This window comes from Azospirillum formosense, assembly GCF_013340925.1.
Lineage (GTDB): Bacteria > Pseudomonadota > Alphaproteobacteria > Azospirillales > Azospirillaceae > Azospirillum > Azospirillum formosense.
Window position 1 is genome coordinate 1 of sequence record NZ_WHOR01000009.1, and the last position, 48,601, is coordinate 48,601.

General features: G+C 66.5%; 45 protein-coding genes and 1 pseudogene. 21 read left to right on the forward strand and 25 right to left on the reverse strand.

Going from position 1 to position 48,601, the window contains the following annotated elements; all coding sequences use genetic code 11:
• Together GBZ26_RS02395 and GBZ26_RS02400 are read left to right on the forward strand one after the other, a co-directional pair.
• The coding region (locus tag GBZ26_RS02395; RefSeq protein WP_174437432.1) for a DUF2497 domain-containing protein at positions 1-524 on the forward strand (524 nt) is incomplete at its 5' end.
• Positions 525-580: 56 nt separating this feature from the next.
• Positions 581-3,232 carry a valine--tRNA ligase gene (locus GBZ26_RS02400; RefSeq protein ID WP_174437433.1) on the forward strand — a complete coding sequence of 884 codons (2,652 nt, stop codon included), beginning with the start codon at positions 581-583 and terminating at the stop codon, positions 3,230-3,232.
• A 94-nt stretch (positions 3,233-3,326) separates the two neighbouring features.
• Here GBZ26_RS02400 and GBZ26_RS30940 read toward each other — a convergent pair.
• Positions 3,327-4,376: pseudogene (locus tag GBZ26_RS30940) on the reverse strand (methyl-accepting chemotaxis protein); the annotation flags it as partial.
• A gap of 1,077 nt (positions 4,377-5,453) precedes the next feature.
• Between GBZ26_RS30940 and GBZ26_RS02410 the strand changes: the two are divergent.
• From GBZ26_RS02410 to GBZ26_RS02445, 8 genes are all read left to right on the forward strand, one after another.
• A complete protein-coding gene (locus GBZ26_RS02410; protein ID WP_345772034.1) occupies positions 5,454-6,278 on the forward strand; it encodes a YdcF family protein in 825 nt (274 codons plus the stop codon).
• 72 nt (positions 6,279-6,350) lie between these two features.
• Positions 6,351-7,295: a septal ring lytic transglycosylase RlpA family protein gene (locus tag GBZ26_RS02415; protein WP_174437436.1), complete on the forward strand. Its 945-nt coding sequence runs from the start codon at positions 6,351-6,353 to the stop codon at positions 7,293-7,295.
• A gap of 89 nt (positions 7,296-7,384) precedes the next feature.
• Positions 7,385-8,551, forward strand: a complete 1,167-nt coding sequence (locus GBZ26_RS02420; RefSeq protein ID WP_174437437.1) for a D-alanyl-D-alanine carboxypeptidase family protein — start codon at positions 7,385-7,387, stop codon at positions 8,549-8,551.
• A gap of 70 nt (positions 8,552-8,621) precedes the next feature.
• The gene (gene tmk / locus GBZ26_RS02425) at positions 8,622-9,254 is read left to right on the forward strand and encodes a dTMP kinase (RefSeq protein WP_174437438.1); all 633 of its coding nucleotides are present in this window, start codon (positions 8,622-8,624) and stop codon (positions 9,252-9,254) included.
• A 1-nt stretch (position 9,255) separates the two neighbouring features.
• The gene (locus tag GBZ26_RS02430) at positions 9,256-10,374 is read left to right on the forward strand and encodes a DNA polymerase III subunit delta' (RefSeq protein WP_174437439.1); all 1,119 of its coding nucleotides are present in this window, start codon (positions 9,256-9,258) and stop codon (positions 10,372-10,374) included.
• Positions 10,375-10,446: 72 nt separating this feature from the next.
• On the forward strand, positions 10,447-11,997 hold the full coding sequence (gene metG / locus GBZ26_RS02435; protein ID WP_174437440.1) for a methionine--tRNA ligase: 1,551 nt from the start codon (positions 10,447-10,449) through the stop codon (positions 11,995-11,997).
• 6 nt (positions 11,998-12,003) lie between these two features.
• Complete coding sequence (locus GBZ26_RS02440) at positions 12,004-12,801, forward strand: TatD family hydrolase (RefSeq protein WP_174437441.1); 798 nt, start codon at positions 12,004-12,006, stop codon at positions 12,799-12,801.
• Complete coding sequence (locus GBZ26_RS02445; RefSeq protein ID WP_174437442.1) at positions 12,798-13,598, forward strand: MBL fold metallo-hydrolase; 801 nt, start codon at positions 12,798-12,800, stop codon at positions 13,596-13,598. Before GBZ26_RS02440 ends, GBZ26_RS02445 begins: the two co-directional genes overlap by 4 nt.
• A 27-nt stretch (positions 13,599-13,625) precedes the next feature.
• On the opposite strand, the gene GBZ26_RS02450 is transcribed toward GBZ26_RS02445, so the two are convergent.
• Positions 13,626-14,771, reverse strand: coding sequence for a lysozyme inhibitor LprI family protein (locus GBZ26_RS02450; protein ID WP_174437443.1), 1,146 nt, complete (start codon positions 14,769-14,771; stop codon positions 13,626-13,628).
• Positions 14,772-15,228: 457 nt separating this feature from the next.
• Here GBZ26_RS02450 and GBZ26_RS02455 point away from each other — a divergent pair, with 457 nt between their 5' ends.
• Positions 15,229-15,906, forward strand: a complete 678-nt coding sequence (locus tag GBZ26_RS02455) for a DUF4384 domain-containing protein (RefSeq protein ID WP_174437444.1) — start codon at positions 15,229-15,231, stop codon at positions 15,904-15,906.
• A gap of 24 nt (positions 15,907-15,930) precedes the next feature.
• Here the strand turns inward: GBZ26_RS02455 and GBZ26_RS02460 are convergent, their stop codons facing one another.
• From GBZ26_RS02460 to GBZ26_RS02495, 8 genes are all read right to left on the reverse strand, one after another.
• On the reverse strand, positions 15,931-16,725 hold the full coding sequence (locus GBZ26_RS02460) for a PP2C family protein-serine/threonine phosphatase (RefSeq protein ID WP_174437471.1): 795 nt from the start codon (positions 16,723-16,725) through the stop codon (positions 15,931-15,933).
• A gap of 145 nt (positions 16,726-16,870) precedes the next feature.
• Positions 16,871-17,095: a hypothetical protein gene (locus GBZ26_RS02465; protein WP_246653600.1), complete on the reverse strand. Its 225-nt coding sequence runs from the start codon at positions 17,093-17,095 to the stop codon at positions 16,871-16,873.
• A gap of 206 nt (positions 17,096-17,301) precedes the next feature.
• Complete coding sequence (locus GBZ26_RS02470; RefSeq protein ID WP_425514921.1) at positions 17,302-18,321, reverse strand: agmatine deiminase family protein; 1,020 nt, start codon at positions 18,319-18,321, stop codon at positions 17,302-17,304.
• Positions 18,322-18,720: 399 nt separating this feature from the next.
• Positions 18,721-19,554, reverse strand: coding sequence for an ABC transporter permease subunit (locus GBZ26_RS02475; protein ID WP_014240466.1), 834 nt, complete (start codon positions 19,552-19,554; stop codon positions 18,721-18,723).
• Positions 19,551-20,474 carry an ABC transporter permease subunit gene (locus GBZ26_RS02480; RefSeq protein ID WP_035673867.1) on the reverse strand — a complete coding sequence of 308 codons (924 nt, stop codon included), beginning with the start codon at positions 20,472-20,474 and terminating at the stop codon, positions 19,551-19,553. Before GBZ26_RS02480 ends, GBZ26_RS02475 begins: the two co-directional genes overlap by 4 nt.
• On the reverse strand, positions 20,471-21,634 hold the full coding sequence (locus GBZ26_RS02485) for an ABC transporter ATP-binding protein (protein ID WP_174437446.1): 1,164 nt from the start codon (positions 21,632-21,634) through the stop codon (positions 20,471-20,473). Before GBZ26_RS02485 ends, GBZ26_RS02480 begins: the two co-directional genes overlap by 4 nt.
• A 214-nt stretch (positions 21,635-21,848) precedes the next feature.
• A complete protein-coding gene (locus GBZ26_RS02490; RefSeq protein WP_174437447.1) occupies positions 21,849-22,949 on the reverse strand; it encodes an extracellular solute-binding protein in 1,101 nt (366 codons plus the stop codon).
• A gap of 219 nt (positions 22,950-23,168) precedes the next feature.
• The gene (locus GBZ26_RS02495) at positions 23,169-24,512 is read right to left on the reverse strand and encodes a glutamine synthetase family protein (RefSeq protein ID WP_174437448.1); all 1,344 of its coding nucleotides are present in this window, start codon (positions 24,510-24,512) and stop codon (positions 23,169-23,171) included.
• Between the two features lie 165 nt (positions 24,513-24,677).
• Here GBZ26_RS02495 and GBZ26_RS02500 point away from each other — a divergent pair, with 165 nt between their 5' ends.
• From GBZ26_RS02500 to GBZ26_RS02510, 3 genes are all read left to right on the forward strand, one after another.
• Positions 24,678-25,958, forward strand: a complete 1,281-nt coding sequence (locus GBZ26_RS02500; protein WP_174437449.1) for an NAD(P)/FAD-dependent oxidoreductase — start codon at positions 24,678-24,680, stop codon at positions 25,956-25,958.
• A gap of 35 nt (positions 25,959-25,993) precedes the next feature.
• The gene (locus tag GBZ26_RS02505) at positions 25,994-26,980 is read left to right on the forward strand and encodes a hypothetical protein (RefSeq protein ID WP_174437450.1); all 987 of its coding nucleotides are present in this window, start codon (positions 25,994-25,996) and stop codon (positions 26,978-26,980) included.
• Positions 26,981-27,238: 258 nt separating this feature from the next.
• On the forward strand, positions 27,239-28,465 hold the full coding sequence (locus tag GBZ26_RS02510) for a ferredoxin reductase family protein (RefSeq protein ID WP_246653601.1): 1,227 nt from the start codon (positions 27,239-27,241) through the stop codon (positions 28,463-28,465).
• Between the two features lie 13 nt (positions 28,466-28,478).
• Here GBZ26_RS02510 and GBZ26_RS02515 read toward each other — a convergent pair whose 3' ends face one another.
• On the reverse strand, positions 28,479-29,903 hold the full coding sequence (locus GBZ26_RS02515; RefSeq protein WP_246653602.1) for an FAD-dependent oxidoreductase: 1,425 nt from the start codon (positions 29,901-29,903) through the stop codon (positions 28,479-28,481).
• Positions 29,904-29,918: 15 nt separating this feature from the next.
• Complete coding sequence (locus GBZ26_RS02520) at positions 29,919-31,037, reverse strand: polysaccharide pyruvyl transferase family protein (protein WP_211104543.1); 1,119 nt, start codon at positions 31,035-31,037, stop codon at positions 29,919-29,921.
• Positions 31,038-31,223: 186 nt separating this feature from the next.
• Between GBZ26_RS02520 and GBZ26_RS02525 the strand changes: the two genes are divergently transcribed.
• Complete coding sequence (locus GBZ26_RS02525) at positions 31,224-31,691, forward strand: HAD family hydrolase (RefSeq protein WP_174437453.1); 468 nt, start codon at positions 31,224-31,226, stop codon at positions 31,689-31,691.
• A gap of 6 nt (positions 31,692-31,697) precedes the next feature.
• On the opposite strand, the gene GBZ26_RS02530 is transcribed toward GBZ26_RS02525, so the two are convergent.
• Positions 31,698-32,690: a TerC family protein gene (locus GBZ26_RS02530; protein WP_174437454.1), complete on the reverse strand. Its 993-nt coding sequence runs from the start codon at positions 32,688-32,690 to the stop codon at positions 31,698-31,700.
• A gap of 321 nt (positions 32,691-33,011) precedes the next feature.
• Here GBZ26_RS02530 and GBZ26_RS02535 point away from each other — a divergent pair, with 321 nt between their 5' ends.
• Both GBZ26_RS02535 and GBZ26_RS02540 read left to right on the forward strand, forming a co-directional pair.
• Positions 33,012-33,338 (forward strand): HU family DNA-binding protein, encoded by a 327-nt coding sequence (locus GBZ26_RS02535; protein WP_281427446.1) that lies wholly within the window; start codon positions 33,012-33,014, stop codon positions 33,336-33,338.
• A 68-nt stretch (positions 33,339-33,406) separates the two neighbouring features.
• Positions 33,407-33,817, forward strand: coding sequence for a Ros/MucR family transcriptional regulator (locus GBZ26_RS02540; protein ID WP_014240479.1), 411 nt, complete (start codon positions 33,407-33,409; stop codon positions 33,815-33,817).
• Between the two features lie 169 nt (positions 33,818-33,986).
• On the opposite strand, the gene GBZ26_RS02545 is transcribed toward GBZ26_RS02540, so the two are convergent.
• A complete protein-coding gene (locus GBZ26_RS02545; RefSeq protein WP_174437456.1) occupies positions 33,987-34,511 on the reverse strand; it encodes a GNAT family N-acetyltransferase in 525 nt (174 codons plus the stop codon).
• Between the two features lie 525 nt (positions 34,512-35,036).
• On the opposite strand from GBZ26_RS02545, the gene rpoH reads away from it, so the two are divergent.
• Entirely contained in the window at positions 35,037-35,927 is an 891-nt protein-coding gene (gene rpoH, locus GBZ26_RS02550; RefSeq protein ID WP_174437457.1) for an RNA polymerase sigma factor RpoH, read from the forward strand.
• Positions 35,928-36,157: 230 nt separating this feature from the next.
• Positions 36,158-37,504 carry a globin-coupled sensor protein gene (locus GBZ26_RS02555; RefSeq protein ID WP_174437458.1) on the forward strand — a complete coding sequence of 449 codons (1,347 nt, stop codon included), beginning with the start codon at positions 36,158-36,160 and terminating at the stop codon, positions 37,502-37,504.
• A gap of 97 nt (positions 37,505-37,601) precedes the next feature.
• Here GBZ26_RS02555 and GBZ26_RS02560 read toward each other — a convergent pair whose 3' ends face one another.
• The gene (locus GBZ26_RS02560; RefSeq protein ID WP_174437459.1) at positions 37,602-37,772 is read right to left on the reverse strand and encodes a hypothetical protein; all 171 of its coding nucleotides are present in this window, start codon (positions 37,770-37,772) and stop codon (positions 37,602-37,604) included.
• Between the two features lie 316 nt (positions 37,773-38,088).
• Here GBZ26_RS02560 and GBZ26_RS02565 point away from each other — a divergent pair, with 316 nt between their 5' ends.
• Positions 38,089-38,664 carry a GNAT family N-acetyltransferase gene (locus GBZ26_RS02565; protein WP_174437460.1) on the forward strand — a complete coding sequence of 192 codons (576 nt, stop codon included), beginning with the start codon at positions 38,089-38,091 and terminating at the stop codon, positions 38,662-38,664.
• Here GBZ26_RS02565 and GBZ26_RS02570 read toward each other — a convergent pair.
• Positions 38,642-39,112 carry a hypothetical protein gene (locus GBZ26_RS02570; RefSeq protein ID WP_174437461.1) on the reverse strand — a complete coding sequence of 157 codons (471 nt, stop codon included), beginning with the start codon at positions 39,110-39,112 and terminating at the stop codon, positions 38,642-38,644. The genes GBZ26_RS02565 and GBZ26_RS02570 overlap by 23 nt on opposite strands.
• A 222-nt stretch (positions 39,113-39,334) precedes the next feature.
• On the opposite strand from GBZ26_RS02570, the gene GBZ26_RS02575 reads away from it, so the two are divergent.
• On the forward strand, positions 39,335-40,489 hold the full coding sequence (locus tag GBZ26_RS02575) for an alpha/beta fold hydrolase (RefSeq protein WP_174437462.1): 1,155 nt from the start codon (positions 39,335-39,337) through the stop codon (positions 40,487-40,489).
• A 4-nt stretch (positions 40,490-40,493) separates the two neighbouring features.
• On the opposite strand, the gene GBZ26_RS02580 is transcribed toward GBZ26_RS02575, so the two are convergent.
• From GBZ26_RS02580 to GBZ26_RS02620, 9 genes are all read right to left on the reverse strand, one after another.
• Positions 40,494-41,129, reverse strand: coding sequence for a LysE family translocator (locus GBZ26_RS02580; protein ID WP_174437463.1), 636 nt, complete (start codon positions 41,127-41,129; stop codon positions 40,494-40,496).
• Between the two features lie 75 nt (positions 41,130-41,204).
• A complete protein-coding gene (locus GBZ26_RS02585) occupies positions 41,205-41,885 on the reverse strand; it encodes an MORN repeat-containing protein (RefSeq protein WP_174437464.1) in 681 nt (226 codons plus the stop codon).
• Positions 41,886-41,974: 89 nt separating this feature from the next.
• The gene (gene moaE / locus GBZ26_RS02590; RefSeq protein WP_174437465.1) at positions 41,975-42,433 is read right to left on the reverse strand and encodes a molybdopterin synthase catalytic subunit MoaE; all 459 of its coding nucleotides are present in this window, start codon (positions 42,431-42,433) and stop codon (positions 41,975-41,977) included.
• Between the two features lie 16 nt (positions 42,434-42,449).
• Positions 42,450-42,701, reverse strand: coding sequence for a molybdopterin converting factor subunit 1 (moaD, locus tag GBZ26_RS02595; protein WP_014240490.1), 252 nt, complete (start codon positions 42,699-42,701; stop codon positions 42,450-42,452).
• Positions 42,701-43,954 (reverse strand): molybdopterin molybdotransferase MoeA, encoded by a 1,254-nt coding sequence (moeA, locus tag GBZ26_RS02600; protein WP_174437466.1) that lies wholly within the window; start codon positions 43,952-43,954, stop codon positions 42,701-42,703. The genes moaD and moeA overlap by 1 nt, the downstream gene beginning before the upstream one ends.
• A 29-nt stretch (positions 43,955-43,983) precedes the next feature.
• The gene (mobB, locus tag GBZ26_RS02605) at positions 43,984-44,511 is read right to left on the reverse strand and encodes a molybdopterin-guanine dinucleotide biosynthesis protein B (protein ID WP_174437467.1); all 528 of its coding nucleotides are present in this window, start codon (positions 44,509-44,511) and stop codon (positions 43,984-43,986) included.
• A gap of 164 nt (positions 44,512-44,675) precedes the next feature.
• Positions 44,676-45,287 carry a CDP-diacylglycerol--glycerol-3-phosphate 3-phosphatidyltransferase gene (gene pgsA / locus GBZ26_RS02610; RefSeq protein WP_174437468.1) on the reverse strand — a complete coding sequence of 204 codons (612 nt, stop codon included), beginning with the start codon at positions 45,285-45,287 and terminating at the stop codon, positions 44,676-44,678.
• A gap of 48 nt (positions 45,288-45,335) precedes the next feature.
• Complete coding sequence (gene uvrC / locus GBZ26_RS02615; RefSeq protein ID WP_246653735.1) at positions 45,336-47,258, reverse strand: excinuclease ABC subunit UvrC; 1,923 nt, start codon at positions 47,256-47,258, stop codon at positions 45,336-45,338.
• Positions 47,259-47,704: 446 nt separating this feature from the next.
• The gene (locus tag GBZ26_RS02620; protein WP_174437470.1) at positions 47,705-48,475 is read right to left on the reverse strand and encodes an SDR family oxidoreductase; all 771 of its coding nucleotides are present in this window, start codon (positions 48,473-48,475) and stop codon (positions 47,705-47,707) included.
• Positions 48,476-48,601 lie beyond the last annotated feature (126 nt).

Consider the following 48,601-nt stretch of genomic DNA (forward strand, 5'->3'; position numbering starts at 1 on the left):
CTCTCATGGAGGATGACGACGATGACGTTCTGGAACTCACCCAGATGCTCCAGGACGAGGGGAGGGACGCGCCCGACGAGCCGGAGCCTGATCCGTGGCGCGACGAGCCGGCCTTCGGCGGCATGGCCGACCCGGAGCCGGCGTATCATGCGCCGGACCCCGAACCGTCGCCGCCGCCGCGTCCCGCCGCGAAGCGTCCCGCGCCGGCCTTCGACGATTTCGACGACGACGAGCCGCCGCCGCCGCCGCGGCCGCGCATCCGTCCGTCGGATCTCGACGACGGGCTGATCTCCCGGCGGGTGGCCGAGGAATCGTCCCACCATTTCACGCATCTGGCGCGCCAGCTCGGCGACGACCTGTCGATCGGCCCAATGCCCGTCGGCGTCCGCACCGTGGAGGAAGTCGTCCGCGAGCTGTTGAAGCCGCTGCTGAAGGAATGGCTGGACGAGAATCTGCCGACCATCGTCGAACGGCTGGTGCAGCAGGAAATCGACCGGATGATCCGGCGCTCCCAGAAATTCTGAGCGGCGTCACGCCCGCCACGCATTCCGTTTGAATTCGTAAGCGAAAGTTCCTGGTGATGTTGGAAAAGACGTACCGGCCCGCCGAGGTCGAGGAAAAGCACTACCGGCTGTGGGAAGAGACGGGCGCGTTCGCGGCGAAGACCGAGTCGAACGGCAAGCCCTACACCATCATGATGCCGCCGCCGAACGTGACCGGCAGCCTGCACATGGGCCACGCGCTGACCTTCACGCTCCAGGACGTTCTGACCCGCTACAACCGGATGCGCGGGCGCGACGCGCTGTGGCAGCCGGGCACCGACCACGCCGGCATCGCGACCCAGATGGTCGTGGAACGGAACCTCGCCAAGGAAGGCAAGACGCGCCACGACTTCGGCCGCGACGCCTTCATCGACAAGGTGTGGGAGTGGAAGGCGGAATCGGGCGGCACCATCACCCGCCAGCTTCGCCGGCTGGGCGCCTCGCCCGACTGGCCGCGCGAGCGCTTCACCATGGATGAAGGGCTGAGCCGCGCCGTCCGCAAGGTCTTCGTGGAGCTGCACAAGCAGGGCTTGATCTACAAGGACAAGCGGCTGGTCAACTGGGACCCCAAGCTGCACACCGCCATCTCCGACCTTGAGGTCGAGCAGAAGGAGATCAAGGGCAACCTCTGGCACTTCCGCTATCCGATTGAAGGCGAGGCCGACCGCTTCATCGTGGTCGCCACCACGCGTCCGGAAACCATGCTGGGCGACACCGGCGTCGCCGTGCACCCGGAGGATGAGCGCTATAGGGACCTGATCGGCAAGAACGTCGTCCTGCCGCTGGTCGGCCGTTTGATCCCGATCGTCGGCGACGAGTACGCCGATCCGGAGACCGGCTCGGGTGCGGTGAAGATCACCCCGGCCCACGACTTCAACGACTTCGAGGTCGGACGGCGCAACAACCTCGCGGCCATCAACATCATGGACCGCGACGCCCGCATCACCGGCGACGAGGTCCCCGAGGCCTACCGCGGGCTCGACCGCTACGAGGCGCGCAAGAAGGTCGTGGCCGAGCTGGAGGAGCTGGGCCTGCTGGAGAAGATCGAGCCGCACACCCACATGGTGCCGCACGGTGACCGCTCCGGCGTCGCCATCGAGCCCTGGCTGACCGACCAGTGGTACGTCGACGCCGCCACGCTCGCCAAGCCGGCCATCGAGGCGGTGGAGACCGGCAAGACCGTGTTCGTGCCCAAGCAGTGGGAGAACACCTATTTCGAGTGGATGCGCAACATCCAGCCCTGGTGCGTCAGCCGCCAGATCTGGTGGGGCCATCAGATTCCCGCCTGGTACGGCCCGGACGGCCATGTCTTCGTCGAGGAGACCGAGGAGGCGGCCGTTGCCTCGGCCAAGGCCCATTACGGCCAGGACGTGGCGCTGACCCGCGACCAGGACGTGCTGGACACCTGGTTCTCGTCGGCCCTGTGGCCCTTCTCCACGCTGGGCTGGCCGGACGAGACTCCGGAGCTGGCGCGCTATTACCCGACCGACGTGCTGGTGACGGGCTTCGACATCATCTTCTTCTGGGTCGCCCGGATGATGATGATGGGCCTGCATTTCATGAAGGACGTGCCCTTCCGGACGGTCTACATCCACGCCCTGGTCCGCGACGAGAAGGGCCAGAAGATGTCGAAGTCCAAGGGCAACGTCATCGACCCGCTGGAGCTGATCGACCAGTACGGCACCGACGCCCTGCGCTTCACCCTGACGGCCATGGCCGCCCAGGGCCGCGACATCAAGCTGGCGGTCAGCCGCGTCGAGGGTTATCGCAACTTCGCGACGAAGCTGTGGAACGCCGCGCGCTACACCCAGATGAACGGGGTGGCCCCGGTCCCCGGCTTCAAGCCGGTCGGGCTGACCCAGACGGTCAACCGCTGGATCGTCGGCGCCCTGGCGGAGGCGGCGAAGAAGGTCGGCGAGTCCATCGAAGCCTACAAGTTCAACGAGGCCGCCAACACCGCCTACGCCTTCACCTGGGGCACCTTCTGCGACTGGTACCTGGAATTCACCAAGCCGATTCTGAACGGTTCGGACGAGGCCGCCATCGCCGAGACGCGGGCGACCACGGCCTGGGTGCTGGACGAAATCCTGCACATGCTCCACCCGCTGATGCCGTTCATCACGGAGGAACTGTGGGAGCAGCTTTCGGACGACCGGGCGAACCGCCTGATCTCCGCCCATTGGCCGGAGCATGGCGCCGAACTGATCGACTCCGCCGCTCGCGATGAGATGGACTGGGTGGTGCGGGCGATTTCCTCGGTCCGCTCCATGCGGTCGGAGATGAACGTGCCGCCCGCCGCCCAGATCGAGCTGAAGCTGAAGGACGCCGGTCCGGAGAGCCTGAAGCGGCTCGACACGCACCGTGACCTGATCCTGCGCATGGGCCGTCTGTCCAGCGTCGAGCCGCTGTCCGGCCCGGTGCCGAAGAGCGCCGTCCAGGCCGTGCTGGACGAGGCCACGCTGATCCTGCCGCTGGAGGGCATCGTCGATCTCGACAAGGAGCGGGCGCGCCTGACCAAGGAGATCGAGAAGCTGTCCGGCGAGATCAAGAAGATCGACGCCAAGCTGTCGAACGAGCAGTTCGTCGCCAAGGCGCCGGAAGAGGTGATCGAGGAGCAGCGCGACCGCCGCGACACCGCGGAGCAGGCCCGCGACAAGCTGCGGAAGGCGCTTGAGATGCTGGCCGCGTAAGGCCGGTCATCCAGACCCTAAAAAGCAAGAAAGGGCAGGTGCTTCGGCTCCTGCCCTTTCTCTTTGTCTGAAGAGTTCCTGACAGCTTGATGCCTCAGATCTTGATGGAGGACACGAAGCGGTCGGCATCGGATTCGAGTTGCCGGAGTTCGTCCGCCAGTTGGGCGGCGGAGTAGATCATCTCGATGGCCGACTTGCCGGTCTCCGCGGCGGTGATCGCCATGGTGCTGACGCTCTCGGTCACCTCGTGGGTGTTGTCGTTGGCCCGGCCCACGGCGCCGACGATTTCCTCGGTCTGTTCGAGCTGGTCGCGCACCGCGGCGGACACGTCCTCCGACAGGTGCGCAACCTCTTCGACGGTCGTCCGGATGGCGCGGATCGCCTCGACGACGGAGCCGGTCGCCTCCTGGATGGCGCCGACCTGACCGGCGATGTCCTCGGTCGCCTTGGCGGTCTGGTTGGCCAGCACCTTGACCTCCGAGGCGACGACGGCGAATCCCTTGCCGGCCTCTCCGGCCCGGGCGGCTTCAATCGTGGCGTTCAGTGCCAGCAGGTTCGTCTGCCCGGCGATGTCGTTGATCAGCCGGACGATCTCCCCGATCCGCTGAGAGCTGTCGGCCAGTGCCGCCACCGCCGAGTCGCTCTGCCGGGCGTGGTCCACGGCGCGGCGGATGGCCGTGCTGGAGGTGGTCACCCGCCCGCCGATCTCGCCGATGGAGGCGGAGAGGGTGCGCGACACGTTGTTGACGATGCCGACCACCTCGGACGTCTGCTCCGCCTTTTCCGACGTGTCGAGCGCCTGATTCTTCATCTTCTCCGCGGTGTCGCGCAGGATGTGGGCGCCATTGCGGATCTGGTCGGCAGCGTGGCTGACCGTGTGGAGCACGCGCCCGAAAGCCGAATCGAAGTCTCGGGCGATGGCGCGCAGCGCGGATTCCCGCTCCTCCTCCGCCCGCCGCTCGGCCCGGCGGGACTCCTGTTCCAGCTCATGCGTGCGCTGAAGATTCTCCTTGAACACACTGACGGCCCGGGCCATGGCGCCGATCTCGTCGCGCCGCCCAGTCTCCGGAACGGTGGCCGTCCGGTCACCACCGGCCAGCCGTTCCATGACGCCCTCGATCAGGCGCAGCGGCCGGGTGATGCTGCGGGCAACCAGCAGGCTGATGATCGCGAAGCTGATCAGCAGGACGGAGCCGACCTGCAGCACATTGGCGATCACCTCGCCGCGCACCCGGTTCTGCGTCTCCACCGCCCCGGCCATACCGGCGTTGGCGGAATCCAGCAGCGCCTCGAAGCGCGGCACCATCGCCTGGAAGGCGTCGTTGAAGGTCTGCACCTCGGCCCGGAAGGCTTTGGTGGCGTCCACAAACCGGCCGAGGTCGGCGCGGTAGGTGCGGGCCTGCTTTTCCAGCTTGGTCTGGGTGGCCGTGTCCAGGCCCGAGTCGGCGAGGAAGAAGGTGAATTCGTTGAAGGCCTTGCGGTGGCCGGACAGCAGCGATTCCTCGCTGTAGATGATGAAGTCCTTCTCCATCTTCCGCATGGATTCCATGCGGCCGGTCAGCTTGTCGGCGTTCGGCCACTGCTTCAGTTCGTCCTCGATGGCGCGGGCCGAGGCGCGCAGGACGCCGCGCAGGCCGCTGTCGTCGGACAGGCCCAGTTCCTTCGCCCGCTCGACCACCGACGCGAAGCGCTCCTTCAGCGTGCGGATGCCCTGCGACAGATGGTCCAGCTCTTCCTGCGGCAGGCGCTCCGCGCCGCGTTCCTTAAGGTTGTCCAGCAGGTGCGAAGCCTCCTCCGCGTTCTTCGCGAAGGCCTCGGCCGCCGCCTGGTCCCGGTCGGCCACGAAGCGCAACGCCTGGAAGCGCAGGCGGCTGGCCCGGCGCTCGATGGCCGCCGTCTGCTCATAGGCGTCGCGGAACTGGTCCAGTTCAGCGGTCGCCTCGAACATGCGTTGGGCGCCGACGGTGACCGTCCCGCCCAGCAGGCCCAAGGTGACCACGGACGCGGCGACCAGCAGCGCGATTCGCGTGCCGATGGAAATGTTCGACAGCATATGCGGTAAATCCTTGGTTGCGCCGCGGACCTTACCCGCCGCCGAAGACGCCGCTGTTACGGATTGATGGCGGATTCGTTACCGTGCCGTCGCCCCTGGGCATTCATGGTGAACGCCCGTATCTAGAAACCGCTGGAAGTGGAAAGGGGAGTTCGGCTGTTGTCCTTCGTGCTGTCGAAGCTGCTGTGGTTCCTGGTTTCGCCGGGCAATCTGCTCGTGCTCATCCTCGCCGCCGGGACGGCGCTGCTCTTCACCCGCCGTCTGGCCCATTGGGGGCGGCGGCTGGTCGTGGCGGTCACCGTCGGCTTCGTCGTCGTCATGGTCACGCCGATCGCCTCGTGGGTCGCGCTGCCGCTGGAGGAGCGTTTTCCCCGGCCCGACCTGCCCGAACGGGTGGACGGCATCATCATGCTGGGCGGGGCGGTGACCCCGCCGATCACCCGCGACCGCGGCGAGCCGTCCGTCAACGACGCGGCGGAGCGTATCCTGGGTTTCGCCGAACTGATCCGCCGCTACCCGCAGGCGCACGCGGTGTTCACCGGCGGCTCGGGACGGCTGGCCGGCCAGGACGCCCTGGAACTGCGGGAGGACCTTGCGGTCCGCGGCGCGCTTCGGCAGGTCGGGATCGACCCGGACCATGTGACCTACGAGAACGAGTCCCGCAACACCTGGGAAAACGCCCTGTTCAGCCAGCGGCTCGTCCAGCCGAAGCCGGGGGAGACCTGGGTCCTCGTGACCTCGGCCATGCACATGCCGCGGTCGGTCGGCATTTTCCGGCAGGTCGGCTGGGAGGTGATTCCCTACCCGGTCGATTACCGCACACGCTTCGGCGGGCGTCCCTTCGTCCGCTTCGAATTCGACAAGCAGATCGACGCGCTCCAGGACCCGATCCGCGAGTGGATCGGCCTCGTCGCCTACCGCCTGATGGGGCGAACCGATTCGCTGTTTCCGGGGCCCGCCCATGACCGCACTGCAGCACCGGCGGGCTCCTGACGGGAGTTGCGCGGTTGGCGCGGCGAGGTAACTCGGCTAGAGTGGCGCCACCAGATTTAGCGGGGTGGGGCCATGCGACGCGCGCATATGCTGAGGGGGGCGGTCGTGCTCGCAGGGGCGCTGACGCTCGCCGCCTGTGCGTCCGCGCCGCCCGCGCCATCCCCGTCCGGACTGCCGCGCAGCGGCGTCTACAAGGTCGGCAAGCCCTATCAGGTCAACGGCGTCTGGTATTATCCCGCCGAGGATTACTCCTACAGCGAGACCGGGATCGCCTCCTGGTATGGGCCGGGATTCCACCAAAAGGTCACCGCCAACGGCGAGGTTTACGACCAAAATGAGCTGACGGCCGCGCACAAGACCTTGCCCATGCCAAGCCTCGTGCGCGTCACCAATCTCGACAACGGCCGGTCGCTGGTTGTTCGCATCAACGACCGCGGCCCCTACGCCAACGGGCGAATCATCGACATGTCGCGGCGCGGCGCGCAATTGCTTGGGTTCGAAGGCACGGGTACGGCCAAGGTGCGCGTGCAGATTCTGGCGGAGGAAAGCCGCGCGGTCGCCGCCGCGGCCCGCCAGGGCACGCCGGCCCCGATGCTGGCGGAACTGGACGGCCCACCGCCGAAGGCCGCCCCGCGCAGCGCGGTGGAGGTCAACGGCGCCGCCCGCGCCACTCCCGCCGCGGTCACCCGCGCCCCGGTGCCGCCACCCACGACGGTGGCCGGCGATATGGTGGACGGCCGCTTCGTTCCGGCCCCGGTGGTCGCCGAGCTGCCGGTGAAGCCCTACGAGCAGATCTACGTGCAGGTCGGCGCCTTCGGCAGTCCGGACAACGTCACCCGCGTGCGCGCCCGTCTGGCCTCGCTCGGCCAGCAGGCGCAGGTCACCCAGACGGTCGCCGGACGGCAGCGTCTGCAGCGGGTGCGGGTGGGGCCGCTGGCCAGCGTGGAGTCCGCCGACGCCGTTTTGAACCAAATCCTCCAAGCTGGCCTTACCGACGCCAAAATCGTGGTTGATTGATCACCCGCGAGCTTAGTCCAAGCTTGGCCCGGCACCGGGCCTCGTTCCATTTCACGTCTTGTCCAGTCCGCGTTTCGAAGGGAGTTGTCATGGTCGCTGTCGTCCGCACCCGCGTTGCCCGCACCCGTTTCGCCATGGGCCTTGCGGTCGCGCTGTTCGCGGCGGGGGTGGGGCCGGTGGCTCACGCCGCCAGCATCGAAACCATCGCCAAGCAGGCGATCCTGGTCGATATCACCTCGAACACGGTGCTGTTCGAGAAGAACCCGGATCAGCGCATGGCGCCGTCCTCGATGAGCAAGATCATGACGATGTACATGGTCTTCGATGCAATCAAGGAAGGCCGGGTGACGCTGGAGAGCACGCTGCCGGTGTCGGAACGCGCGTGGCGGATGCAGGGCTCCAAGATGTTCGTGGAGCTGCACAACAACATCAAGGTCGACGACCTCATCAAGGGCGTGATCGTACAGTCGGGCAACGACGCCTGCATTGTCTTCGCCGAAGGTCTCGCCGGCTCCGAATCGGCCTTTGCCGAACGCATGAACAAGCGCGCCCGCGAATTGGGGTTGAAGGACACCAACCTGACCAACGCGACGGGTTGGCCCGACCCGAACCACTACATGACCGCCCGCGATCTCTCGATCCTGGCCGAGCATCTGATCAAGGACTTCCCGGAATACTACCACTACTATTCGATCCGGGAGTTCAAGTACCACGGCATCAACCAGGGCAACCGCAACCCGCTGCTCTACCGCGGCATGGACGTCGACGGCATGAAGACCGGCCACACCGAGGCCGGCGGCTACGGCCTGACCGCCTCGGCGGAGCGGGAAGGGCGCCGTCTCATCCTGGTGGTCAACGGCCTGCCGAGCATGCAGGCCCGCGCCGACGAATCGGCCCGGCTGATCGAATGGGGATTCCGCGAATTCGCCACCTACGCCCTGTTCAAGGCGGGCGAGACGGTCGATCAGGTGCCGCTCTGGCTGGGCGCGCAGGACAGCGTGCCGGTCACCGTGCCGGAGGACATGAAGGTCACCATGGCCCGCGCCGACCGCAGCGGCATGAAGGTGTCGCTGGTCAGCAACGCCCCGGTCGCCGCGCCGGTGAAGAAGGGCGACGTGGTCGGCAAGGTGGTGGTGTCGGCGCCGGGCTTCCCGGGCAAGGAGTTCCCGGTGGTCGCCGCACAGGACGTGGAGAAGCTGGGCTTCGTGGGCCGCGCCCTGGCGGCGGCGAAGTTCCTCATTTTCGGGGCGAGCTGATTGGTGTAAGCCGGCCCGTCACCGCCGGAATCCGGAAGGCGGCGGGCCACATCACCATCGGGAGCAGACCATGACGCGCGGGCGGTTCATCACGCTGGAGGGCGGCGAGGGGGCGGGCAAGACCACCCAGATCCGCCTGCTCGCCGACGCGCTGATCGGTTGGGGGAAGCGCGTCGTGCTGACCCGCGAGCCCGGCGGCTCGCCGGGGGCCGAGGAGATCCGCGGCCTTCTGGTGTCGGGGGAAACCGGGCGCTGGGGTCCGGTAACCGAGGCGCTGCTGCACACCGCCGCCCGCCGCGACCATCTGGAGCGCACGGTCTGGCCGGCGCTGGAAGCCGGGCACTGGGTCATCTGCGACCGCTTCTTCGACAGCACCATGGCCTATCAGGGCTATGGGCTGGGGCTGGGGCGCGATCTGGTCGCCACGCTCCAGGCGACCGCTCTGGGCGACTTCCGGCCCGACCTGACCCTGATCCTCGACCTGCCGGTGGAGGAGGGGCTGGCACGCGCCGCCGCCCGCCGCGGCGGCGAGGACCGCTACGAGCGCATGGACGTCGCCTTTCACAACCGCCTGCGCGACGGCTTCCTCGACATCGCCGCGCGGGAGCCGGAGCGTTGCGTGGTCGTCGACGCCGGACACCCCGTCGAAGCGGTGCAGGTGGTCATCCTGGACCATGTGACCCGCCGCCTGGGAGCCTCCTGAGGTGAGCCGCGCCCGCGCGCCCGAACCGGTCGCGGAGGAGGACGCCCTCGCCCCGCGCCGCAACCCCGATCTGATCGGCCATGACGAGGCCGAGCGCCTGCTGCTCGACGCCTGGAACTCCGGGCGGCTTCCGCACGCTTGGCTGATCGGCGGCCCGCCGGGGATCGGCAAGGCGACGCTGGCCTTCCGTTTCGCCCGCTTCGTCCTGTCCCAGGGGCACGAGCCGTCGGACGCCGGCCTGTTCGGCGCGCCGCCGCCGCCCGCCTCGCTGGCGCTGTCGCCGGATGCCCCGGTCTTCCGCCGTGTGGCCTCGGGCGGGCATGCCGACCTGCTGACCGTAGAGCGCCAGCGCGACGAGAAGCGCGACCGGCTGAAGCGCGACATCGCCGTGGACGACGTGCGCAAGATCGGCCCGTTCCTGCGCAAGACCGCCGCCGAGGGCGGCTGGCGCGTCGCCGTGATCGACGGCGCGGACCGCATGAATCTCAGTGGCTTGAACGCCATTCTCAAGATTCTTGAGGAGCCGCCGCCGGGTGCCCTGCTGCTTCTGGTCAGCGACAACCCCGGCGGCATGCTGCCGACCATCCGTTCCCGCTGCCGCAAGCTGACGCTTCAACCGCTTCCTGAGGAAACCGTCCTCAACCTGTTGGCCCAGCATCGTCCAGACCTGGGCGGTGAGGACCGGGCGGCGCTCGCCCGGCTGGCGGAGGGCAGCATCGGGAGGGCCATCGGGCTGGCCGAGGCCGGCGGGCTCGACCTCTACCGGGAGCTGATCGGGCTGCTCGGCACCCTGCCGCGGCTGGACATCACCGCCGCCCACGCCTTCGGCGACAAGCTGACCCGCAAGCAGGACGACGGGCTGTACGAGACGGCCACGGACCTGCTCGTCTGGTGGCTGGCCCGCTTCGTCCGGTCGCTGGCCCGCGGCGCTTGGCCGGCGGAAGTCGTGGCCGGGGAGGCCGCCCTGATGACCCGGCTGGCCAACGCCCGCGGCCTTGAACGTTGGGTGGAGGTGTGGGAAAAGGTCCAACGCCACTTCGCCCGTGCGGAATCCGCCAATCTCGACCGCAAACAGGTGGTCCTGAACGCCTTGGCGACGCTGGAAGCGGCTGCTACTTAACACGGACGACACACCACGCCCACCCGGACCGGCAACGCGCCGGGCCGGCGCATTCTCGGGAGAGCCTCTGCCATGACCGGGTCGAAGACCTTCTACCTGACGACTCCGATCTACTACGTGAACGACGTGCCGCACATCGGACACGCGTACACCACGCTCGCCTGCGACGTGCTGGCCCGCTTCATGCGGCTGGACGGCTATGACGTGAAGTTCCTCACCGGCACCGACGAGCACGGCCAGAAGGTGGAGAAATCCGCCATGAACGCCGGCATCGCGCCGCAGGAGTTCACCGACCGCGTGTCGAAGAACTTCCGCGACCTCGTCTCGCTGATGAACTTCTCCAACGACGACTTCATCCGCACGACGGAGCCGCGGCACCTCGCGTCCGTGCAGGAGCTGTGGCGCCGTCTGGAGTCGGCCGGGGAGATCTATCTCGGCAGCTACGCCGGCTGGTACTCGGTGCGCGACGAGGCCTTCTACGGCGAGGACGAGCTGACCACGTCGCCGTCGGGCAAGAAGATCGCCCCGACCGGCGCCGAGTGCGAGTGGGTGGAGGAGCCCTCCTACTTCTTCCGCCTGTCGGCTTGGCAGGACCGCCTGCTGGAGTTCTACGAGCAGAACCCGGACTTCATCGCCCCCGCCGGCAAGCGCAACGAGGTCGTCGCCTTCGTGAAGTCGGGTCTGAAGGACCTGTCGGTCAGCCGCACCACCTTCAAGTGGGGCATCCCGGTGCCGGGCAACCCCGACCACATCATGTATGTCTGGCTGGACGCCCTGGCCAACTACATCACGGCGGTCGGCTTCCCCGACGAGAGCGGCGAATACGCCAAGTACTGGCCGGCCAACCTGCACATGGTCGGCAAGGACATCCTGCGCTTCCACGCCGTCTATTGGCCGGCCTTCCTGATGGCCGCCAAGCTGGCCCCGCCGAAGCGCGTCTTCGCGCACGGCTGGTGGACCATCGAAGGCCAGAAGATGTCGAAGTCGCTCGGCAACGTCATCGCGCCGGAGACGCTGGTCAACACCTACGGCCTGGACCAGACCCGCTACTTCCTGCTGCGCGAGGTGCCCTTCGGCAACGACGGTGACTTCTCGCACAAGCAGATGGTTCAGCGGATCAACGGCAACCTCGCCAACGATTACGGGAACCTCGTGCAGCGCTCGCTGTCGATGATCGGCAAGAACTGCGGGGCCGCCGTGCCGCAGCCGGGCGCTTTCACCGAGGCCGACAACGCCCTGCTCGGCGCCGCCCGCAACCTGCTGCCGACCGTCCGTGCGGAGATCCAGGCGCAGGCCTTCCACAAGGCGCTGGACGCCATCTGGGCGGTGATCGGCGACGGCAACCGCTATGTCGACGAACAGGCGCCCTGGGCGCTCAAGAAGACCGATCCGGCGCGCATGGCCACTGTGCTGTACGTGCTGGCCGAGACCATCCGCCATCTCGCCATCCTGACCCAGCCGATCATGCCGGAAGCCTCGGCGAAGATCCTGGACCAGCTGGCGCAAGGGCCGGAAGCCCGCGGGTTCGAGCGGCTGGGGGGGGGCGGGGCGCTGGTTCCCGGCACGCCGCTGCCCACGCCGCAGGGCGTGTTCCCGCGCTATGTGGACGAAGCGAAGAGCTGACGAACGATGCTGGTCGATAGCCACTGCCATCTCGACTTTCCCGATTTCGCCGAGGAGCTGGACGCGGTCGTCGACCGCGCCCGGCAGGCGGGGGTGGGGCGGATGGTGACCATTTGCACCTACCTGTCGCGCTTCGACCGCATCCTGGCGGTCGCCGAGCGCTACGACGACGTCCTGTGCTCGCTCGGCGTCCATCCGCACCAGGCGGCGGAGGAGATCGACGGGGTGAGCGTCGAGCGCCTTGTCGCGCTGTCGAAGCACCCGAAGGTGATCGGGCTGGGCGAGACCGGGCTCGACTACTTCTACGACAAGAGCCCTCGGGACGTTCAGCAGAAGTGCTTCCGCCGGCACATCCGCGCCAGCCTGGAGACCGGGCTGCCGCTGATTGTGCACACCCGCGACGCCGACGACGACACCATGCGGATCGTCCGCGAGGAAGCCGCCGGCCAGCCGGTCAACGGCTTGCTGCATTGCTTCAGCTCCGGGCGGCAACTCGCTGAAGAGGCTCTGGATTTCGGCTTCTACATCTCCCTGTCCGGGATCGTCACCTTCAAGAAGTCGGAGGACCTCCGCGCCATCGTGAAGGACGTTCCGCTGGACCGGATTCTGGTGGAAACAGACGCGCCCTATCTGGCGCCGGTGCCCTTCCGCGGCAAGCGCAACGAACCGGCCTACGTCGCCCACACCGCGGCCTGTGTCGCCGAGGTCAAGGGCGTGGACGCGGCGGAAATGGCCCGGATATCCACTGAGAATTTCTTCCGCCTGTTCCCCCGCGCCGGTACGGGCCAGCAGGCCGCCGCATGACCGGCCAGCGGGTCACGATCCTCGGCTGCGGCGGGTCGCGGGGTGTCCCCGTGATCGGTCTCGGCTGGGGCTCCTGTGACCCGGCGAACCCCAGGAACCAGCGGATGCGCCCGTCCATTCTGGTGGAGTGGGAGCAGAAGGGAGCCGGGCAGGGCGGTGACGTCAGCGTCCTGGTCGACACCTCGCCGGATCTGCGCCAGCAGCTTCTCAACGCGGATGTGCGGCGGCTCGACGCCGTGCTGTGGACGCACCAGCACGCCGACCATTCCCATGGCATCGACGAACTCAGGGAACTGTGCCGCGCCATGCACGCGCCCATCGACGCCTTTGGCAGCGCCGATGATCTGGCCGAGTTGGAGCGGCGTTTCGGCTATTGCTTCGAGCCTCTGCGGCCCGGTGATCCCTTTTACCGCCCGGTGTTGACGCCTCGCGCCGTGGAAGGGCCGTTCGAGGTGCGCGGTCAGCGCATCATCCCGTTCGAGCAGGATCACGGCTATCTGAAGACTCTCGGCTATCGCTTTGATAAATTTGCCTATTCGACCGACGTTGTGAAATTGGATGAAGACGCCTTCGCGGCGTTGGAAGGCGTCGAGGTGTGGGTGGTCGACTGCGCACGGATCGAGCCGCCGCATCCGGTCCATGCCCATCTCGCCCTGACGCTGGAATGGATCGCGCGGGTGCGCCCCAAACGGGCCTACCTGACGCACATGGACCAGACCATGGATTACGAGACGCTCCGCCGGCTGCTTCCCGCCGGTGTCGAGCCCGCCTACGACGGGCTCGTCATCGAGCTTTAGTTCAGACCGGATGGGGCAGGGCGGCGGTCAATCGTCCGGCATGATGAGGCCCAGCCGCCCGGCAATGAAGCGGTCCGCGGCCGCCCTGGCCGCCTGATCCGCCGTCTGGGGATTGAGCTTGAACTTTTCTCTGTAAAGCTTTGATGTCGCAGTGATAGCTGCCGGCAGAGTGTTCACCGCTGCGCGGTATTCCTTCTCCGGCCAAACATCAAAATCGCTCCAGGATCGAAAAGCGGCCACGGCCAAGCCGCGCTGTTCGGCCATCTTCCTGGCTTCGGCGGACATCGGCGATTCCAGAAGCGTGCTGGGCACCAGCGACGCCTGAAGATCGTCCACCTCGAACTGGCGTTCATAGCCGTGACGGATGCTGCCACGCTCCACCAGGGCCGGCTCGATGGCCGGGTCCATGTGGGCTGAGACGGCTTTCCATTCCGGCAGATCGAACACGGAGGACGGCGGGCTGCACAGGCCGGGCGTCTCGTCGCGCGCGTTGCCCCAGAAGGCGCCGAAGGCTTCGAAGGCCGGTTGCCCATGCTTGGTGAATAGGAAACAGGGCGCGTCCATCTCCGTGGTCGACAGGACGTGGCGCAGGAAGAGCAGCGACGTGCTCAGCGGCGCGCCTGGAACGTCGCCGAGATTCGCCATCTCTTCAAGGAGATATGGATCTTTTGGAAGACCTTCGTTCAAGATCTCGTCCACCAGCCGGCGTACCGTGGCGTCCTTGTCGGGCACCGCCACAGCGCCGCTCTGGTAGATGTAGACCAGCCACGCCTTCGCCGGTGCGCCGCCGTAGCGCTGGAGCGCCGCGGCTGCGGCCTTGGCGTCCTTTGGAATGCCGGCGACGACCGCAGCCAGCTTCTTCTGCGCCGCTGAGTTCTGAGCGGCGAGGTCGGCGGCGCGTTTCTCGTACAGGGCTCGACAAGCCGGGATGGTGGATTTGTCGGCGCAGGAGCGGTCACGTTCGGTCAGGAAGGCTTTCTGCGCACGCTCAATGGCATCCCGGTCGTCGGCGGATGTGTTTCCCAAAGTGTCGCGCAGGAGCGTTGCCATGTCCTCGGCGGCAACCTTCAGATCGGCACTGGCACAGATGGTCCGTTCGGCGCGACTGGATGGTTTGACGCAATCGGGTGGCGTCTGGGCCACGGCGGCGAACGGGATCAGACAGAGCGACAACGCGGGTCCGAAAAGCCACGAGGAACGAGGCATAAGACGCAGCCTTCATTGAAGGGGAATGGACACAAAACCGAGCCGCGACGATAGTCCATCGACCGGAACGCCGGAAGGGTCGGATTGGCGCCCTGCTCTCTTCCTTTCAACTCTATTTTCCATAATACAGATTATATGATCGACCTTTCCCTGCGGGTGGGTGCCCCTCCGCCCTTGGCGATGCCCAAAATGCACGCTACATAAACCGCAGTTTATAGCCAATGGTCAGGGCCCGGTGAAGGACTCCCACACGCCGACGACATGGCGGCACCGATGCGCCACGGCGCTGCTTGTCGCCGCTGTCGGGGTCGCTGTGGCCGCTTGGCCGAACCACGGCGGCGCGGCGGCGTCCGATGGGTCGGCGGACAGCGAACCTGTCTCCGCGCAGCCGCCTTCCGACCCTGACGTTCCGCCTGTTCCCACCGTGCCCGATCTGTCGGCGCTGCGGACGGCTTTGGCTGAATTTCATTGCGCCGAACTTGATGTCGCCATCGGCATGGACCAGAGGGTGGCGATCTCCGGCTTGACAGCGGGCGATACCGATCCGGACAGCCTCGCGCTGCTCGCCCAGGATCTCCTCGCCGGTCAACGGGCCGCCGTCGACGTCGAACGCGCGCCCCCTGCCCTGTGCGAACCTCTGACTCTTATCGGCCCTTTCCGGTTCGACGCCCGCTCGGGCTCGGCAGCCCCCTTGTCGATCCGCTTCCAAGAGGCCGCTGGAACGCCGTTCGAGGGCGGCCAGGACCTGATGTTCGACATCGCAGCCCCTGATTTTCCAGCGCATCTGCAAGTGGACTACTTCACATCGGACGGCGACGTGATTCACCTGCTGCCGAATCCTTTGGAGGTCAGCGGCCGTGTGGAGTCCGGCGCGCTCCGTCGTCTTGGAGAACGTGGCGCCGGCGGACGTTTCTGGACCATCGGGCCGCCATACGGTCACGAGTTGATCGTCGTCATCGCCAGCCCTGCACCGCTGTTCCCGTCTCCCCGACCCGAAGCCGAGGCGGCCACGTCCTATCTGCCTGCGTTGAAGAAGGCGTTGGAAGCCGCCGCTCCGACCACAGTGGCCACGGCGCGTTTCCTGAAAACCAAAGCGCCCTGACCGGCTCGGCCATGCACCCTGCGGTCAGGCCGGAAGGACGACGAAGCGGGCGAGGATCAGGGTGATGTTGTCCGGCCCGCCCGCTCCGTTGGCAAGGTCTATCAGCCGGGTACAGGCGTCTTTGGCGGAAGGCGGCGGCTGTTGGGTGAGAATCCGCTGGATCACTCCCTCCGGCACGATGCCGGTCAACCCATCCGAACACAGAAGATACAGATCGTCCGGCTGGAGATCGTGGACGGCGATGTCGGGGTCGACCTGCTCCCCGGTGCCAAGCGCGCGGACGATGATGTTGCGATGGGGAGCCTGCCCGCGGCGTCCGTTGTCCAGCCAGAGTTGATAGAGACTGTGATCGCGGGTCAGCGGACGCAACTCGCCGCCGCGCAGACGGTACACCCTGCTGTCCCCGGCGTGGAACACAATGATGCGCCCGGTTCCCGAAACCCGCCAGAGCCCCACCAGCGTGGTTCCCATGCCGCGCCCCTCAGCGAAGCCGCGTTGGCGGTTCAAGGCGTTGATGCGACGGTTGGCGGCCACCACCGCGGAGCGGACCGTCGATGCGGCGTGAGCGACCGCCCTTTCCTCCTCCGCCAAGGACGCTGTCGGGCCATCATAGGTGCGGTCGTGGGCGGCGATGACCGTGGCCACCACCTCCACCGCGGTGCGGCTGGCAATATCGCCGCCGGCGTGCCCTCCCATGCCATCGCAAATCACCGCCAACCCATGCCCCGGATCGAGATGGAACGAGTCCTCATTGCGCGAGCGGACACGGCCAACATCCGTTTGTCCGGCGGCGATCATCTCGATCAGGGCGGAATGCATCACGCGAACGGCTCCAACGCGTTACAGCCGAACCAGCTTTCTGGACATAGCCTTCGGCAACGCGAAAAGCCGCCTCGGCTTTGCGTATGATAATGGCGGAGAGAGTAAAAATTGAACAGCGGGAAACGGGACGCGTAAAAACGCCTCAGACGCTGACGTCCAGGAGCGTGCCGCGCTGCTTGCCGCCGTAGCCGGTGCCGTTGGTCCGTGCCTGGACCGCTGCCGTCTGCGGGTCGATCGCCTGCCCAGACTGGGTCGCGTTGCGCGTCTCCCGCGTCTGGTCCATCTTGCCGACCGCCTGGGTCGCCTGGACCGTCTGGGTGCGAACGGTGGGCGTGGTCTGCTGCGCCGCCTGAACCGCCGGAGACATGGCTATCTGCATCGCCGGTGTGATCGGCGGCTGAGGCTTTGCCATCGGCGGCATATTGAGCGGATTTAACTGCATGTTAAGAAGATGCGCCCGCCCATCCGCCGATTCAAGGTCCGAATCGACGCAGCGACCGATTCAAAAGCGAAGTCCGGAAGAGCCTTCGCTTTTTCGCGATCGATGAACAATGCAATGACTGATGACGTGCGTCAGACCGCCGGCTGCTGCTGGGTGATGCAGTGGATGCCGCCCCCGCCGCGCACGATGTCCAGAGCCGGAACCTGCACGACCTCGCGGTCCGGGAAGGCCCGGCGCACGATGCGGAAGGCGTCGTCGTCCGCCGGATCCTCGAAGGCCGGCATGACGATGCCGGCGTTGGCGATGTAGAGATTCGTGTAGGACAGGGTCAGCCGCACGCCGTTCTCGTCGCGCCGCGCCGGCTGACGGACTGGGATGACCTCCAGTTCCCGGCCCTGGGCGTCGCGGGCGCGCTTCAACCGGTCCAGATTGTCCTGGAACGCCTTGAAATTGGCGTCGCCGGGATCGTCGGTGGTGATCGCCATGACGACGCCAGGCTTCACGAACAGGGCGATCTCGTCGATGTGGCCGTCCGTCTCGTCGTCCTGGTAGCCCTCGCCCAGCCAGATCACCGTGGAGATGCCGAGATGCTCCTTCAGAAGCGCCTCGATCTCCGCCTTGCCGAGGTTCGGGTTGCGGTTCGGATTCAGCAGGCACTGCTCGGTTGTCAGCAGCGTCCCCTCCCCGTCCACATGGAAGGAGCCGCCCTCCATGACCAGGGGCGCTTCGAAGCGGCGCAGGCCGAGATGGTCGAGCATCAGACGCCCGACCTGCTGGTCCTTGTCGCTGTCCGGGTAATTGCCGCCCCAGGCGTTGAAACGCCAATGGACACCCGCCACCTGCCCTTTCCCATCGGTGACGAAGCTGGGTCCGGTGTCGCGGATCCAGGAGTCGCTGATGGGCAGAGGCAGGATCTCGACGCCCGGCCCGCAGGCCAGAGAGGCGTCGGCGACGTCGGCGGGATCGCAGACCATGGTCACCGGCTCGAACCGGCTGATGGCGCGCGCGACGTCGGTGTAGGCGGCAGCGGCGGCGTCGAAGGCCCCCTCGGGCCACGTCTCGGGCCGGCACGGCCACGCCATCCAGCAGCGGGTGTGCCGTTCCCATTCGCCCGGCATGGTGAAGCCTTCCGCCGCCGGTGTCGTCATCATTGAATCTCCTGCCAAATCCCTGAATGGCCCGGCTCTTGTGCATGGCCGGAGCGGGTTGTCACGGCGTCACCCGTGACCCACGGTCACCCTAACCACGGAGCGGAGGATTTGGCAACGGCCACCAAAGGGGCCATCGGAATGCCCGGAAGGGCGGCGCGCTCGACCGCTCAGCGGCGGGAGGGCGGACGGTCCGAATAACGGCGCTTGGGCGCCGAAAAAGGCATCGAAAAACCAAGACGAAGCATCGGGAACCATAAGAGCGCGCGCACGATACGGCCTCATTCGCTGTTGCAGATGCCCACACAATAGCAAATGCAACGGTGAACGGCCACCCCGCCGGCTGCGGCCTGATGGCATAGCCCCTATGAGGCGGCGCTCCAGGGTGTCGGGGGGGCGTTTTCAGCCCCCCTGCACCGCCATTTGCTCGTCCCGCTTCCTCTGCCGGTCTTGCCGCGCCATGACCAAGCTGGCAATGAAGATGCCGGTGGCGACCACCACCATCATCAGCGTTGCCAACGCGTTGATCTGCGGGCTGATGCCGAACTTCACGCTGGAGAAGATGACCATCGGCAGCGTGGTGGAGCCCGGCCCCGACACGAAGCTGGCGACCACCACGTCGTCGAGCGACAGGGTGAAGGCGAGCAGCCAGCCCGACACGATGGCCGGGGCGATGATCGGCAGCGTGATGACGAAGAACACCTTGGCCGGGCGGGCGCCGAGGTCCATCGCCGCCTCCTCCAGGCTCTCGTCCAGGCTGACGAGGCGCGACTGGATGATCACCGCCACATAGGCCATGGTGAAGGTGGTGTGGGCGATGGTGATCGTCGTCATGCCGCGGCCGTCCGGCCAGCCGATGGCCTGCTCCAGCGCCACGAACAGCAGCAGAAGCGACAGGCCGGTGATGACCTCCGGCATGACCAGCGGCGCGGTGATCATGCCGCCGAACAGCGTCCGCCCGCGGAACCGCCCGAAGCGGGCCAGCGCCAGACCCGCGACGGTGCCCAGCACCACCGACGCGGTCGCCGACATCGCCGCCACCTTGAGCGACAGCCAGGCCGCCCCGAGAAGTTGGTCGTTCTGCAGCAGCTCCGCGTACCATTTGGTGGAGAAGCCGCCCCACACCGTGACCAGCCGCGACTCGTTGAAGGAGTAGAAGATCAGCAGGGCGATCGGCACATAGAGGAAGGCGTAGCCGAACCACAGCGCCCAGGCCAGTTTTCCCATCTGCTTCATCGTCCGGCCTCCGTCTGGCGCCCCTGGACATGCTGGAAGACCATGATCGGCACCACCAGGAACAGCAGAAGCGCGATGGCCACCGCCGAGGCGACGGGCCAGTCGCGGTTGGCGAAGAACTCGTTCCACAGCACGCGGCCGATCATCAGCGTGTCCGGACCGCCCAACAATTCCGGCGTCACGAACTCGCCCACCGAAGGGATGAAGACCAGCAGCGACCCGGCGATGATGCCCGGCAGCGACAGCGGCAGAGTCACCGTCAGGAACGCCTTCCAGGGCCGGCAGCCGAGGTCCGCCGCCGCCTCCAGCAGCGTCGGGTCCAGCTTCTCCAGCGTCGCGTAAAGCGGCAGCACCATGAAGGGCAGATAGCAGTAGGTCATGCCGATGTAGACGGCCCAGTCCGAGTAGAGCAGCTCGAACGGCTCCGTCGTCAGGCCGGTCCATTGCAGCAGGTTGTCCACCACACCGTTGGCCTTCAGGATGCCGATCCAGGCGTAGATGCGGATCAGGAAGCTGGTCCAGAAGGGCAGGATGACCAGCATCATCAGCGGCCCGCGCTTGGACGGCTCCGCCCGGGCGATGGCATAGGCCATGGGGTAGCCCAGCAGCAGGCAGCAGACGGTGGTGACCAGCGCGATCTTCACCGAATTCAAATAAGCCAGGATGTAGAGGTCGTCCCCGCCCAGCCGCAGATAGTTGGACAGGTTCAGCAGAATCTGGAGCTTGGTCGTGCCCGCGTCCTCGTCCACCAGCCAGTCGATCAGCGGCGCGTAGGGCGGCTGCGCCAGCATCGCCTCCGACAGGCTGATGCCGAACACGATCAGGAAGGGCACCAGGAAGAACAGCAGAAGCCACAGGTAGGGGATGGCGACCACCACCCCCCGCCCCCACAAGCCGATCCGGCGCAGTAGATCGATCATTGCGTCAGCACCACCCCGGCGAAGGGACGCCAGCTCAGATGCACCTCGTCGTCCCAGGTGATGGGCATCTCGGTGCGCCGCACCACGTTGGGCGCCGTGACCCGCACCGTCTTGCCCGTCTTCAGCTCGACCAGATAAATCGACACGTCGCCGAGATAGGCGATCTCGCGCACGATCCCGCTGGTGACGTTGCGCCCGTCGGCGCTGATCGCGGCGTTGGCCGGCGGCTCCTTGCTCAGCGCGATCTTCTCCGGACGGACGGCGACGCTTACCGTGGCGCCGGTGGGGACCGCCACCGCGTGATTGATGTAGAGGTCGCAGCCGGCGTCCTCGGAGCGGATCAGCACATGGTCGGCCTGATCCTCCACCACCCTGCCCTCGAACATATTCACCGAGCCGATGAACTCGGCAACGAAGCGGGATTGCGGGTACTCGTAGATCTCGGTCGGCGTGCCGGTCTGGGCGATGACGCCGTGGTTCATGACGGCGATCCGAGAGGACATGGTCATCGCCTCCTCCTGGTCGTGGGTGACCACGATGAAGGTGACGCCCAGCTTCTCCTGGATGTTGACCAGCTCGAACTGGGTCCGCTCGCGCAGCCGCTTGTCGAGCGCGCCCAGCGGCTCGTCGAGCAGCAGCAGCTTGGGCCGCTTGACCAGAGAACGGGCCAGCGCCACGCGCTGCCGCTGGCCGCCGGAGAGCTGGTGCGGCTTGCGCTTGCCGAACTGGCCGAGCTGGACGAGGTCGAGGATGGCCCCCACCCGCTCCTTGATCTCGGCCTTCGGAACGCCGTCCTGCTTCAGGCCGAAGGCGACGTTCTGCTCCACCGACATGTGAGGGAACAGGGCGTAGGATTGGAACATCATGTTGACCGGCCGCTCGTAGGGCGGGATGCCGGCCATGTCGACGCCGTCGATGAAGATCTTGCCCTCGGTCGGCGTCTCGAACCCGGCCAGCATGCGCAGCAGGGTCGTCTTTCCGGAGCCGGAGCCGCCCAGCAGGGCGAAGAACTCACCCCGGTAGATCGACAGGCTGACCTCGTCCACAGCAACGAAGTCGCCGAAGGTCTTGGTCACCTTCTCGATTCGCACATAGGGCTTCTGTCCCGGGTCCTGCCAGGGTTCCAGGCGCGTGGGCTTGCGGATCGGCTGGACGGCCATGCGGCTCCTCTCGGCGTCCTCTTCTCATGCGGACGGCACCCGAAGGCGCCGTCCGCATGCCCCTCTCAATCAATGCTAAAGCATTGATCTGCCGGGTTTCACGGCCGGAAAATGATGGGAACGATCATTTCCCGGCCGTATCATGGGAACGCCCCGGCCTTTCCCGATGGGAAACGACCAGGGCGCGTGTCGTGCGTGCCGGTTCGCGGCGCGCTTACTTGCCGGTCTTGACCTTGGTCCAGACGCGGGTGCGGGCGCGGTCGGTGGTCTGCTTGATCGACTTCAGCGCGAACAGCTTGACGCTGCTGTTCTCCGGCAGGAAGACGGCGGGGTTGGTCTTCACGCCCTCGTCAACCGAGGCCAGCGAGGCTGGAACGGCGTTGGCATAGCTGACCGTGTTGGACACCGCCGCGATGTTCGCCGGGTCCAGGATGAAGTTGATGTAGGCGTGCGCGCCTTCCTTGTTCGGCGCGTCCGCCGGGATGGCCAGCGTGTCCCACCACACCTGCACGCCTTCCTTCGGCGTGATGTATTCGACCTTCACGCCGTTCTTGGCTTCCTCGGCGCGGGCCGCACCCTGGATGGCGTCGCCGTTGTAGGCCATGACGACGCAGGCGTCGCCGCCCGCCAGGATGTTGATGTTCTGGCCGGTGACGAACTGCTTGATGTAGGGGCGGACCGCCAGCAGCGTCTTTTCGACCTTGTCCAGATCCTCCTTCTTCTCGGAGTTCGGATCGAGGCCGAGGTAGTTCAGCACCGACGGGATCACGTCGATCGCGGAGTCCATCACGGTGATGCCGCAGGCCGCGACCTTCTTCGCCACCTCCGGCTTGAAGATCAGGTCCCAGCTGTCGAGCGGGACGTCGGGGGCGACGGCCTTGATCTTCTCCGGGATGATGGCGATGCCGACCGTGCCGCCCAGATAGGGCACGGCGAACTTGTTGCCGGGGTCCGAGTTCTCGAGGAGCTTGAGGACCTTCGGATCGACGTTCTTCAGGTTCGGGATCTTCGCCTTGTCGAGCGGCGCCACGACCTTCGCCTGGATCATGCGCGACAGAGTCGGCTCGGCGGTCGGGACGATCACGTCATAGCCCGACTTGCCGACCAGCACCTTCTGCTCCAGCAGCTCCAGGCTGTCGTACAGGTCCACCTTCGTGTCGTAGCCGGTGGCCTTGGTGAAGTCCGCCAGCGTCGATTCGCCCAGATAATCGTTCCAGATGTAGATGTTGACCGGCTTCTTGGCCTGGGCCAGCGCCGGGCCGGCGATGGCGATCGCCGCGACGGCTCCGATGACGCTGAGAGCGAAACGTTTCATGCAGAAAGCCCCCGAATTCTGGATCGTTCGTCAGTTCGTGACTGGTCGACTTTTTTCCATTCGACGTGGGGGGCGGCGCGCATCGCACGGCGTCCCCGGCGCGAGCGCTATTGCACCCACGGGGGGGTTCGTTGTCAACGATTTGCGGGTGGTTTTGCGGGTTTTGCGGAACGCAAACGCCCCCTTCCGCGGCAGCGGCGGAAGGGGGCGGAAATATGCTCAAACGTTCAGCAGAAGATTCTCGCGCTCCCAGGAGCTGATCACGCGGTGATAGGCCTCGTACTCCGCCTCCTTCACGCAGGTCACCGCGTCCAGGAACTTCTCGCCCAGCACCTCCTTCAGCGGCTTGCAGGCGTTGAACTTCTGGAGCGCGTCGCCCTGGTGGCGCGGCAGGGTGAAGGCAAGGCGGTAGGCGGAGCCCTTCACCGGGTCGGTCGGCTCCAGCCCCTGGGCCATGCCGAGATAGCCGCAGGCCAGCGACGCGGCGATGGCGAGGTACGGATTCGCGTCGGCGCCGGCCACCCGGTTCTCCACCCGGCGCGAATCGGCGGGCGAGACGGGAACGCGCAAGCCGGTGGTGCGGTTGTCGCGGCCCCAATGCACGTTGATCGGCGCGTCGGAGTTCGGCACCAGCCGCCGGTAGGAGTTCACGTTCGGCGCCAGCAGCGGCATCGCGTAGGGCAGATACTTCTGGAGCCCGGCGATGTGGGACATGAACAGCGGCGTGTCCGCCCCGCTGGCGTCGGAGAACAGGTTGCGCCCGGAATCCGCATCGACCACCGACTGGTGGATGTGCATGGCGCTGCCCGGCTCGTTCTGCATCGGCTTGGCCATGAAGGTCGCGTAGACCTGATGGCGCAGCGCCGCCTCGCGCGCCGTCCGCTTGAACAGGAAGGCCTGGTCGGCCAGTTCCAGCGCGTCGCCGTGGTTGAAGTTGATCTCGATCTGCGCGGCCCCGGCCTCGTGGGTCAGGGTGTCGATGTCGATGTCCTGCGCCTCGCAGAAGTCATAGACCATCTCGAAGATCGGATCGAACTCGTTCACCGCGTCGATGCCGAAAGCCTGCCGCCCGCTCTCCACCCGCCCGTTGCGGCCGACCGGCGGCACCAGCGGATAGTCGGGGTCCTTGTTGACCTGAACGAGGAAGAACTCCAGCTCCGGCGCCACCATCGGCTTCCAGCCGCGCTCCTCGTAGAGCGACAGCACCCGCTTCAGCACATGGCGGGGCGAGAAGTTCACCGGGCTGCCGTCGGCGTAGACGCAGTCGGTGATGACCTGGGCGGTCGGCTCCTCGTACCAGGGGACGAAGCGGATCGTCCGCTCGTCCGGGATCATGTAGATGTCGGAATTCTCATCCGAAGTGACCGAATCGTCCTCCGGATACTCTCCGGTCACGGTCTGGACGAAGATCGCCTCGGGCAGCCGCAGACCGCGGTCGCGCAGGATGCGCAGGAACTTCTCGGCGGGCACGATCTTGCCGCGCGCGATGCCCGACATGTCGGGCACGAGGCATTCCACTTCGGTGATGCGGTTCTTCTTGATGAAGTCTTCCATGAAACCCATGAACGTATGGACCGCACCGGACGGTGGGCAGCCCCTCCCTGCTGTGAACGACCGCCTTACTATGATCCCGCACCCCCTCCTCGCGCCAGAGGGGAACAAAGATCCTGCCCATTTGACCGCCGGAATCATTGACGGAGCGGGGGTCCCTCCCCTAACTCGGCAGACATGCCGACACCATCCCACATCCGCTCGTGGTACGCCGACACCGCGATTCCGCACCCGCAGCACCCGGTGCTGGAGGACTCGCTGTCCTGCGACGTCTGCGTGGTCGGCGGCGGCTACACCGGGCTGATGACCGCTCTGGAACTGGCCGAGCAAGGCTACGACGTGGTTCTGCTGGAAGCCAATCGCGTCGGCTGGGGCGCGTCGGGCCGCAACGGCGGGCAGATCATCACCGGCTACAACAAGTCGATGAGCACCATCGAGCGCTGGGTCGGGATGGACGACGCCCGGCGGCTGTGGGACCTTGGCGAGGAGTCCAAGGCGTTGCTGGCGCAGCGGGTGGCGAAGCACGCCATTCCCTGCGATCTCACCTGGGGCTTCGCCCACGCGGCGGTGAAGCCGCGCCACATGGACGACGTGGCGGCGATGGAGCGCGAGATGCGCGACCGCTACGGCTACGACAAGGTCCGCACGCTCGACCGAGAGGCCATGCGGGCGGTGGTCGGCAGCGACGCCTATGTCGGCGGGCTGGCCGACGACGGAAGCGGCCATCTGCACCCGCTGAACTACGCGCTGGGCCTCGCCAGCGCCGCCGCCCGGTCCGGCGTGCGCCTCTTCGAGGACAGCCGCGTCACCGCCATCGACACCGGCGATCGTCCCGTTGCCAGCACGGCGAAGGGCCGGGTGACGGCGCGCTTCCTCGTGCTGGCCGGGAACGCCTATCTGGGGGCGCTGGCACCGAGCCTGTCGTCCGTGGTTATGCCGGTCGCCACCTACATGATCGCCACCGAGCCGTTGGGCGAGGCCACCGCCACGTCCCTTCTGCCGACCAATATGGCGGTCAGCGACATGAACTTCGTGCTGAACTACTTCCGCCGCTCCGCCGACCACCGGCTGCTGTTCGGCGGCGGCGTCAGCTATTCCGGGATGGACGCGCCGGGGCTGAAGATCGCCATGCGGTCCAAGATGCTGGCGGTCTTCCCGCAGCTCCGCGGGGCCGCGGTCGACCATTTCTGGGGCGGCCATGTCGCCATCACCATGAACCGGATGCCGCAGGTCGGGCGGCTGACGCCGACCACCTGTTTCGCCCATGGCTATTCGGGCCACGGCGTGGCGTTGGCCGGCATGGCCGGGCGGGTCATGGCCGAGGCGATCCGCGGCACGGCGGAACGGTTCGACGTGTTCGCCCGGGTCCCCCACCTGCCCTTCCCCGGCGGGCGGCGATTCCGCACACCCGCCCTTGTCCTCGCGATGCTCTGGTTCCGGCTGCGCGATCTGCTGTAACCTGCCCGTCCCATTCCCGCTTCCGGTCCCCGCCCATGTCCGACGTCACCGATCCCGAAACCGGAAGCACGGAAGGCGCTGCCAATGCGGCGGCGATGCGCGACACGCACTTCGACTTCGAACACAAGGTGTTCAGCCTGTCCGGCGCCTTCTTCTGCATCGACACGTCCTCCAAGCAACCGGTGCTTCACATCCTGCTGGGCGATCTGAAGGCCGCCCTGCCCTTCAACACGCTGATGGAATCCTTCGACATCAAGGAGGACAGCCGCGACTCCAAACTGCTGGATGTGGTGGAAAAGGGCTTGGCCTATGTGAAGCAGATTCGTCCCGGCGAGCAGATCCCGGGGGAGTTGCTGGACGGTCGCGCCTCATGGTCGGTGGAGGAGAAGCACAGGAACATCGCACGGGGACGTCTGACGGTGCAGCTCGTCTCCTCGATCTCCGGAAGCGAGATGATCGTGGTGAAGGCCGACGAGCTGGAACAGATCGTCGAGGACCCGCAGACCAAGCAGCGCGTCAAGGCCGCCTTCAAGGACATCGCGGCGAAGCTCGACCTGAAGGACAATTACGAGCAGTACCTGACCGACCGCATCGAGGACCTGACTCAGGAACTGTCCTACATCGAGGCGCTGCGCGACCGCTTCAACGCCATCCGCGCCATCAGCGGCAAGCTGACCCGGCTGACCCAGATCTACCGGACCGACCGCACCCTGTGCAACGAGGTCGCGCGCATGCAGGGGTTGCTGGGCAAGCCGCTGAAGGACTATGACGCCATCTTCGAACAGGCGGACGCCCAGACCGGCGAGATCTTCGGTGCGTTGAAGTCCTTCGACACCACCGTGACCTTCATCCGCAAGATCCGCGACGACCTGCGCGCCCGGCTTCTGGAATGGGAGGACATTCTCCAGGCCTGGGACACCACGCCGGTGGAGAAGTCGACCGCCATCGAGCAGTTGCAGAAGCAGACCTACCGCTTTCTCGCCAACCGATTCATGGAAACCAAGGTCTGGATTCGCAAGTAACCGAATTCGCCGACCTCCCCCGCCATTGTCGTGGCCGAAGATTCGAATGGCTGCGATGATCGGAATCGGCTTGTCACCGGAAAGGCGATAGCGAAGCATCCCTCCATCCGCACCTCGACGGTGGCCGACACGGAGGATGTCGCCATGAAAAGGATCAAACTGTCTTTTTGGGGTATTTTAACCCTTCTCACGATTTTATGGTTTGCCGCTGAACCTGGGGTGTTTTCGGCGGACAGTTTTTTCGGTCTTCGCGCTGCATTGGTCCAGTACAGCGGAATCATCGCCATCGGCTGCATGGGCATGGCGATGATCCTGGCGCTGCGGCCGCGCTGGCCGGAGCCGTGGTTCGGCGGTCTCGACAAGATGTACCGCCTGCACAAATGGCTGGGCATCGCCGGCCTCGTCGCGGCGGTCGCCCATTGGCTGTGGGTCCAGGGGCCGAAATGGGCGGTTGGCTGGGGGTGGCTGGCCCGGCCGCATCGGGGACCGCGGGCCATTCCCGACAGTTCCCTCGAACAGGCGCTCCGCAGCCTGCGCGGCACCGCCGAAGGGCTCGGCGAATGGGCTTTCTATGCGGCCGTGCTGCTGATCGCGCTGGCGCTGTTCAAAAGCCTTCCCTACCGGCTGTTCTTCAAGACGCACCGCCTGCTGGCGATCACCTATCTCGTGCTGGTTTTCCACACCGTCGTGTTGACCGACGTCGCCTACTGGAGCGCGCCCATCGGCTGGGTGATGGCTTTGCTGCTCGCCGCCAGCGCCTGGGCCGCCGTCGTCGTGCTGCTCGGCCGTGTCGCCGCCGACCGGCGGGTGCCGGGCACGATCAGCGCGCTCCATTACTTTCCGGGCGTGCACACACTGGAGATCGCGATCGACGTTCCGCAGGGCTGGCCGGGCCACAAGGCGGGCCAGTTCGCCTTCGCCACCTCGGACAGGGCGGAGGGTGCCCACCCTTACACCATCGCCTCGGCCTGGAACGACGCCGAGCGCCGGATCACCTTCGTGGTCAAGGAACTGGGCGACCACACCCGGCGGCTGCGGGAACGGCTGGCGGTCGGCCAGGCTGTGACGGTGGAAGGGCCATATGGCTGCTTCACCTTCGACGACTCCTGCCGGCACCAGATCTGGGTGGGCGGCGGCATTGGAGTCACGCCCTTCATCGCCCGCATGAAGTTCCTGGCGACCAGTCCGGAACGGCCGCGGCAAACCATCGACTTCTTCCACACCACCAGCGAGTATGACGGGGAGGCGATCGCGAAGCTCACCGCCGACGCCGCGGCGGCGGGGGTTCGCCTCCATGTCCTGGTCGACAGCCGCGACGGCCGCCTGGATGGCGGGCGCATCCGTGCGCTGGTGCCGGAATGGCGCGACGCCAGCGTCTGGTTCTGCGGCCCGACCGGCTTCGGGCAGGCGCTGCGGCACGATTTCGCGGCCCACGGCCTGCCGGTTGACCAGCGCTTCCACCAGGAACTCTTCGCGATGCGCTGACGCCAAGGAAGCCTTATGCCTCTGGCTCGCGCAGCAGGGCCCCCTGTCGCAGCAACTCGCGCTGGATGGCGCCGACCGGAATGTCGCGGGTGCGCTCGCCGCGCCGCGCCGCCATCGACGCGCAGACCCCGGCGGCCTGCCCCGTCGCCATGCAGGTGGGCGTCACCCGATAGGAGGAGTGGGCCTCGTGGCTGCCGGAGATGCAGCGTCCGGCCACCAGCAGCTTCTCCGTCCCCTTGGGCAGAAGCGCGCGCATCGGCACCTCGTACCATTCGCCGGAGGGCACGCGCTTCAACACCGTGCCGCGGCCGGTCGGGCTGTGGATGTCCACCGGATAGGTGCCGCGCGCGATGGCGTCCTTGAACTTCGCCGCCCCCAGCACGTCGTCCGCGGTCATGGCGTAGTCGCCGACGATGCGCCGTGTCTCGCGGATGCCGATTCCGGTGCCGGTCTGGCAGGTGTAGGCGTCGGCAAATCCGGGGGCGTACTTGCGCAGGAAATTGCCGATCTGCGCGGCCTGCCGATGGCTCTCCCACTCCGCGCGGGTCAGGTCGAAGACGTTGGTGCCCAGCGCACCGGTGACCCGTGTGCAGTTCAGGGCGATTTCGCCGGGGTGGGTGGTGGCGAAGAACAGGATGTCCTCGCGCGCCAGATCGAGGTCGCCGTTGGCGGTGGCCTTCGACACGAGGTCCCACAGCCCGTGAACACCGCGCCATTGCGTCGGATGCTCCCGCACATAGCCGTTGAAGGCGTCGTGGTCGAAGCCGACCATGCGGAACATCAGCGTCATGGGCTGGGTCAGCCCGTCCTCCTCCCGCCCGACCTCGTAGTCGCAGCCGGCCAGCGCCGCGATGTCGCCGTCGCCGGTGCAATCGACGATCACGTCGGCCTCGATCACCACCGGGCCGGACTTCGTCTCGAAGACCACCGCGTCGGGCTTCCCAGGCTCGCCGAGGACGGTGGAGGCGAAGGCGTGCAGCAGCACCTTCACCCCGGCCTCGTCGAGGATCTGCTGCGCGGTGACCTTCAGCACCTCCGGGTCGAAAGGAACGGTGAAGCCGGTGTCCGGCGAGGGCGGAATGGCCCCCTGGTTGGTGTAGAGCCGCCCCAGGAAGACGGCCAGCGCCCCGCCCACCACCGGCTCGCCGGGGCCGTGGTCCTGCGGCATCAGGCGGGTGTTGTCCACCACCGCCACCGAACCGCGCTGGGTGTAGAAGCTCATCCAGGGCATGACGAGCGCCGCCGTGGCGTTGCCGCCGAGGAAGCCGTAGCGCTCCACCAGGATCGTCTCGGCCCCCGACTGGGCGGCGCCGATGGCCGCCCCCATGCCAGCGGGGCCACCGCCGACGACGAGTACGTGGCAGCGCGCGACCTTCATGGCGCGGCGCGGCGGCAGGGTGACCGACTCAGGGTTCGGAGGACAGGGCAGAACGGGCAAGACTGGCTCCTTTCGTCATTCCGCTGCTTTGGCCGCCGCTTTGGCCGCTGCTTTGACCGCCGCTTCAGCACGCGGCGCCACCGTCTGCAGGGCCAGCGGCGCCGTCTCGCGGGCACGCTCCATCAGCACGGGAATCCGGTCGCGCAGCAGTCCCTTCTGTTCCGCGCGGTGGTCCCACAGGCGGTCGAGGTCGGCGAGGAAGGTTCCGGCGGTGGTGTGGGACACCGTCGCCCGCGGCTCCAGACCGACCGAGGACAGGAAATCCGACACCTTGGAAGCGTAGGGCAGCGCGATCAGCGGCGTGCCGGTGATGGCCGCGAAGATCAGGAAATGCAGCCGCATCCCAACGGCCATCTCGAAATGATCCATCAGCCCGATGATCTGGCGCGGCGTGTAGCGGTATTGCAGCAGATGGGCGCGCTCCGACACCGCCATGCGGCCCATGACGCGGTGCGCCTCCCGCACGTCGGCACGCTCCATCGGCACGAACACCACATCGGCGCCGAAGCGCTGCACGATGTAATCCGCCGCCTCCGCCAAGAGCTGGTGATAGGCCGCGTCGCTGAGTTCCGGCGCCGCCGCCCCCTGCTCGCGCACCGAAATGCCGACCAGCGGCCGGTCGCGCGGGATGCCGGCCTCGGCCAGCATCTCCTCGGTGAAGGGCTCCGGAGTCAGCAACAGCGCCGGATCGGCGGTGACCGTCACCGGAATCTGCACGCCGATCTCCTCGATCAGCCGCTTGGCGCTCGGTTCGCGGACGGTGATGCCGGTCATGCGGTCGAGCCCCTCGCGCACCGCGTCGCGCTCCACCCGGTCCTTCAACGGGCCGACGCCGATGGCGAAGGTGTAGGACGGCACGCCCAGCTTCTGCGCGATGGTGACCTCGCGCAGGTAGGTCTGCGCCTCGCTGTCGTAGAGGATGCCGCCGCCGCCCAGAAGGAGGAGGTCGAGCCGTTCAACCTCCGGGGTGATCTCGTCGCGCATGGCTTCCCGCGGGTTCAGAACGCGATCCACCGCGTGGTTCTCGCGGGTGTGGGCGGCGTTGCGCGAGAAGACGACCACCTCCACTCCCGGCACCGTGGCGCGCAACTGCTCGATGGCCGAGGTGAGGATCGCCTCGTCCCCCAGGTTCAAGCCACCGTAAGACCCTGAAATGCCTATGACCGTCATCCGTACCCCCCTGCCGCACCGGAGCCGTGCGCCTATGCCTTCGGGTGCAACCCGACCGGCTGGCGAAGGTTCCGTGCGACCGGTAGTCTGCGGTCGCGTTCATCCGGATGTGGGCGGGCGAATCGTTGGATGGGCAAAACAGGACAGACGATGCAGAGACCCAAGCTGTTTCTCGACCTCGACGGCGTTCTGGCCGATTTCGACCGCGGCGTGAAGGCGGTCACCGGCAAACGCCCGGAGGAGATCCCCATGAAGGTCATGTGGCGGGAACTGTCACGCCATCCCGACTTTTTCGGCACGCTGGATTTCATGCACGACGCTCAGGACCTCTGGCGCTTCTGCGAACCTTACGCCCCGACCATCCTGACCGGCCTGCCGCTCGGCTCCTGGGCGCCGGAGCAGAAGCGGCGCTGGGTCGCCCACATGCTGGGACCCGATGTGCGGGTGATCACCTGCATGGCCCGCGACAAGCACCGCCATGGCGGGCCGGGCACGGTCCTGGTGGACGACCGCGAGAAGGCCCGCGAGCCCTGGACCCAGGCGGGCGGCGACTTCATCCTCCACACCAGCGCGAAGGAGAGCATCGCCGCCCTGAAGCGCCTGGGCTTCACCGGCTGACCGGCATCACTCCGCCGGCAGCCGCTTGCCCTCGCTGCGCGTCTTGAGAAGCGAGACGACCACGCCGCCCGCGATCAGCGTCAGAGTCACGCCCAGCGAGATCAGCGGGTCCGGCTTGCCGAATATCTGTGTGTAGAAGATTTTGCCGCCAATGAAGACCAGCACCAGCGCCAGCGCGTATTTCAGATAACGGAAGCGGTGGACCATCGCCGCCAGTGCGAAGTAGAGCGCGCGCAGGCCGAGGATGGCGAAGATGTTGCTGGTGTAGATGATGTAGGGGTCGGTGGTGATGGCGAAGATCGCCGGCACGCTGTCCACTGCGAAGATCAGGTCGGCGAACTCGACCATCATCAGCGCCAGGAACAGCGGCGTGGCGTAGAGCGCGGTCCGCCCGTCCGGCCCCGCCTCGCGCACGAAGAACTTCTGGCCGCGGAAGCCGTCGGTGATCCGCAGGTGGCGGTTCAGGAAGCGCAGCGCCGGGTTGTTGGCGAGGTCCTGCTCCTTGTCCGCAGCGAACAGCATCTTCACGCCGGTGAGCAGCAGGAAGGCGCCGAAGACGTAGAGCACCCAATGGAACTCGCTGACCAGCGCGGCGCCGGCGGCGATCATCAGGCCGCGCATCACGATCACGCCCAGGATGCCCCAGAACAGCACGCGGTGCTGGTAGGCGCGCGGGACCGCGAAGTAGGTGAAGATCAGTGAAATGATGAAGACGTTGTCGAGCGACAGGCTCTTTTCGATGAAGAAGCCCGTGTAGTACTGGGCCGCCGCGGTGTCGCCCATCGACCACCAGACCCAGCCGCCGAACAGCAAGGCAACGGCGATGTAGAAGGCGGAGAGACGGAGGCTTTCCTTGACGCCGATCTCACGGTCGCGGCGGCGGTTGAGGATGCCGAGGTCGAAGGCCAGCAAGGCCAGAACGAGGCCGACGAAGGTCAGCCAGACCCACACCGGCTTTCCCATGAAATCGAGAAAGATGGGTGCGATAAGGGAATCCATAACAAGACCCACTTGATTGCGCTGCGTCTGCAGTGAATTCAAGCGGCATCCGACATCACGGCTGACGCCTCAGCCGTCAGAGGGGCCCGGACCCGAACGCCGCTCAAGTGGTGTTGCTGTTTTTGCGTTCAAGGTCCGTGTCCGGCGAGTCGATCAACTATCGACGAAAAACATCCTCCATATTCCGTTCGCTCCACACCGTTGTGCCGCGGTGGGTGGTCGCTTTGATGCATCCGGGCCACAGGGCACGCAAGAACTCATCATTGGAAAAACACTTATGGTTGCCTTCTCGGCCATCGCTCTTGTGCCGATGGATTCAATCTGCCAAGAACACAGAAAAATCCACACGCGCACACGCACCAGGAGTTTCGCATGAACCAGGCCGAGCTCATCGAGACCGTCGCGACCGACGCCGGCATCCGCAAATCCGATGCGGCGAAGGTCGTCCAGTCGGTGTTCGAAGGCATTTCCTCGGCGCTCGGTCGTGGTGAGGATGTGCGCCTCGCCGGGTTCGGCATTTTCGAGGTTGCCGAGCGCGCCGCCCGCGAAGGGCGCAACCCGCGCACCGGCGAGGTGGTGCAGATCGCCGCGTCCAAGGCGCCGCGCTTCAAGCCGGCCAAGCAGTTGCGCGACGTGGTGAACGTCTGATCGACATCGCCCTAATCCAAGGCTGTTCCAAACGGCTGATCCACAGGGGAACGGAGCTGAACGCGGCCATGACCATCGAAGCATCGGAATTGCAGGCCCTGACCGCCAAGGTCGTTGCGGCCTATGTCGGCAACAACACGGTGCCGGTCGCCGACCTGCCGGCGCTCATCCTCAACGTTCAGACGGCCTTCAACGGCCTCGGCGAAGAGAAATCCGCGCCGGCCAAGGCCGAGCTGGTCCCCGTGGTGCCGATCAAGAAGTCGGTGACCCCCGAATACATCATCTGCCTGGAGGACGGGAAGAAGCTGAAGATGCTGAAGCGGCATCTGAAGACCGTCTACGACATGTCCCCGGACGACTACCGCGCCAAGTGGGGCCTGCCGGCGGAGTATCCGATGGTCGCCCCGAACTACGCGAAGGCCCGGTCGGAAATGGCGACGAAGCTCGGTCTGGGCCGCAAGCGGGTGGTCCAGGACTGACCCCCTTCCCCAAGCCGCACACTCAATGGCGGGCGCATCCCGGTGATGCGCCCGCTCTTGCGTTCAACGGTGATGGATCGGCGTCGGGGGAGCGATCAAGACGCACCAGGGTGACGACGCCGTGTGCGGCGTGACATGAAACCACCATATGCCCTTCCGCCCAGTTCCATCAACGCCCCTCAGGCGGTGACGCACCCCCGCTGCCAAGCGGGCGCTGCATCAGGACGCTGTCCACCCAGCGCCCGAACTTGAACCCCACCGCCTTCAGCAGTCCCGCCGACACGAAGCCCAGGCTGCGATGCAGGCCGATGGACGACGCGTTTGCGCTGTCGCCGATCACCGCGATCATCTGGCGGCATCCCGCCTCCTCACAGCGGTCGATCAGCGTCGAGAGCAAAGCCCGGCCGACACCACGCCCCATGAAGTCCGGATCGAGATAAATCGAATCCTCGACGCTGTAACGGTAGGCGGTGCGCAGCCGGTAAGGACCAGCATAGGCATAGCCTATGACCCTCCCCCCCATCTCCGCAACGACATAGGGCATACCCCGGGCCAACACATCGTCCCGCCGACGGGCAAGCTCTTCCAGGCCGGGAGGGACTTCCTCGAAGCTGGCCGCACCGGTCAGGACGTGGTGAGCGTAGATCGCCTGGATGCGCTCCAGATCGTCCGGTCGGCTGCTGCGAATGTTCATGGTGGGTCCTCTCACCTTGCGTCGTCCTGGGTTTCCCTCCCGAATAGCACGCCCGCAAGCCCGTGGAACACAAGCGTCGCCGCGGACCGCCCCAGCACGCACCCATCCATCCCTGAAGAAAATTCTATGCCAAAAGGCCGACCGGACTAGCCTGTAAGGCCATGCCTTATGAAATGGATACCCATCTCCGGCCGAGTGATGACAAAGCGGAGAGACCGGCATCTGCCTTCAATCCAAACGAAAGCCGTCATATTTTCGCCAATCTCCCAAAAGTTCTCCCGATCTTTTTGGCGTTCATAAGGACCGAATAGTCCGGATATACGCCAAAAAATATTGCTGCACCGCCGTTTCAAGGCTTGATCCAACTTGGTGGTGGCGGCACAGTATCAATGTCTGATTGACGTGTTCCTGGATAATTTCGGCAAATCCCCACAATAAGAATGCCGAAACGATGGGCGTCTGCGTACGGCCATCGAAAAGGTTCCGCGGCAAGAGACGGTGGAGCGTTGGAGAGAGGAGGCCGGTGTGCTCAAGAAACTCCTGACTGGTGAAAACGCCAGCCTGACCCGTTATGTCGAGGAGTCGAAGCGGTTCCCCATCCTGGCCCCCGACGAAGAGCGCGAGCTGGCCGTCGCTTGGCGCGACCGCGGGAACGGCCATGCGCTGGAGCGTCTGGTGGGCAGCCACCTGCGACTGGTCATCAAGATCGCCCGCGGCTTCGGCGGCTACGGGCTGCCACTGGTCGACCTTGTCGCCGAAGGCAATGTTGGCCTGATGCAGGCCGCTCAGAAATTCGATCCGGGACGCGGTTTCCGTTTCGCGACCTACGCCACCTGGTGGATCCGCGCGGCCATACAGGAATACATCCTGCACAGCTGGTCCCTGGTGAAGATGGGCACGACCGCCGCGCAAAAGAAGCTGTTCTTCAACCTGCGCCGCCTGAAGAGCCAGATGCAGGAGCTGGAACAGGGCGACCTGTCCCCCTCCACCGTCACCGCCATCGCGACCGAGCTGGATGTGCCGGAGCAGGAGGTGATCGAGATGAACCGCCGTCTGTCGTCCAACGACAGTTCGCTCGATGCCGCCTTGTCCAGCGATGGCGAAACCAATTGGCTGGAACTTCTGGCCGACGACCGTCCGACCCAGGAAAGCGTGATCGCCGATGCCGACGAGTTGGCGCTGCGCCGCCGGCTGGTTGGACAGGCCCTGGAGCGTCTGGACGACCGCGAACGCCGCATCCTGTTCGAGCGCCGCCTGAAGGAGGACCCGTCCACCCTGGAGTCATTGAGCCAGCAGTTCTGCGTGTCGCGCGAGCGTGTGCGCCAGATCGAGGTGCGGGCTTTCGAAAAGCTGCAGAAGGCGGTCCTCAGCGCCGCTCAGGCTCTGCGCCGCGCGCCGGCCCATATGGCGGCCTGATGTAGACGAACGAACATTTTCACGACGGCCTACAACATACCGGCGGATGCCAAACGGCTCCGCCGGTTTTTTATTTCGTTAAAATCTGATGATTTGTCGGGCCTGCGACAACTCTGCCGGTTTCCACACCAGACGTAACCCTCCATAGTGCACGCGCAGGTTAGTTACTTTGCATTAAAAACAAATTGCGCTAATCTGAGGCGGTCCTATTTTCGCGGGGAAGTCGATCCATGTCGCATTCTGCCCAGACACAGTCCATCCTCGACCGAATCTCCTTCTTGCGAATCGACGAACCCACGAAGGCCGTCCTTCGGGAATTCCAACCTCATCTCGCCCAGCGCATCGACCAGATCCTTGAGGAATTCTATGGCTACCTGCGCTCGGTCCCGCAGGTGGCGACGCTGCTCGCCGATCCCACGGTGGTCAGCCGGGCGCGCGACATGCAGAAGCAGCATTGGCTGAAGAATGTTTTCACCGGCACCTTCGACGACGCCTATATGGCGCAGGTCCTGAAAATTGGACAGGCTCACCAGCGCATCGGACTGGAACCGCGCTGGTACACAGGGGCCTATTGCTTCACGCTGAACAAGCTGATCGACCTCGCCTATCAGATCCACCGCAAGAAGCCGGAGAAGCTCGCCCAACTGATGCAGGCGATCAACAGGGCGGTGTTCCTCGACATGGATCTGGCGACCTCCGTCTACGTCGATCTGAACACCGCCGCGATCATCACGCGCGAACTGGGAACCACCGCCGACTCGTTCGAGCGCGAGGTGAAGAGCGTGGTGCAGGCCGTGGCGTCCGCCGCGCAGCAGCTCCAGGGAACCGCCCAGAACATGAGCCGCACCGCCGAAGAGACCAGCGCTCAGTCCACCCAGGTGGCGGCGGCGGCGGAGGAAGCTTCAGTCAACATCCAGACCGTCGCTGCGGCGGCGGAGGAATTGACCGCCTCCATCGGCGAGATCAGCCATCAGGTGACCCAGTCGGCGGCCATTGCCGGTGAGGCCATGTCACAGGCGGAGCGCACCAACAACACCGTTCAAGGGCTGGCCGACGCCGCCAGCCGGATCGGTCAGGTGGTGAAGCTGATTCACGACATCGCCAGCCAGACCAACCTCCTGGCATTGAACGCCACCATCGAGGCGGCCCGCGCCGGCGAGGCCGGCAAGGGCTTCGCCGTCGTCGCGTCGGAGGTGAAGAGCCTCGCCAACCAAACCGCCAAGGCGACGGAGGAGATCAACTCCCAGATCGGCGCGGTTCAGGGAGCGACGCAGGACGCGGTGCTCGCCATCCGCTCGATTTCGGAAACCATCGCGCGGATCAACGACATTTCGACCTCCATCGCTTCGGCCATGGAGGAGCAGGGTGCCGCCACCACCGAGATCGCCCGCAACGTCCAGCAGGCTTCGATCGGCACGCGTGAGGTCAGCGAGACCATTGTGCGCGTCAATTCCTCGGCGTCGGACACAGGATCGGAAGCGCGCAGCGTCCTGTCGGCGACGAACGAACTGTCCGTTCAATCGCACACTCTGCGCGCGGAGGTCGACCGCTTCCTGGCGCGGGTTCGGGCCGGCTGACCTCCGAGACGAATGGTAGCCGGCGGCCTGAGGCGGTGCCGCCGGCTCATGAGATTGACTGACGCGCTGTTGTGGGTGGAGAACGCTGGCGTTGCCGTCAGAGAACGGTGCGGAGAACCGTGTCGCTGATCTTGATCTTCGCCGCGTTGGCCGCCGAGCGGACATCGTCGAGCGAGCGCCAGTGGCTGCGGCCGCCGATGGTTGTCAAAGCACCATTCTGCATAGCCACGAAAAGGCCGGTGCGTCCCAGGTTAACAATTTTGATCATCGCACGGTCCTCCCTGTCTGCGAGCATTCTCAGCGTGAGAGGGGCGCCTCATCACCGAACCGCTGCCTCCCAGCTCCAATTCGTTTAGAGACTTATCAAGAACAATCGCGCGTCGTCAATAAGGCCGATCGCCATATCCACTAAGTTGTCAAAAGCCTCAGTGAAACCCCTTATTTGAAACAATTTTTCTAAACTCTTTCCCTTCTGTCGAAGTTCGTCGGCGGGTTTTTTCCGGTAAGACTTTCCTAGGGCGCAAAGGAACGCCGCCAGCGTCGGTCCGTTCATTCCCTCAGATGGTTCGAAGCCCGGAGGAGGAATGGACGCCGCCACCGCGTCGCAGGATGTCATCAGCCTGCCCGTTACAATTCGCCCGGCCTGCCGGACCGATCTGCCGGATCTGGAATGGTTCGGATTGCACACGCCGCACCGGGAGATCCTCGCCACGGCTTTCCGCGCCCAGGAACGCGGAAGCGGCTTCCTTCTGGTGGCGGAGATCAACGGCTTTCCCGCCGGCCAGATCTGCATCGACTTTCAGCGCAAGAGACATCTGCGCCGCGCCACGCTGTGGGCTTTGCGGGTGTTCCAACCCTTCCGCAACCGGGGCATCGCCACGCGGCTGATGGCCGCTGCCGAAGGCGCCGCGCTCGATCATGGCTACTCGGAATCGGAACTGGGCGTGGACCGTGACAACGCCGGGGTCCTCGCCTTCTACGAGCGGCTTGGCTACGAACTGCGCGGCACCGAACGGGGGCGCTATTCCTATCGCACCCCGGCCGGCGAACTGGTCCAGGTGCCCATCGACCAATGGATCATGCGCAAACCCCTGTTCCGGCCGGCGGCTTGGCAGACCAGGGCCGGCTTCGCGCCGGTCATTCCGCCGCCAGCGCTATGAGCCGGGCCGGGCGGCGCCGCGGCAGACGGATGCGCGCGCCGTCCAGGATGTCCGTCAATTCCCGAGCGGAATCGGCGGCCATGGTCAGGGCGACCAGGGGGAGCCAGCGGTCGAACACCTGGGTCGTCACGTCGCCTTCCCCGGCCTGCATGGCAGCCAGAGCGTCCAGCACCGCCATCTCGTCCATTCCGACGCGAGAACAGGAGGGGCAGCGAAAGGCCGGACGGCCCGCGTTGGTCACGGCGAAGGTGCCCAGCAGGGCGAACAGCGGCAGCAGGGCCGAGGAGGGCACGCCGGCGACGCCGAAGCTGGCGCGCATGGCGGCCATCGCACCGGCGGTACCGTGACGGAACCACTGCCGGAAACCGGTCAACAGCGCGCGCTCCGCCGTCGTCAGATCGGACACCGTCCAAGGGGATAGCCTCCCCTCGCCCACCGAATCGCACATGTTGACCCCTCCCGACTGAAGTGACGGAACCGACCTTAGACGATCGAGGCCTTGATTGCGAGTCATTCGCATTTGCAGTCCGTGGACCTTCTGACGCAGGGCGGTCCCACCGCAGGAGGCTGTGACAACGCCCCGTGACAAACGCCGGTCCGCTCTGCCGGAAAGGTCGGGTTAACCATATTCCTGGACCCTTTCCACGCCCGCAGACAGGAGCGTGGAAGGATGAGGCGGACAATCGGACAGGCGCTGCTCGGATTGATGGCGGCGTTGGCTATGCTCGGTACGGCGCAGACGGCGACGGCCCAGATTCACCTGAACCCGGCCTATGGCGACGGCACCCTGCTCGGTCCGACGATGGCCCGCGGCGCGGTGGTGTGGAGCCACGGCCGGTCGGTGGATGTCGAGGACTCCAACGCCCCCACCCCGCTCTACATGAAGACCATGAAGGACGCCGGGTGGGACGTGTTCCGGCTGGACCGCATGCGGGTCAGCGACACGCTGCCGAACAGCTCCCGCGCGCTGGCGGGCTACGCCGACCAGCTGAAAGACCGCGGCTATCGCAAGGTCGTGCTGACCGGCCAGTCCTTCGGCGCCTTCCTCTCGCTGATGGCGGCCGGGCAGAGCGACCGGGTGGACGCCGTCGTCGGCACCGCCCCCGCCGCCTTCGGCAACTTCTCCGACTCCTACGACAGCTTCCGCGACAACGCGGCGCAGCTCTGGCCGATCCTGCGCGGCATCCACAGCGCACGGGTGATGCTGTTCTTCTTCCATGGTGACGATTTCGACCCCGGCGGGCGCGGGGAGTCGGCGCGCGGAATCCTGTCCTCGCGCGGGCTGGACCACATCGTGGTCGATCAGCCGGCCCTGCTGACCGGCCACGGCGCTGCGACGACCGGCATGTTCGTCCGGCGCTTCGGGGCCTGCATCCTGCGCTTCGCCGAGGCGCCGCCGCGCCGGGGCGACCCGTCCTGCGACGAATCCTGGGGCCGCACGCCGAGCGCGGAGCTGATGCGGGCCGCGGCGCCGGAGCCACGCACCGGCAGCGGCACGTCTTCCCCGGCGGGTACGGGCGCCCGCTCCTTCCTCGGCGTCTGGTACGGCGCCTACATCAACGGCCGGGAGATCGCATTGGCGGTGGACCGGGTCGACGGTGACGCCGTCTACGCCGACTATGTGCTGGGACCAGGCATGGAGGCCGACCAACCGATGGAGCGCGCCCAGCGCAAGGGCCGCATCGAGAATGACGAGCTGGTCTTCGACGAGAAGGGGCGCAACACGCTGCGCTACAGCATCCGGACAGACGGGCGCCTGTCCGCCACTTGGCTGGACCGTTCCGGCAAGGGCCGCCTGGAGACGACCCTCCGCCGGATGGACTGAGGGATCACAGCCGGCGGGCGAGCGCCAGCAGCCCGCCGGCGCCGATCATCAGACCCCCGGTCAGGCGGTTGAGGGTGCGGGCGGCGGATCCACTGGTCAGGCGGGCGCCGATGCTGTTCCCCCCGGTGGCGTAGGCCATGATCCAGCCGAACTCGATCACCACCATGATCGCCACCAGCGCCACGAGCTGCGGCATCAGCGGAGCCGCCGGGTCGATGAATTGCGGAAACAGGGCGGCCATGAAGACCAGCGCCTTCGGGTTGCTGAAGGCGACCAGAAGCCCGCGCAGGAACAGGCGATGGGCCGGGGCTTCCTCCGCTGCCACGGTGCCGCTGGCTCGCGGCGAGCCGTCCGGCACCGGAGCCCGCCACGCGGCGATGCCGAGCCAGGTCAGATAGGCCACGCCCGCCCACTTCACCGCCTGGAAAGCCGGCTCCGACGCCGCCAGCAGGGCGCCGAGGCCGAGCACCGACAGGGTGGCCATCGTCGTCAGCGCCACGCACATGCCGAGCCCGCCCCAAGCCGCGCGGCGGACGCCGTAGCGCAGGCCGAGACTCATCGCGAGCAGCATGTTGGGGCCGGGAGTCATTGACAGCACGAAGGCCGTCGCGAAGAAGAATCCGAGGGTCTGCCAGTTCATCGCCGTCATCCGAAGGGGGTCCAGGATGTCACCACGGAGCGGCGCGTCTGGCAAACGCCGCCTGTGCAAAGCTGGTCAACGCCGTTCCTGATTGGGCCGTTCCTGATTGGGCCGTTCCTGATTGGGCCGCCCCGGATCGCGGTAGTCCCATGGCGGCGTGCGCAGCCACTCCTCCAGGCTGCCCGGCGCCGCCCTGCCCCGCGGTTCCGGCCGCTCGGCCGACTGGATGGGCTCGGCAGGCTTCGAGCCGAGAAGCGCGCCGGGCCACACCCGCCCGTCGCGGTCGACCCGCGCACGGTAGCGCAACCCCATGGAGGCGATGAACTCCCCCTGCCCGGTCGGGCGCCCGAACGCGAATCCGCCGACGTAGCGGTGACCGTCGGGCAGGGTCAGCGTTCCCGGACCGGTGGCGAGGCCATGATGGAAGCGGCCCTGGAAGATCGTTCCATCCTCGCGCCCGCTGCGTCCCGGCCCCTCGGCCCGGCCATCGACGAAGGCCGCCTCGGTCCAGTCCGCCGGCTCCGGGCCATCGAACGTTTCAAGAACACCGGCGCCATGAGCAAAACCGTTGCGGCAGGCACCGGTCCAGCGGACGGACTTCCCCCGGCTGGGGTCAGGATCGCGGACGCGGCACCCGCTGACCGGGTCGGTCAGAACCCGCTCCGCCGTTTGCCGCTCCTTCCCGTGAACCGGGCACGACAGGAACGCGCCCAGCGACAGGGCCACCAGTCCGGTGAGCAGGAACCGGGTTCGCATGATCGGATGCTCCGCATGCGCGCACAGCCTTGCGCGGGAGCGGATACAATCACCGCGAGGAGGGCACCGTCTGTGTCCTGCCTCTCACCTCACGCCGGTTTCGTCCAACGGGCCGCCGCCGTGTCGTCGGACTCCTTGGCCTCCACCCAGCGTTCCCCCTCCGGGGTTGCCTCCATCTTCCAGAAGGGCGCCTTGGTCTTCAACCAGTCGATCAGGAAATGGCAGCTCTCGAATGCCGCCTCGCGGTGGGCGCTGGCGGTGGCGACCAGCACGATCCGGTCGCCCGGCTCCAGCCGCCCGTAGCGGTGGATGATCAGCACATCGTCCAGCGGCCAGCGTTCCCGCGCCTCCGCCTCGATCGCCTCCAACTGCCGCTCGGTCATGCCGGGGTAATGCTCCAGCGTCATGGCGCTGACGCACTCGCCGCCGGCCATGTCGCGGACCAGCCCGACGAACAGGGTCACCCCGCCGATGCCGGTCTTGCCGCCGGTCATCGCGGCCAGTTCCGCGCCGACGTCGAAATCCTCGCTCTGAACCCTCACCGTCACGGCAACGTTTCCTTCCTCAGCCGCCGGTCACCGGCGGGAACAGGGCCACCTCGTCGCCAGGGCCGACCGGATGGTCGTAGGGCACGTGCTCCTGGTTCACCGCGACCTTGACCACCGTGCTGTTGGCGAGCGCGTCGGCGTGCTTCGGGCTGCGGGTCTTCAGCCACTCCACCAGGGCGCCGACGTCGCGGACCTCCGCCGGCAGGTCCACCGTCTCGGTCGCCACGCCGATCTTGGTGCGCAGCCAGGCGAAATAGAGGATCTTCATCACCGAACCTCACTGAAAGGCAGGAAATCCACGATCATCCCCGGCTCGACGCGGGTGATCTCTTCCGGCAGTTCGACGAGCCCGTCGGACTCGACCATCGACGACAGGATGCCCGCCCCGTCGCGCGGGTGCTTGACCGCGGTCAAAACCCCGTCGGCGGCGCGGGCGAGCGTGGCCCGCACATACTCGCGCCGCCCCGCCTTCTTCTTGTAGGTAAAGCCCGCGCGCAGCGGGAACAAGGCGGGCGCCTCGTCGGCGGCCCCCATCAGCCGGAGCAGGATCGGGCGGGCGATGCGCAGGAAGGTGACCATGACCGCCACCGGATTGCCCGGCAGGCCGATGAAGACCGCGCTCTTGGCCGTGCCCAGAGCCACCGGGCGTCCCGGCTTGATCGCCAGCCGCCAGAAATGCAGCCCGCCCAGTGCCTCCACGGCCGCCTTGACATGGTCCTCCTCCCCGGTGGACATGCCGCCCGAGGTGATGAGGACGTCGTGCGTCCCCGCCGCCGCCTCCAACGCGCCGCGAACGGCGTCGAGCCGGTCGGGCAGGATGCCGAGGTCGGTCACGCGGCAGCCGAGCTGACGCAGCGAGGCGATCAAAGCGAAGCGGTTGGCGTCGTAGATGCAGCCGGGCTCCAGCGGCACCCCCGGCTCCCGCACCTCGTCCCCGGTGGAGAAGACGGCGACGCGCAGGGCGGTGCGAACCGTCACCTCCCGCCGCCCCAGCGAGGCGAGCAGGCCGATGTCCTCCGCCCGCAGCCGGCGGCCGGCGGTCAGGACGGTGCTGCCCTGCGCCATGTCCTCCCCGGCGCGGCGACGGTTGGCGCCGCGCCGGATGCCGGGGGGAATGGCGACGGCGCCCTCCTCCGCCTTGCAGTCCTCCTGCATCAGCACCGTGTCGAAGCCCTCGGGCATCGGGGCGCCGGTGAAGATGCGCACCGCCTCGCCGCGCCGTCCCGGACGGTCCAACGCATGGCCGGCGGCGACGCGCGCCGTAACCGGCAACACCGTGGCCGCGTCGGGCGTCAGGTCGTCGAAGAAGACCGCGTAGCCGTCCACCGCCGAATTGTCGTGCGGCGGCACGTTGAACGGAGCGACGACATCCTCGGCCAGCGTATGGCCCAGCGCCTCGGCGAGACTGACCCGATGGGCATCCGTGACGGGGTGGAGGCGGCCGGAGAGCAGTTCCAGCGCCCGGTCCACCGCCATCATCTCGCCGCCGAAGGCGAAGCAATCGTCGCTAAGCTGAGCCATTGCCCTACTCCACCCTGCACACCGCCGTCTCAGACAGCCTGTCCCGTTGCCTTGCACCGGTCCAGCGCGCAACGCTCGATGATGAAGGACGCGATGGCCTCCTCGTCGTTCAGGTCGAAGACGGGCACTCCGGCGTCCGGCACCGGCCCGTCGCTGGCGATCGCGACGATGCTCGGATCGTCGCGCGCAATCAGCGACTTGCCCACCGAGGCGCGCCACACCTCGATCTTCTCGTGCGGTTCGCGCTTGAACCCTTCGATCAGCAGCAGATCGACCGGCGACAGCTTCGGCAGCAGTTCGGTCAGCGACAGTTCCGGCTCGTCCTTCCGGATCTCGTGCATCAGCGCCCAACGGCGGGGCGAACTGACCAGCACCTCCGTGGCGCCGGCCTCCCGGTGGTTGTGGCTGTCCTTGCCGGGATGATCGATGTCGAAGCCCTTGTGCGCGTGCTTCATGGTCGAAACGGTCAGGCCACGCCGGATCAGCGCCGGGATCAGGCGAACGATCAGCGTCGTCTTTCCGCTGCCGCTCCACCCCGTCAGGCCGAACATCTTCATGGAAGCCTCTATCCTCCGCCTTGCCGCCCATCGCTGCGCGGGCGTTCCCCGGTCACATAGCAGAAACACACGGGCATGCGAACGGACAAACCGGATTTATGGTCCGCTCTGCCGCCAGCCGGAAAGCCTTTGCGATAAAAGGCGACTCGGCCCCGAAACGCGGCTCAGCCCGGCGTGCGGGCCGGGTTGCCCGGGGTGCCCTTGCTGGGCTTGGCCGGCTGGTGGGCCATCATGTGCTTCAGCCCGGCGCGCATGTAATCCCACCCGGTGACGAAGGTGAGGATCGCCGCCACCCACAGGCCCAGCGTGCCGATCAGCGTGACCGGAATGTGGACCGGGCCGTAGTCGCCGACGATCAGGAAGCCGATCGCCACCATCTGGATCGTCGTCTTCCACTTGGCCATCCAGGTGACCGGCACCCCGACGTTCAGCCCGGCCAGATACTCCCGCAGGCCGGACACCAGGACCTCGCGCAGCAGGATGACCACGGCGGCCAGCACCGACAGCCCGGACAGCCGGGCGAAAGCGACCAGCATGATCAGCGTTGCGGCCACCAGCAGCTTGTCCGCGATGGGGTCGAGGAACTTGCCGATGACGCTTTCCTGCTCCCAGGCGCGGGCCAGATAGCCGTCGAACCAGTCGGTGATGCAGGCCGCGGCGAACAGGGCGCAGGCCGTGTAGGCGGCCCACGCCTCGGGCACGTAGAACAGCCCGACCACGACGGGAATCACCGCGATGCGCGACAGGGTGAGCAGGTTCGGCAGGCTGGTCAGCATCGGTCGCAACTCTGGAGTCGGGGGAAACGCGCGGCGGGCGGCGTCATTCTAACCGTCTGAATGGAAATGATCGTATATCTTTTTCGCCACCGTCTTGCTGATCCCTTCGACCGACTCCAGATCCGCCAATCCGGCACGGGAGACGGCGACGGCGCTGCCGAAATGGTGCAGCAGTGCCTTCTTTCGGCTGGGTCCGATTCCGGGAATCTCGTCGATCATCGATTTGCCCAACGCCTTGGTGCGCTTCGCCCGATGGGTGCCGATGGCGAAGCGGTGGGCCTCGTCCCGCAGCCGTTGCAGGAAATAGAGCACCGGGTCGCGCATTTCCAGCTGGAACGGCGCGCGGTCGGGCATGAAGAAGCGCTCCCGTCCGGCGTCGCGGTCCGGCCCCTTGGCGATGCCGACCAGCGTCACGTCGTCGATCCCCAGATCGGCCAGCACGCCCAGCGCCATGTTGAGCTGCCCGATGCCGCCGTCGATCAGCACCAGATCGGGCCACATGCCCTGCGTCCGCTCCGGGTCCTCCTTGATCGCCCGGCCGAAGCGGCGGGCCATGACCTCGCGCATCATCGCGAAGTCGTCGCCGGCGGCTCCCTCGGTCTTGATGTTGAACTTGCGGTAGGCGTTCTTGATGAAGCCCTCCGGCCCGGCGACGATCATGGCGCCGATGGCGTGGGCGCCCTGGACGTGGGAGTTGTCGTAGACCTCGATCCGCTGCGGCGGGCCGTCCAGCCCGAACACCGTCGCCACCCCGTCGAGCAGCCGCGCCTGGGACGAGCTTTCGGCCAGCCGCCGTCCATGGGCCTCCCGCGCGTTGGTCAGGGCGTGTTCGACGATGCGGCGCTTGTCGCCCCGCTTGGGCGCGGCCAGTTCCACCCGGTGGCCGGCGCGCAGCGCCAGGGCCTCGGTCAGCAACTCCTGTTCCGGCAGGTCGTGGCTGACCAGGACGAGGCCGGGTGCCGCCTTGTTCTCGTAGAACTGGGCGATGAAGGCGGCCAGCACCTCCGGGGTCTCGGCGCTCTTGTCGTGGCTGGGAAAGTAGGCGCGGTTGCCGTAGTTGCGCCCGCCGCGGAAGAAGAACACCTGCACGCAGGTCATCCCGCCCTCCGCATAGGCGGCGATGACGTCGGCATCCTCGATCACCCCTTCCACGTTGATGTCCTGGTGCGCCTGCACCGCGGTCAGCGCGCGGATACGGTCGCGGTAGCGGGCCGCGGCCTCGTAGTCGAGATTCTCCGCCGCCTCGGTCATTCTGGCGACGAACTCCGTCTGGATGTCCCGGCTCTTCCCGGACAGGAAGGCGCGGGCCTGATCGACCTGCGCCTGATACTCCGCCGGGCTGACCCGCTCCACGCAGGGCGCGGTGCAGCGCTTGATCTGGTATTGCAGGCAGGGCCGGGTGCGTGCGGCGAACACCGTGTCGGCGCAGTTGCGCAGCAGGAAGGCGCGCTGGAGCGCGGTGATCGTCCGGTTGACCGCCCCCGCCGAGGCGAAGGGGCCGAAATAATCGGCGTCGCGCGACCGCGCGCCCCGGTGCTTGGTCAGCTGCGGATAGTCGTGGTCCCTGGTGATCATGATGTGCGGGAAGGTCTTGTCGTCCCGCAGCAGCACGTTGTAGCGCGGCATCAGCCGCTTGATCAGGTTCGATTCGAGGAGCAGCGCCTCGACCTCGGTGTGGGTCGTGACGAACTCCATGGTCTCCGTTTCCGACACCATGCGCTGGAGCCGCACGGGCAGGCGGTTGACCTGGGTGTAGTTGAACACCCGCCGCTTCAGGTTCTTGGCCTTGCCGACATAGAGGACGGCCCCGTCGCCCGCCAGCATGCGGTAGACGCCGGGCGTCTGCGGCAGCGTCCTGAGATGGTCGCGGATCACCTCCGCCCCGCGGGCGAGATCCGCCGGGCGCCGCCGCGGGCGTGGAGTCGTGCTTGCCCCCGGGGCTTCCGCTTCTGGAGCGTCGGCGCCTTCCATCTCCGGGAGGATGAGGTCCGTGGGGGTGTCTGCGGTGTCAGCCATGTCTCGAATGTCGTCGGGTCGTGGGAGTGGGTCAACCGCCCCCTGTCCTGAATGGTTAAGACGAACGACTCACCTCATCGGCGGTCACTCTTCGGGATATCCACGACTCCTGTGGATAAGTGTGTCGATAACCCAAGAGTTACTCCAACCGAACCAAGGCGGCCCAAGGGATTCCAAAGCTATGCACAAAATTTGGGCATTTCCTGTAAGCCATTGTTTTTATTAGAGACACCCCGAGTCAAGTCGGCACCTTGGCGCTGTGCCGCTAAATTTTCGGATCGCGCAAACAGCCCCTTGCGCCGACGGGGCCGGATGTGTACAACGCGCGGTCCTTCTGTCGGGCTGTCCGATCGATAAAGGGCTTCGACCGCTGAACGGCAAGACGCACACTGCCAAACCGCCTATTCCGTCGGCACGAACCCCAGGGATGGCTGCGCCCATCCCAGATGCTCGCCGCCGTCCAGCGCGACCATCTGTCCAGTGACCGACGGCGCATCGATCAGGAAGCGCAGAGCGACACAGATTTCCTCGGGCGAAGGGCCGCGCTTGAGGGGAGTCGCGTCGCGCTGCGCGGCGAACTCCTCCTCGGTCTGCCGGACGTTCCTCAGCGTCGGCCCCGGTCCGATCGCGTTGACCCGAATATGAGGAGCGAGTGCCATGGCAAGCGTCTGTGTCAGCGTCCACAGTCCAGCCTTCGACAGGGTGTAGGAGATGAAATGCGGGGTGAGGTTCCACACCCGCTGATCGATCACGTTGACGATCAGCCCCTCGCAATCCTTCGGCACCTGCGCCGCGAACCTCTGGCTCAGCACGAAGGGCGCGCGCAGGTTCGCCTCCATATGCCGGTCCCAGGACTCCCGGGTCACGTCCTCCACCTCGTCCCGCTCGAATCGGGAGGCATTGTTGACCAGCAGCGACAGTGGGCCCAGCCGTTCGACCGCCTCGGGCATCAGCGCCTGCACATCCAGTTCGCGCTCCAGGTCGGCCTGAAGCGCGACGGCGACTCCACCCTGTCCGACGATCTGAGTCACCACCGCGTCGGCCTCGCTGCGGGAGTGCCCGAAATGCACGCCCACGCGCCAGCCACGCGCCGCGAGATCGAGCGCGATGGCGCGTCCGATCCGCTTTCCCGCCCCGGTGACCAGGGCTGCTTTCCTCTTGATCTCCACCATGCCGCCATAGGTACCCTGCCACCCGTTCCGGTCAAGTGGGTTCCCTTCGGGTCAAGCTCTGGACCGGCAAAAGACTCGCGGAGCGGGACGCGGCCATGCTGAGGGAAGCCTTCGAGTATTTGACCA

Coding starts and splice junctions, on each gene's coding strand:
- GBZ26_RS02400 (WP_174437433.1), top strand. CDS start 581: ATGTTGGAAAAGACGTACCGGCCCGCCGAGGTCGAGGAAAAGCACTAC.
- GBZ26_RS02415 (WP_174437436.1), top strand. CDS start 6,351: ATGCGACGCGCGCATATGCTGAGGGGGGCGGTCGTGCTCGCAGGGGCG.
- GBZ26_RS02420 (WP_174437437.1), top strand. CDS start 7,385: ATGGTCGCTGTCGTCCGCACCCGCGTTGCCCGCACCCGTTTCGCCATG.
- tmk (WP_174437438.1), top strand. CDS start 8,622: ATGACGCGCGGGCGGTTCATCACGCTGGAGGGCGGCGAGGGGGCGGGC.
- metG (WP_174437440.1), top strand. CDS start 10,447: ATGACCGGGTCGAAGACCTTCTACCTGACGACTCCGATCTACTACGTG.
- GBZ26_RS02440 (WP_174437441.1), top strand. CDS start 12,004: ATGCTGGTCGATAGCCACTGCCATCTCGACTTTCCCGATTTCGCCGAG.
- GBZ26_RS02445 (WP_174437442.1), top strand. CDS start 12,798: ATGACCGGCCAGCGGGTCACGATCCTCGGCTGCGGCGGGTCGCGGGGT.
- GBZ26_RS02460 (WP_174437471.1), bottom strand. CDS start 16,725: ATGCATTCCGCCCTGATCGAGATGATCGCCGCCGGACAAACGGATGTT.
- GBZ26_RS02465 (WP_246653600.1), bottom strand. CDS start 17,095: ATGTCTCCGGCGGTTCAGGCGGCGCAGCAGACCACGCCCACCGTTCGC.
- GBZ26_RS02470 (WP_425514921.1), bottom strand. CDS start 18,321: ATGATGACGACACCGGCGGCGGAAGGCTTCACCATGCCGGGCGAATGG.
- GBZ26_RS02475 (WP_014240466.1), bottom strand. CDS start 19,554: ATGAAGCAGATGGGAAAACTGGCCTGGGCGCTGTGGTTCGGCTACGCC.
- GBZ26_RS02480 (WP_035673867.1), bottom strand. CDS start 20,474: ATGATCGATCTACTGCGCCGGATCGGCTTGTGGGGGCGGGGGGTGGTG.
- GBZ26_RS02485 (WP_174437446.1), bottom strand. CDS start 21,634: ATGGCCGTCCAGCCGATCCGCAAGCCCACGCGCCTGGAACCCTGGCAG.
- GBZ26_RS02490 (WP_174437447.1), bottom strand. CDS start 22,949: ATGAAACGTTTCGCTCTCAGCGTCATCGGAGCCGTCGCGGCGATCGCC.
- GBZ26_RS02495 (WP_174437448.1), bottom strand. CDS start 24,512: ATGGGTTTCATGGAAGACTTCATCAAGAAGAACCGCATCACCGAAGTG.
- GBZ26_RS02500 (WP_174437449.1), top strand. CDS start 24,678: ATGCCGACACCATCCCACATCCGCTCGTGGTACGCCGACACCGCGATT.
- GBZ26_RS02505 (WP_174437450.1), top strand. CDS start 25,994: ATGTCCGACGTCACCGATCCCGAAACCGGAAGCACGGAAGGCGCTGCC.
- GBZ26_RS02525 (WP_174437453.1), top strand. CDS start 31,224: ATGCAGAGACCCAAGCTGTTTCTCGACCTCGACGGCGTTCTGGCCGAT.
- GBZ26_RS02530 (WP_174437454.1), bottom strand. CDS start 32,690: ATGGATTCCCTTATCGCACCCATCTTTCTCGATTTCATGGGAAAGCCG.
- GBZ26_RS02540 (WP_014240479.1), top strand. CDS start 33,407: ATGACCATCGAAGCATCGGAATTGCAGGCCCTGACCGCCAAGGTCGTT.
- GBZ26_RS02545 (WP_174437456.1), bottom strand. CDS start 34,511: ATGAACATTCGCAGCAGCCGACCGGACGATCTGGAGCGCATCCAGGCG.
- GBZ26_RS02555 (WP_174437458.1), top strand. CDS start 36,158: ATGTCGCATTCTGCCCAGACACAGTCCATCCTCGACCGAATCTCCTTC.
- GBZ26_RS02560 (WP_174437459.1), bottom strand. CDS start 37,772: ATGATCAAAATTGTTAACCTGGGACGCACCGGCCTTTTCGTGGCTATG.
- GBZ26_RS02565 (WP_174437460.1), top strand. CDS start 38,089: ATGGACGCCGCCACCGCGTCGCAGGATGTCATCAGCCTGCCCGTTACA.
- GBZ26_RS02570 (WP_174437461.1), bottom strand. CDS start 39,112: ATGTGCGATTCGGTGGGCGAGGGGAGGCTATCCCCTTGGACGGTGTCC.
- GBZ26_RS02575 (WP_174437462.1), top strand. CDS start 39,335: ATGAGGCGGACAATCGGACAGGCGCTGCTCGGATTGATGGCGGCGTTG.
- GBZ26_RS02580 (WP_174437463.1), bottom strand. CDS start 41,129: ATGAACTGGCAGACCCTCGGATTCTTCTTCGCGACGGCCTTCGTGCTG.
- GBZ26_RS02585 (WP_174437464.1), bottom strand. CDS start 41,885: ATGCGAACCCGGTTCCTGCTCACCGGACTGGTGGCCCTGTCGCTGGGC.
- moaD (WP_014240490.1), bottom strand. CDS start 42,701: ATGAAGATCCTCTATTTCGCCTGGCTGCGCACCAAGATCGGCGTGGCG.
- moeA (WP_174437466.1), bottom strand. CDS start 43,954: ATGGCTCAGCTTAGCGACGATTGCTTCGCCTTCGGCGGCGAGATGATG.
- mobB (WP_174437467.1), bottom strand. CDS start 44,511: ATGAAGATGTTCGGCCTGACGGGGTGGAGCGGCAGCGGAAAGACGACG.
- pgsA (WP_174437468.1), bottom strand. CDS start 45,287: ATGCTGACCAGCCTGCCGAACCTGCTCACCCTGTCGCGCATCGCGGTG.
- uvrC (WP_246653735.1), bottom strand. CDS start 47,258: ATGGAAGGCGCCGACGCTCCAGAAGCGGAAGCCCCGGGGGCAAGCACG.
- GBZ26_RS02620 (WP_174437470.1), bottom strand. CDS start 48,475: ATGGTGGAGATCAAGAGGAAAGCAGCCCTGGTCACCGGGGCGGGAAAG.